This window comes from Methylomonas subterranea (assembly GCF_024505185.1).
GTDB lineage: Bacteria > Pseudomonadota > Gammaproteobacteria > Methylococcales > Methylomonadaceae > Methylomonas > Methylomonas subterranea.
The window spans coordinates 57,339-115,009 of the sequence record NZ_JANIBJ010000001.1 but is presented as its reverse complement, the minus strand read 5'-3'; the positions used below and the strand labels follow the sequence as shown (position 1 = coordinate 115,009).

51 protein-coding genes and 2 tRNA genes (2 of these 53 cut by a window edge) are annotated in these 57,671 nt (G+C 54.6%); 21 read left to right on the top strand and 32 right to left on the bottom strand.

Translation table 11 applies throughout. The features are described from left to right. Positions 1-1,615, bottom strand: the 5' portion of a protein-coding gene (gene parC, locus NP590_RS00555) for a DNA topoisomerase IV subunit A (protein ID WP_256600185.1). Its footprint begins 626 nt before the window's first position; only the first 1,615 of its 2,241 coding nucleotides appear in the window; the start codon lies at positions 1,613-1,615; the stop codon falls past the left edge of the window. A gap of 180 nt (positions 1,616-1,795) precedes the next feature. Between parC and prsT the strand changes: the two genes are divergently transcribed. After that, positions 1,796-4,615: an XrtA/PEP-CTERM system TPR-repeat protein PrsT gene (gene prsT, locus NP590_RS00550; RefSeq protein WP_256600184.1), complete on the top strand. Its 2,820-nt coding sequence runs from the start codon at positions 1,796-1,798 to the stop codon at positions 4,613-4,615. Between the two features lie 230 nt (positions 4,616-4,845). Then, the gene (gene xdp1 / locus NP590_RS00545) at positions 4,846-5,730 is read left to right on the top strand and encodes an exosortase-dependent surface protein XDP1 (protein ID WP_256600183.1); all 885 of its coding nucleotides are present in this window, start codon (positions 4,846-4,848) and stop codon (positions 5,728-5,730) included. A 92-nt stretch (positions 5,731-5,822) separates the two neighbouring features. Here xdp1 and NP590_RS00540 read toward each other — a convergent pair whose 3' ends face one another. After that, complete coding sequence (locus NP590_RS00540) at positions 5,823-6,239, bottom strand: DUF2721 domain-containing protein (protein WP_256600182.1); 417 nt, start codon at positions 6,237-6,239, stop codon at positions 5,823-5,825. A 526-nt stretch (positions 6,240-6,765) separates the two neighbouring features. On the opposite strand from NP590_RS00540, the gene NP590_RS00535 reads away from it, so the two are divergent. After that, positions 6,766-9,165, top strand: coding sequence for a Lon protease family protein (locus NP590_RS00535; RefSeq protein ID WP_256600181.1), 2,400 nt, complete (start codon positions 6,766-6,768; stop codon positions 9,163-9,165). A 61-nt stretch (positions 9,166-9,226) separates the two neighbouring features. Here NP590_RS00535 and NP590_RS00530 read toward each other — a convergent pair whose 3' ends face one another. The 9 genes from NP590_RS00530 to gatC all read right to left on the bottom strand — a co-directional run bounded on the left by NP590_RS00530 (position 9,227) and on the right by gatC (position 16,772). Further along, positions 9,227-9,586 (bottom strand): hypothetical protein, encoded by a 360-nt coding sequence (locus NP590_RS00530; protein WP_256600180.1) that lies wholly within the window; start codon positions 9,584-9,586, stop codon positions 9,227-9,229. Positions 9,587-10,076: 490 nt separating this feature from the next. Further along, positions 10,077-10,406, bottom strand: coding sequence for a DUF4062 domain-containing protein (locus NP590_RS00525; RefSeq protein WP_256600179.1), 330 nt, complete (start codon positions 10,404-10,406; stop codon positions 10,077-10,079). A 484-nt stretch (positions 10,407-10,890) separates the two neighbouring features. Continuing rightward, complete coding sequence (locus NP590_RS00520; protein ID WP_256600178.1) at positions 10,891-11,079, bottom strand: hypothetical protein; 189 nt, start codon at positions 11,077-11,079, stop codon at positions 10,891-10,893. Positions 11,080-11,091: 12 nt separating this feature from the next. Further along, positions 11,092-12,531 carry an Asp-tRNA(Asn)/Glu-tRNA(Gln) amidotransferase subunit GatB gene (gene gatB, locus NP590_RS00515; protein ID WP_256600177.1) on the bottom strand — a complete coding sequence of 480 codons (1,440 nt, stop codon included), beginning with the start codon at positions 12,529-12,531 and terminating at the stop codon, positions 11,092-11,094. A gap of 19 nt (positions 12,532-12,550) precedes the next feature. Continuing rightward, a complete protein-coding gene (locus NP590_RS00510; RefSeq protein ID WP_256600176.1) occupies positions 12,551-13,153 on the bottom strand; it encodes a Uma2 family endonuclease in 603 nt (200 codons plus the stop codon). 3 nt (positions 13,154-13,156) lie between these two features. Continuing rightward, positions 13,157-13,813: a DUF4276 family protein gene (locus NP590_RS00505; RefSeq protein WP_256600175.1), complete on the bottom strand. Its 657-nt coding sequence runs from the start codon at positions 13,811-13,813 to the stop codon at positions 13,157-13,159. Beyond that, entirely contained in the window at positions 13,810-14,976 is a 1,167-nt protein-coding gene (locus tag NP590_RS00500; RefSeq protein ID WP_256600318.1) for an AAA family ATPase, read from the bottom strand. The genes NP590_RS00505 and NP590_RS00500 overlap by 4 nt, the downstream gene beginning before the upstream one ends. 48 nt (positions 14,977-15,024) lie before the next feature. Next, complete coding sequence (gene gatA, locus NP590_RS00495; RefSeq protein WP_256600174.1) at positions 15,025-16,476, bottom strand: Asp-tRNA(Asn)/Glu-tRNA(Gln) amidotransferase subunit GatA; 1,452 nt, start codon at positions 16,474-16,476, stop codon at positions 15,025-15,027. An 8-nt stretch (positions 16,477-16,484) separates the two neighbouring features. Next, entirely contained in the window at positions 16,485-16,772 is a 288-nt protein-coding gene (gatC, locus tag NP590_RS00490) for an Asp-tRNA(Asn)/Glu-tRNA(Gln) amidotransferase subunit GatC (RefSeq protein ID WP_256600317.1), read from the bottom strand. Positions 16,773-16,877: 105 nt separating this feature from the next. Here gatC and NP590_RS00485 point away from each other — a divergent pair, with 105 nt between their 5' ends. The 6 genes from NP590_RS00485 (at position 16,878) to mltB (ending at position 23,431) form a co-directional block, all read left to right on the top strand. Further along, the gene (locus NP590_RS00485; protein ID WP_256600173.1) at positions 16,878-17,921 is read left to right on the top strand and encodes a rod shape-determining protein; all 1,044 of its coding nucleotides are present in this window, start codon (positions 16,878-16,880) and stop codon (positions 17,919-17,921) included. A gap of 161 nt (positions 17,922-18,082) precedes the next feature. Then, positions 18,083-18,976: a rod shape-determining protein MreC gene (gene mreC, locus NP590_RS00480; protein WP_256600316.1), complete on the top strand. Its 894-nt coding sequence runs from the start codon at positions 18,083-18,085 to the stop codon at positions 18,974-18,976. Next, the gene (mreD, locus tag NP590_RS00475; protein ID WP_256600172.1) at positions 18,963-19,451 is read left to right on the top strand and encodes a rod shape-determining protein MreD; all 489 of its coding nucleotides are present in this window, start codon (positions 18,963-18,965) and stop codon (positions 19,449-19,451) included. The genes mreC and mreD overlap by 14 nt, the downstream gene beginning before the upstream one ends. A 4-nt stretch (positions 19,452-19,455) precedes the next feature. Then, complete coding sequence (gene mrdA, locus NP590_RS00470) at positions 19,456-21,312, top strand: penicillin-binding protein 2 (protein ID WP_256600171.1); 1,857 nt, start codon at positions 19,456-19,458, stop codon at positions 21,310-21,312. Continuing rightward, complete coding sequence (gene rodA, locus NP590_RS00465) at positions 21,302-22,432, top strand: rod shape-determining protein RodA (protein ID WP_256600170.1); 1,131 nt, start codon at positions 21,302-21,304, stop codon at positions 22,430-22,432. Before mrdA ends, rodA begins: the two co-directional genes overlap by 11 nt. 9 nt (positions 22,433-22,441) lie before the next feature. After that, positions 22,442-23,431 (top strand): lytic murein transglycosylase B, encoded by a 990-nt coding sequence (gene mltB, locus NP590_RS00460; protein ID WP_256600169.1) that lies wholly within the window; start codon positions 22,442-22,444, stop codon positions 23,429-23,431. On the opposite strand, the gene thpR is transcribed toward mltB, so the two are convergent. The 14 genes from thpR to NP590_RS00390 form a co-directional block, all read right to left on the bottom strand. Beyond that, positions 23,428-23,937 carry an RNA 2',3'-cyclic phosphodiesterase gene (gene thpR, locus NP590_RS00455; RefSeq protein ID WP_256600168.1) on the bottom strand — a complete coding sequence of 170 codons (510 nt, stop codon included), beginning with the start codon at positions 23,935-23,937 and terminating at the stop codon, positions 23,428-23,430. The two genes, mltB and thpR, sit on opposite strands and share 4 nt — an antisense overlap. Next, the gene (locus NP590_RS00450; RefSeq protein ID WP_256600167.1) at positions 23,934-24,605 is read right to left on the bottom strand and encodes a thioredoxin domain-containing protein; all 672 of its coding nucleotides are present in this window, start codon (positions 24,603-24,605) and stop codon (positions 23,934-23,936) included. The genes thpR and NP590_RS00450 overlap by 4 nt, the downstream gene beginning before the upstream one ends. A gap of 14 nt (positions 24,606-24,619) precedes the next feature. Further along, on the bottom strand, positions 24,620-25,534 hold the full coding sequence (flgL, locus tag NP590_RS00445) for a flagellar hook-associated protein FlgL (RefSeq protein ID WP_256600166.1): 915 nt from the start codon (positions 25,532-25,534) through the stop codon (positions 24,620-24,622). A gap of 11 nt (positions 25,535-25,545) precedes the next feature. After that, positions 25,546-27,198 carry a flagellar hook-associated protein FlgK gene (gene flgK, locus NP590_RS00440; RefSeq protein ID WP_256600165.1) on the bottom strand — a complete coding sequence of 551 codons (1,653 nt, stop codon included), beginning with the start codon at positions 27,196-27,198 and terminating at the stop codon, positions 25,546-25,548. Positions 27,199-27,206: 8 nt separating this feature from the next. Continuing rightward, positions 27,207-28,235 (bottom strand): flagellar assembly peptidoglycan hydrolase FlgJ, encoded by a 1,029-nt coding sequence (gene flgJ / locus NP590_RS00435; RefSeq protein ID WP_256600164.1) that lies wholly within the window; start codon positions 28,233-28,235, stop codon positions 27,207-27,209. Positions 28,236-28,270: 35 nt separating this feature from the next. Beyond that, entirely contained in the window at positions 28,271-29,371 is a 1,101-nt protein-coding gene (locus NP590_RS00430) for a flagellar basal body P-ring protein FlgI (protein ID WP_256600163.1), read from the bottom strand. Between the two features lie 30 nt (positions 29,372-29,401). Then, entirely contained in the window at positions 29,402-30,070 is a 669-nt protein-coding gene (gene flgH, locus NP590_RS00425) for a flagellar basal body L-ring protein FlgH (RefSeq protein ID WP_256600162.1), read from the bottom strand. Between the two features lie 16 nt (positions 30,071-30,086). After that, positions 30,087-30,875 (bottom strand): flagellar basal-body rod protein FlgG, encoded by a 789-nt coding sequence (flgG, locus tag NP590_RS00420; RefSeq protein WP_256600161.1) that lies wholly within the window; start codon positions 30,873-30,875, stop codon positions 30,087-30,089. 50 nt (positions 30,876-30,925) lie between these two features. Further along, positions 30,926-31,675, bottom strand: coding sequence for a flagellar basal-body rod protein FlgF (flgF, locus tag NP590_RS00415; protein ID WP_256600160.1), 750 nt, complete (start codon positions 31,673-31,675; stop codon positions 30,926-30,928). A gap of 15 nt (positions 31,676-31,690) precedes the next feature. Next, positions 31,691-32,971, bottom strand: coding sequence for a flagellar hook protein FlgE (flgE, locus tag NP590_RS00410; protein ID WP_256600159.1), 1,281 nt, complete (start codon positions 32,969-32,971; stop codon positions 31,691-31,693). Positions 32,972-32,984: 13 nt separating this feature from the next. Further along, positions 32,985-33,659 carry a flagellar hook assembly protein FlgD gene (locus tag NP590_RS00405; RefSeq protein ID WP_256600158.1) on the bottom strand — a complete coding sequence of 225 codons (675 nt, stop codon included), beginning with the start codon at positions 33,657-33,659 and terminating at the stop codon, positions 32,985-32,987. 9 nt (positions 33,660-33,668) lie between these two features. After that, complete coding sequence (flgC, locus tag NP590_RS00400) at positions 33,669-34,085, bottom strand: flagellar basal body rod protein FlgC (protein WP_256600157.1); 417 nt, start codon at positions 34,083-34,085, stop codon at positions 33,669-33,671. A 2-nt stretch (positions 34,086-34,087) separates the two neighbouring features. Next, on the bottom strand, positions 34,088-34,480 hold the full coding sequence (gene flgB / locus NP590_RS00395; RefSeq protein WP_256600156.1) for a flagellar basal body rod protein FlgB: 393 nt from the start codon (positions 34,478-34,480) through the stop codon (positions 34,088-34,090). Positions 34,481-34,932: 452 nt separating this feature from the next. After that, entirely contained in the window at positions 34,933-35,859 is a 927-nt protein-coding gene (locus tag NP590_RS00390) for a chemotaxis protein CheV (protein WP_256600155.1), read from the bottom strand. A gap of 121 nt (positions 35,860-35,980) precedes the next feature. Here NP590_RS00390 and flgA point away from each other — a divergent pair, with 121 nt between their 5' ends. The 11 genes from flgA to NP590_RS00335 all read left to right on the top strand — a co-directional run bounded on the left by flgA (position 35,981) and on the right by NP590_RS00335 (position 46,370). Next, complete coding sequence (gene flgA, locus NP590_RS00385) at positions 35,981-36,676, top strand: flagellar basal body P-ring formation chaperone FlgA (RefSeq protein ID WP_256600154.1); 696 nt, start codon at positions 35,981-35,983, stop codon at positions 36,674-36,676. Between the two features lie 67 nt (positions 36,677-36,743). Then, positions 36,744-37,046, top strand: coding sequence for a flagellar biosynthesis anti-sigma factor FlgM (gene flgM / locus NP590_RS00380; protein ID WP_256600153.1), 303 nt, complete (start codon positions 36,744-36,746; stop codon positions 37,044-37,046). Between the two features lie 4 nt (positions 37,047-37,050). Then, positions 37,051-37,545 carry a flagella synthesis protein FlgN gene (locus NP590_RS00375; RefSeq protein WP_256600152.1) on the top strand — a complete coding sequence of 165 codons (495 nt, stop codon included), beginning with the start codon at positions 37,051-37,053 and terminating at the stop codon, positions 37,543-37,545. 34 nt (positions 37,546-37,579) lie between these two features. Then, positions 37,580-38,359 (top strand): flagellar brake protein, encoded by a 780-nt coding sequence (locus NP590_RS00370; protein WP_256600151.1) that lies wholly within the window; start codon positions 37,580-37,582, stop codon positions 38,357-38,359. Positions 38,360-38,389: 30 nt separating this feature from the next. Beyond that, a tRNA-Arg gene (locus tag NP590_RS00365) sits at positions 38,390-38,466 on the top strand. 248 nt (positions 38,467-38,714) lie between these two features. Continuing rightward, positions 38,715-39,353: an adenylate kinase gene (adk, locus tag NP590_RS00360; RefSeq protein ID WP_256600150.1), complete on the top strand. Its 639-nt coding sequence runs from the start codon at positions 38,715-38,717 to the stop codon at positions 39,351-39,353. A 91-nt stretch (positions 39,354-39,444) separates the two neighbouring features. Further along, entirely contained in the window at positions 39,445-40,854 is a 1,410-nt protein-coding gene (gene leuC, locus NP590_RS00355) for a 3-isopropylmalate dehydratase large subunit (RefSeq protein ID WP_256600149.1), read from the top strand. Further along, on the top strand, positions 40,851-41,489 hold the full coding sequence (gene leuD / locus NP590_RS00350; RefSeq protein WP_256600148.1) for a 3-isopropylmalate dehydratase small subunit: 639 nt from the start codon (positions 40,851-40,853) through the stop codon (positions 41,487-41,489). Before leuC ends, leuD begins: the two co-directional genes overlap by 4 nt. A gap of 15 nt (positions 41,490-41,504) precedes the next feature. Beyond that, a complete protein-coding gene (gene leuB, locus NP590_RS00345; RefSeq protein ID WP_256600147.1) occupies positions 41,505-42,584 on the top strand; it encodes a 3-isopropylmalate dehydrogenase in 1,080 nt (359 codons plus the stop codon). 5 nt (positions 42,585-42,589) lie between these two features. After that, a complete protein-coding gene (locus NP590_RS00340) occupies positions 42,590-43,612 on the top strand; it encodes an aspartate-semialdehyde dehydrogenase (RefSeq protein WP_256600146.1) in 1,023 nt (340 codons plus the stop codon). 133 nt (positions 43,613-43,745) lie between these two features. Next, positions 43,746-46,370, top strand: a complete 2,625-nt coding sequence (locus tag NP590_RS00335; protein ID WP_256600145.1) for a motility hub landmark protein FimV — start codon at positions 43,746-43,748, stop codon at positions 46,368-46,370. Positions 46,371-46,463: 93 nt separating this feature from the next. On the opposite strand, the gene glcF is transcribed toward NP590_RS00335, so the two are convergent. From glcF to NP590_RS00320, 3 genes are all read right to left on the bottom strand, one after another. After that, positions 46,464-47,669 carry a glycolate oxidase subunit GlcF gene (gene glcF, locus NP590_RS00330; protein WP_256600144.1) on the bottom strand — a complete coding sequence of 402 codons (1,206 nt, stop codon included), beginning with the start codon at positions 47,667-47,669 and terminating at the stop codon, positions 46,464-46,466. A 142-nt stretch (positions 47,670-47,811) separates the two neighbouring features. Beyond that, entirely contained in the window at positions 47,812-48,867 is a 1,056-nt protein-coding gene (gene glcE / locus NP590_RS00325; protein ID WP_256600143.1) for a glycolate oxidase subunit GlcE, read from the bottom strand. Beyond that, the gene (locus tag NP590_RS00320; protein ID WP_256600142.1) at positions 48,867-50,324 is read right to left on the bottom strand and encodes an FAD-linked oxidase C-terminal domain-containing protein; all 1,458 of its coding nucleotides are present in this window, start codon (positions 50,322-50,324) and stop codon (positions 48,867-48,869) included. Before NP590_RS00320 ends, glcE begins: the two co-directional genes overlap by 1 nt. Before the next feature lie 218 nt (positions 50,325-50,542). Here NP590_RS00320 and NP590_RS00315 point away from each other — a divergent pair, with 218 nt between their 5' ends. Then, positions 50,543-53,992, top strand: coding sequence for an AAA family ATPase (locus NP590_RS00315; RefSeq protein ID WP_256600141.1), 3,450 nt, complete (start codon positions 50,543-50,545; stop codon positions 53,990-53,992). A gap of 79 nt (positions 53,993-54,071) precedes the next feature. Here NP590_RS00315 and NP590_RS00310 read toward each other — a convergent pair whose 3' ends face one another. From NP590_RS00310 to ychF, 4 genes are all read right to left on the bottom strand, one after another. Beyond that, the gene (locus NP590_RS00310) at positions 54,072-54,476 is read right to left on the bottom strand and encodes an exosortase system-associated protein, TIGR04073 family (RefSeq protein WP_256600140.1); all 405 of its coding nucleotides are present in this window, start codon (positions 54,474-54,476) and stop codon (positions 54,072-54,074) included. 99 nt (positions 54,477-54,575) lie between these two features. After that, positions 54,576-56,852 carry a Tex family protein gene (locus NP590_RS00305; protein WP_256600139.1) on the bottom strand — a complete coding sequence of 759 codons (2,277 nt, stop codon included), beginning with the start codon at positions 56,850-56,852 and terminating at the stop codon, positions 54,576-54,578. Between the two features lie 279 nt (positions 56,853-57,131). Further along, positions 57,132-57,209, bottom strand: a tRNA-Met gene (locus tag NP590_RS00300). A gap of 47 nt (positions 57,210-57,256) precedes the next feature. Continuing rightward, positions 57,257-57,671 carry the final stretch of a redox-regulated ATPase YchF gene (gene ychF, locus NP590_RS00295; protein ID WP_256600138.1) on the bottom strand. 677 nt of this gene lie beyond the right edge of the window, so 415 of the gene's 1,092 nt are visible here — the last part of the coding sequence; the start codon falls outside the window, past its right edge — the gene reads right to left on this strand; the stop codon is at positions 57,257-57,259.

Below are 57,671 nucleotides of genomic sequence, written 5' to 3'. Positions count from 1 at the left end.
CCCTGGCGGCCGACAGATAGCCGTCGCCGGCCCGATAACTAAGGCTTTCCACCTCGATGTCGTAACCCTTGGCGGCTCGGATCCAGCCCTTTTGCGACAGAATGATGGTCACCGGTTCGTTGGCGACCAGTTCGGTGGTGTCCAGCGCCTGGGCGGCTTCGCGGGCAACGATGGGCGAACGGCGGTCGTCGCCGTATTTTTCCGCGTCGCGCTCGATTTCCTTGCGAATCAATCGATTCAGCAAACGCTCGGAACCCAGGGTTTTTTCCAAGGCTTGGCGCTCCTGCTCCAGTTCGTCCTGCTCGCCGCGTATCTTCATTTCCTCCAGCTTGGCCAAATGACGCAATTTCAGTTCCAGAATGGCTTCGGCCTGAATATCGGTTAAACCGAAGCGTTCCATCAACACCGGCTTCGGGTGGTCTTCGGCGCGAATGATGGCAATCACTTCGTCGATGTTCAAATAGGCAATCAGCAAACCTTCCAGAATATGCAGGCGCGCCAGCACCTTGTCCAGCCGATATTGCAAACGCCGGCGCACGGTCTCGGTACGGAAACCGAGCCATTCCGCCAGAATTTGCCGCAGATTTTTCACCTGAGGTTTGCCGTTCAAACCTATCATGTTCATATTGACCCGGTAGTTTTTCTCCAGGTCGGTAGTGGCGAACAAATGCGACATCACCGCATCGACATCGATGCGCTTGGTCTTGGGGATGATCAGCAAGCGGGTGGGATTCTCGTGATCGGATTCGTCGCGCAAGTCCTCTATCATCGGCAATTTCTTCGCCAGCATCTGGGCGGCGATCTGTTCCAGCAATTTGGCGCCGGACACCTGATGCGGTAGCGCGGTGATGACGATATTGCCGTCTTCCAGCTCGTATTTGGCCCGCATCTTCACCGAACCGTTGCCGGTCAAATACAGCTTTTGAATGTCGGCGGCCGGGCTGACGATTTCCGCCTCGGTGGGATAATCAGGGCCTTTCACATGCTCGAGCAGACCCTCCAGCGGCGTTTGCGGATCGTCCAGTAATTGCAGGCAGGCGGCGGCGACTTCGCGCAGATTGTGCGGCGGAATGTCGGTGGCCATGCCCACCGCGATGCCCATGGTGCCGTTCAACAGCACGTTCGGCAAGCGGGCCGGCAGCAGGCTGGGTTCCTTCAGGGTGCCGTCGAAATTGTCGGTCCAGTCCACCGTACCCTGGCCCAACTCGCTAAGCAGGGTTTGCGCATAGGCGGTGAGGCGCGATTCGGTGTAACGCATCGCCGCAAAGGATTTGGGGTCGTCCGGCGAACCCCAGTTACCCTGGCCGTCGATCAGCGGATAACGGTAGGAAAAATCCTGCGCCATCAACACCATGGCCTCATAACAAGCCGAATCGCCGTGCGGATGGTATTTACCCAGCACGTCGCCGACGGTGCGGGCCGATTTCTTGTATTTGGCCAGCGCCGTCAAGCCCAGCTCCGACATCGCATAGACGATGCGGCGCTGCACGGGTTTGAGGCCGTCGCCTATATGCGGCAAGGCCCGGTCCAGAATCACGTACATGGAATAATCCAGGTAGGCTTTTTCGGTGAATTCCTTTAAAGGCAGTTGTTCAAAATTTTCCTGTACGCCCATGCTGTGTCAAAAATCCAAACTCGAAGTTAGTCAAAAATGCCGGGAATGATACCGCATGATGGCGAGGCATGAAGGGAAAGCTTGGAAAGGCAAATCAGTTATCGCTTTAAATTCATGAGCTATTTTTCGATGCGCTTTGCCGTTATGCTATGAGCATAGTCACTTCAGTCGGTAGCCGAGATGCCAAATTCATCGAAACCAATAAATAGCTTATTAACCTGCCTGATCCTGGCATCCGTCCTTAATCTCCCCGTCAGCGTGATAGCCGATGAAAATCTGGCCGGCAAATATTATGAAAACGCCCTTGCCGCCGTCAGAAAGCCGGATGTCGATGCCGCCATCATTGAATTGAAAAACGCGCTGCAGCAAAATCCGAATTATGTGGCGGCACACATTCTGCTGAGCGAATTGTTCTTACAGAAAAAGTCGCTTTCCGAAGCGGAAGTGCATATCAATCTGGCCAACCAATTGGGCGCGGACAGATCGCTAACCGTCAAGGCATTGGCTCAACTATATCTGTATCAAATCAAATACTCACTGTTATTGAAGGAAATCCAGCCCAGTCAATTCAGCGTCGCATTGCAGCCGGATTTACACGTATTCCGCGGCCATGCTTATTTGCAGCTCAATCAGGTCAGCGAAGCATTGAACGAATACGACACAGCGGCGCGGATCGATCCCGAGCGCATCGATGCCGTCATCGGACGAGCCAATGCCTTGATTCGCGGCAACGATTTGTCCGGCGCCGCTCAGGCTGTCGATAAAGCCATGTCCATGCAACCCGACAATGCCGGTATCTGGTATGTCAACGGCACCATCAAGCATGTACGGGGCGACTTGGAAAATGCGATTAAAGACTATGACAAAGCCATTGAATTACTTCCGGATTACCAGGATGCCAGGATTGCCCGGGCGGGCATTTTGATGGACTTGAACCAGGATCAACGCGCCATGGCGGATTTGACTTATCTGCGCGAAAACTATCCATTCGACCCCAAGGCCGCCTATCTGCATGCCGTAACACTGGCCCGCAACGGCCAAAAAGAGGCTTCCGTCAAGGAACTGGAAACCGCTGCGGATATTATTGTCTCGGTCAAACCGGAGTACCTGACCCAACACAGCCAAACCTTGATGCTGTCCGGACTGATCAACTACAGCCTACAGCGCTACGATCTGGCGGCCGAATATCTGCGTCAATACGTAAGAACTTATCCAGGCCAGACCGGACCCTACAAATTGTTGGCGACTATTCTGTTGAACAAAAACGAGCCCGAAGCGGTCATTGATCTGTTGAAGCCCATCGTTACCGGCAACCCTAGCGACCACCGCCTGCTGTTTTTACTTGGCACAGCCTATATGAATGTCGGCAAGCACGATCAAGCCCATGCCTTGCTGGAAAAAGCCTCGGCCGATGGCGAGGGCGGCGACGGCAGCCTGCATGCCGAAATCGGCCTCAACCGCCTGTCCATGGGCCAGGAAACACTCGCCATCCGGGACCTGGAAGCCGCTATCCAAAAAAATCCCGCCAACACCCAAGCCGGCATCCCACTGGTTGCGATTTATATTGAAAACCGCGACGCTAAAAATGCGCTACGGGTTGCCCAGGGTATGCACGACAGACTGCCGAAAAATCTTACACTTTTGAATTTGCTGGGCACCGCCCAAATTGCCGGCCAAAACCTGAAACAAGCCCGCCGCAGTTTTGAAGAGGCAATCGAGCTCGACCCGAGCTTTATCACCGCCCATATCAATCTGAGCAAATTGGATGTGGCCGAGAAGAAAGTCGATCAGGCCAAGCAGCGCTTGCTTAAGCTTAACAAACAGTTTCCCGACAATATTGCGCTATTGATTGAGTTGGCCACGGTCGATGTGGCGCTCGGCGCCAACGACAGCGCCAATCAATGGTTGGAGACCGCCCGCAAGATCGACCAAAAATCCATGCCGGTATTGCTGGCGCAAATGGATTTAAAAATCAGAACCGGACGAGCCCTGGAAGCCCTCGCCATCGGCGAAGCAGCGGAATTGATCGACAGGGAAGATCCGCAACTGTTACAGGCATTGGCGCGAGCTTATCTGGTCACGGATAACCGTGAAAAAGCCCTGAGCGTTTATCGGCGCATGGCCGATAAAGCCCATTTCAATGTCAAAAAACTTTACAGCGTTGCCCGCTATCAAATGCAAGCCGGCGATCACGTGGATGCCGTCAAAACCTTGAAAAAAGCCGTACTGGCGGATGAAAAACACATCCCGTCGCAAATCGCGCTGACGGAATTGGAGCTTAATTACGGCAAACCCGTGCTTGCGGGCAATCGAGCCGCCTACCTGCTCAAGGAGTATCCGCAACGCGGCTTTCCACATAGATTGCTAGGCGACATTGCCGCGCGCGATCAAGACTTCAACCTGGCGGCCCAACGCTACCAAACCGCCTTCGATCTTGAGCCCGATACCGCCCTGTTGATGAAACTTTATCAAAGCCTGAAACAAATCGGGCAAAGCCAGAAAGCTTTCGACCTGTTGTCGAAGTGGACCAAAAAAAATCCCCAGGACTTGGTGCCGATAGCTGCGTTGGCCGAAGAACTATTGCAACAAGGCAAGTTAAAGGAAGCGCAAAAACACTATGAATTTCTACTCTCCCGATACCCAAACGAGCCGCAATTCCTAAACAATTTGGCTTATATCTATTTCAACACCGGTGACGGCAAAGCCTTGAGTTATGCGGAAAAGGCCCAGCAACTGGCGCCGGAACAGGCTTCCAGCAACGATACGCTGGGCTGGATCCTGGTCAATTCCGGAAAAGCGGAACAAGGCCTGCATTATCTGCGCAACGCCCATTCCCGCATGGCAAACGAACCGGAAATCCGCTATCACATCGCCGTGGCACTGGATAAATTGGGTCGCAAGGACGAAGCCATGCAAGAGTTGCAACAAATCGTAAAGTCCAATTTACCGTTCAAGGATATTGAACACGCCCGGTCCTTACTGGAAAAACTGAGTCAATAGTACCCACCCAAGCTGTCGGAAATTTTTACACTTCCACTGTCCGGTATTATGAAACTACCGACATGATTAAGAAAAGATGAAGCAATACGGTGAAAAACACAAAGTGGCATTGAATTTGCTTAACCAAAATTCAATCGAGCCCTTTACTTACGGACATCTCCCACCGTCTCGAAATGGTGGCAGAGAAAACGATTTTTTAAAGATTAGCGCAAACAATACGAGGATCTCAAATGAACAAGCTCAACTTGGCCTTGCTGGCTACTCTGCTAGCCCCCCTGCCCGCCCACGCCACGCTTAGCTGGAACTTCACTACCGGAAACTCAGTGAATTATGGACAAAATGGAACGTTCGCCGGTTCATCAGGTGCGGGCTCCGTCACCGTCAGCGCATTTTCGACCACCTGCGATTCCACCTCATCTACAACCAGTTGCTACAGTAATGATGCATATTCAACGGAAAGATTTCAAAATGCCACATTAGGCTCGTGGAGCGGCGGTATCGGCGTGCAAAGCGCGGAAGACGGATCGTTCGGTTCCGTCCCTCACCATGCATTCGACAATGACGGCGGTTACAATGACTCGGCAAACGACGAAGGCCCAGGCGGCGATGTAGACGCGGCCGTGTTCGCTTTCGCCCAAAGCGTCAACTTGACATCGCTGTCGATAGGTTGGGACGGCGGCACCCCGGGTTACGACGCGGACATTTCAGTATTGGCCTATACAGGTGCCGGTAACCCATTGTCTAGCATTCTGGGAAAAACCTATGCCCAACTGTTAAGCTCCGGCTGGACGCTTATAGGCAATTATTCAGAATTGGATCATCCTTCTAATCCAACCGTTAGCATCAACCCAAACAATATATCCTCCAGTTATTGGCTGGTCAGCGCGTACACCAGTTGCGCCAACGCCAACGCCAGTAACGGTTACACATGCGTAGCGGATTCAAACAGCTCTCTGGATTTCGGCGACGACTTCTTTAAGATCTCCGGCCTGACCGGTACCGCCGGTGGAACCACCCCACCCAGCAGCGTACCCGAACCTTCCAGCCTGCTGTTACTCAGCATGGGTTTGCTGGGATGGAAGCTAAATCGCAACAAAAAAGCATCGTCACTATAAAGAAACCGGCGTTCGACAAGCGCGTATTTTAAAACCGTCTTTCCCAATGGGAAAGACGGTTTTTTTGTGCCTACTCATCCTGCCTTACCAGCTCAAGCCGCCCGCGTCGCCAACACAATCTCCCGCAAAAAGCACAACAACCCGGCAATCAAGGCCAGCATGGCGGCGATGAACAATAGGGAAACCGCGCCCGACAGATCGAATTTCAATTGCACCGCCACGAACAGGGCCGCGATAGACAAGCACACGCATAACGCGGATAGGGTACACAAGGTAATTGCCCGCCGAATCCAGCGAGTACGCTTGGTCAGACTCCGCATTTCCGCTGTATCGCCGTTTTGCGTCCGCCCGGCGCTTGTCTCATGCAGACGCCGACCGCGATCCACCGCCCTTCCCAAGCGATTGGTCAGCACGCCGAGTATCGAACCGATACCGGTCAATAGAAACACCGGCGCAACCGCCTGTTGAATCGCCAGAGATACGGTGGGAATATCGGTCAGAGTGGACATTGGATGGCAAGGTTGAGATAAATAAACTATTGGAGGCAAATTATCCCGGATTTAGCCGCATAGACCTAACAATCATGAAACCCCGGCCGATAAAACCAGCCTTCCAAAGTGCGATTGCTTGCCAGACAGGACGCCGTGCATACGTCCATGCAGGCTAGCCGGCGGCATTCTTGCCGCCAATACCTGTCCGACAAGCAAGCACACCCTTCCCAATATTTTACTTTCAGAGTAACGCTCATGAAGGCTGGGCATCGCCCCGGCAGATGAAAGTAGTGCAGCTGGGCACGGTTCCTCGCCGGACAGGACGCCGTAAATACGTCCGTGTAGGCTCGACGGCAGCATCCTTGCCGCCGACGCCTGCCCAACAAGCAACCGTACCCGCCCGATTTTTTACTTTCAGAGTAAAAATTTGATTCGCATCCCCGCCAGCCTGCACAATAGCGGGCGAAACCAAAACTCGCGCGCGAACGTTTCATCGATACGTCGCCTACCACACGGAATACAACCAAGCAGGATATCTGAATTTATGACCATCAAGGCACTGACTCCGGACCGGCTTTACAAATCCTGCGACCTCGATCAACTCAGTTTTGAGTCGAGCGAAGAACTGGACCACGTCGACGTCATCCTGGGCCAGGAACGCGCCATCGAAGCGATCAAATTCGGCCTGCGAGTGGTAAAGCCCGGTTACAACATTTTCGCCATGGCCCCTGATGGCACCGGCAAACTGACCACCGCCACGCAACTGGCCGAACAGGAAGCCCATCGCCAGCCGGTGCCGTTCGATTGGTGTTATGTGCATAATTTCAACCAGCCGGCCAAACCCAGGGCCATCCGCCTGGAACCGGGACAAGGCAGAGGGTTTCAGCAGGATATGGTCGAACTGATAGACGAACTCAGCGTGGCCATCCCGGCCGCGTTCGACGGCGACGAATACCGCTCCCGCGCCGGCGAATTGGAAAACGACTCCCGCCAGCGCGAAATCAACGAAATTACCCAACTACGGGACGAAGCCGAAAAAGCCCACATCATTTTCACCGAAACCGCCACCGGCTATGCCTTTTTGCCGGCCGACGAGCATGACGACCCGTTAACCCCGGAACAATTCAACAAACTGGATAAAGACCGCCAGCGCCAATTTCATGATACGGTTTTAGACCTGCAGGATCGGCTGCGGGATGCGATCAAAAAATTTCCGCAGTGGCGCAAGGAAACCAAGCGCAAACTGCAGGCCTTGAACCGGGAAGTGGCCGAGCTGGCCGTCAGCCATCCGATAGACGAACTGAAACAACGCTACGCCAAATGGCAACCGATCCTGGATTATCTGGAGGCCGTGCAAAAAGACATCATCGAACACGTGCGCGACTTCATACCGCACGGCGAAAAAGTCCTGTCGTTCATGGAACTTCCGCAAGAGCCGCAACCCTTCAAGCGCTACCAAGTCAATTTGATGGTGGACTTGAACCACAAGCGCACGGCGCCGGTGATTTGCGAGGACCTGCCCAATCACGGCAACCTGATAGGCCGCATCGACCATCAGGCGCAAATGGGCTCGCTGGTGACCGACTTCACCATGATCAAACCCGGCGCGTTGCACAAAGCCAACGGCGGCTATCTAATCATCGACGCCCGCAAACTGCTGCAACAGCCCTACGCCTGGGAAACCCTCAAGCGCTGTCTGAAAGCCGGCGAAATCCGCATCGAATCGCTGGAAAGAGCCCTAAGCCTGATCAGCACCACCTCGCTGGAGCCGGAGCCCATTCCGCTGAACGTCAAAATCATTCTGCTCGGCGACCCCATGCTGTATTATCTGCTGAGCTACTACGACCCGGAATTTCAGGATTTCTTCAAAGTTGCCGCCGATTTCGCGGGCAGCGTCAATCGCGAGCACAACAGTCTGGAGTATGCCCGCCTGCTGGCCAGCATTGCCAAGCGGGAAAAACTGCGCCCGCTCGGCAAGGCCGCCATCGCCCGCATTATCGAACACAGCGCCCGCTTGGCCGACGATGCGGAAAAATTATGGATCCATTTACGCAGCATCAAAGACCTGCTTACGGAAGCCGACCATTGGGCTGGCGAAAACGGCCATACCCAGATCGCCAACAGCGATGTCCAACAAGCCATAGACCAGAAAACCCGCCGCTTGGACAGACTGCGCGACCGCTTGTACGAAAACATTCAACGCGGCATCGTCATGATCGCCACCGACGGCGCCATCGTCGGCCAAATCAACGGCCTGTCGGTACTGCAACTGGGCGAATTCGCCTTCGGCCAGGCCTCGCGGATTACCGCCACCACCCGCATGGGTAACGGCAAGGTGGTCGACATCGAGCGCGAAACCGAACTGGGCGGCGCCATACACTCCAAGGGCGTGATGATTTTGTCCCACTTTATCGCCGCCCGCTACGCCCGCAGCACGCCGTTTTCCATGATCGCCAGCATCGTGTTCGAGCAGTCGTACGGCCACGTCGAAGGCGACAGCGCTTCGCTGGCGGAATTGTGCGCCATTTTGTCCTCGCTGGCGCAAGTGCCGCTGCGTCAGGACTTGGCCATGACAGGCTCGGTCAACCAACTGGGGCAGGTACAACCCATAGGCGGCGTCAACGAAAAAATCGAAGGCTTTTTCGACATCTGCCGTGAGCGCGGCCTGACCGGCAGCCAGGGCGTCGTCATCCCCGCCAGCAACATCGCCCACCTGATGCTGCGTTGGGACGTGGTACATGCCGCCCGGGCCGGGCAGTTTCATATTTACGCCATCGAAACCGTCGATGACGCCTTGGCGTTGTTGAGCGGGCTGGATGCCGGCGCGGCGGATGCCGACGGCCGATTCCCGGCCGACTCGTTTAACGGCAAAATCGACGCACAATTGCGTAAATTCACCGGCTTGATGAAGGAATTTATTGCCAAGGAAAACGGCGAAAAATAAATCGCCGCCGGAATCTGAGTTAGGTCATGTGCCACCGTCCCGGTTACATGACATGCAAGGGCTAATCCGGTTTCTTGATCCGTTTTAGAGTGATGGACACCAAACCGCCGCCCCGCACCAGGGTATCGTCGTCGACAACCTTCCAGGCCTCTTCGGTGTCGTTATCTTTCTTTAGCACCAAGTACCGCTCGCTGCCCGATTCGCGCACGAAGATATCCTTGTATTGGGTACGGATACCGTCGGTATCGATGTAGTCCGAGCCAATCACAATGATCTTGCCGTCTGTCCCGGTCACTTTGGCAAAGGCGTCCAGGAATTCGACCGACGAGCCGACCTGTTCGGTGTATTCGCCCTCGAAGCCGTGGCCGCAGGCGGCCAGCATCAAGGCTAATCCCAGAATTAGAAGGTTTTTTAGTTTCATGGTGGTGGGTCCTCTTTTTTTGGGATTGTCGGCTATTATGGCGGAATGATCAATTGAAAGGGGGGTATTTGTGTCGCTATCGCGACGGATGTTTTAGAAGTCGGTTCTCGGACCGACGACCGAGATACTTTCTTTTGCGTTGCCAAAAGAAAGTATCCAAAGAAAAGGCAACCCGGATGCCGCGTTGATCCTGCGCTCCTCAGGTTTGAACGGGGTTTTCCGAAGGGGCTTCCCAGCCCCACGAAAAACGCGATGCATCCCTGCATCGCCCCTGCGGGCAATTCCGCTCAAACCCTCCGGTGCTCGGCGCGGCATAACGGGAAAAAAACCATCGCAGATTCAAAAACATTCAAATACGTAGGTCCGATTAGCGAAGCGTAATCGGACGGATGTTTAGCATTCCGAACAGTTCGATAAACACCAACCCCACAATATTTCCTCGTTGCAAGTTCGGAAATAGAAATTCAATTAATTCAATTCATTCGTCCGATTATGCTTCGCTAATCGGACCTACGCGGGCTTTATGCAAGAAAGCAATCACTGGCTTCCCTGACTCTATTGCATATCTATATTCCATTTCTGTGTAACCTAATCCTGATTCCGAGCAGGATCCATATCTTCCAGCGAGAATCAAAACGTAGTAGTCACAATCATCTATTACTGTTTTTATAAATGACCATTGATCATCGTCAGAAGCCGGAAATAATTCCATTCCAATCGGAATGCAATCAAGCTCCAACAGAGCTTGAATAACCTCCTTTCTCTCATCTAGCAAATCAACATATGTTGAACTGACGAATACTTGGTACTTTTTGTCCATTCGACTCCCTTAGAAATCTAACTAGCAATTAAGCCCGTGGCTGGATAGAGCAAAGCGAATCCCAGCTTCAAATCCATTATCACTGGGTTTCATTATCATTCAACCTAGCCTACCACAGCGATTGGTTTTCTCCCGTTATGCCGCGCCGAGCACCGGAGGGTTTGAGCGGATTTGCCCGCTGGGGCGATGCAGGGATGCATCGCGTTTTTCGTGGGGCTGGGAAGCCCCTTCGAAAAACCCCGCTCAAACCCGAGGAGCGCAGGAAAAAAGTGGCATCCGGGGATCGTTTCTTTTGGGTACTTTTCTTTGGACAAGCAAAGAAAAGTACCTCGGCTGTCGGGCCGAAACCCGACTTCTAAAACACCCGTCGCGATAGCGACACAACTCAAGCCACCTCCGACCCAACGTGCAATTCTTCACCCTGTGAAATGCATAGAATATCGATAATTGACCAAAACTCATGCCATGATGAGCTCAATTGCCATCAACGATGAAGAGGCTCGTCAAAATCCCAATCCACCATTTCCCTAACCAACTTCCCATCTTTTACCACCACCAAAGCCGTACGGGTTTGCGCGGCGATTCTTCTGGCTTGCAATGCTGCTCGTTGCAAGGCTGCTAACGCATTTCGCGCATCTTCATCACGAGTTTGGTTTATTGGCTTAGTGTTCATCAAAACCGAATATCAACCTTTCAACTTAGCAATCAACATCTTATTCACTTCCCCAGGATTGGCTTTCCCCTGAGTTTCCTTCATGATCTGACCGACCAGCGCCATCAGCGCCTTGTCCTTGCCGGACAGATATTGCTCGACCGGCACGGGATTGGCGGCAATCACTTTGTCGACGATGGCTTCGATGGCACCGCTGTCGGTGATTTGCTTCAAGCCTTCCTGCTCGATGATCTCGTCTGCCGTGGCGGTGCCGTTCCACAGTTTATCGAACACCTGTTTGGCGGTTTTGCCGGAAATGGTGTTGTCGGCAATGCGTTTCAACAAGCCGGCCAAACGTTCCGCGTCGACCGGGCAATCGCTTATCTCCAGACCGGCCTTATTCAAGGCGCCCAGCACGTCGCCGGTCAGCCAGTTGGTGACCAGCTTGGCCTCACCGCCGAAGGCTTTGACTACCGTTTCGTAGAAATCGGCCAATTCGCGCGACGAAGTCAAAGTCGCGGCGCTTTCTGCGTCCATGCCGTACTGGGCGATGAAGCGGCTCTTCTTGGCGTCCGGCAATTCCGGCAGCGCGGCGCGGATTTCGTCCTTCAAGCTTTCTTCGATTTCCACCGGCAACAAATCCGGATCGGGAAAGTAGCGGTAGTCGTTGGCTTCTTCCTTGCTGCGCATCGAGCGGGTTTCATCCTTGTTGGCGTCGTACAAACGGGTTTCCTGCACGACCTTACCGCCGCCCTCGATGACGTCGATTTGGCGTTCGATTTCGTGATTGATGGCTTTTTCGACGAAGCGGAAGGAGTTGATGTTCTTGATTTCGGCGCGGGTGCCGAATTCCTTTTGGCCCTTGGGGCGCACCGAGACGTTGGCATCGCAGCGGAACGAACCTTCCTGCATGTTGCCGTCGCAGATTTCCAGGTAGCGCACCAATTCGTGCAGTTTGCGCATGTAGGCCACGGCTTCCTTGGCCGAACGCATATCCGGTTCGGAGACGATTTCCAATAGCGGCGTGCCGGCGCGGTTCAGGTCTATGCCGGTCAGGCCGTGGAAGTCTTCATGCAGGGATTTGCCGGCGTCTTCTTCCAAATGCGCTCGAGTGATGCCTATGCGTTTGGTCTCGCCGTCGACGTCAATGTCCAAATGGCCGTTGCCGACGATGGGCAGTTCAAACTGGCTGATCTGGTAACCTTTCGGTAGATCCGGGTAAAAATAGTTTTTACGGGCAAATACCGAGTGCGGGGCGATTTCGGCGTCTATCGCCAAACCAAAAGTCACGGCCTTGCGCACCGCATCCTTGTTCAGCACCGGCAACACGCCGGGCAAGCCTAGATCGACCGCGCAGGCCTGGGTATTGGGGTCCGCGCCGTAGGCAGTCGAGGCACCTGAAAAGATTTTGGATTTGGTGGAAAGTTGGGTGTGGATTTCCAGGCCGATGACGGCTTCCCATTGTGAGTTCATGCTTGGTTTCCTTTATAGCTTATTCGGCAAAAACGTCGTTTAAATCGATTTGCAAGTCGGGGAATAAATGCGGAATGGCAATTTCGTTGCCGGGGTACAGCGCGCGCAGCTGATATTTGCCGTGGTCGTCGAGCACGAATTGCTGAACGATTTGTTCGTAAGGAAACACCAGCCAGTATTCGGTCACGCCGCTTTCTTCGTATAAATCGAATTTCAGGCGCACTTCTTTTCTACTGTTGCCGGGCGAGAGCACTTCGATGATCCAGTCCGGCGCGCCGTCGCAGCCTTGTTCGGTCAGTTTGTCCTTGTCGCAAATCACGCATAAGTCGGGCTGCACGACACTAAACGCTTCGCCATTTTTGAGTAGCGATTTGCGGCGGTCGTAAAGCTTTGCATCAAATGGCGCGGCAAACACTTCGCAGGGTTTGTGCTTGAAATAGTTTCCCAAGTGCAGGAACAAGTTGCCGGAGACGCTTTGGTGTTTGCGGTTGGGCGCCGGCGACATCGCCATGATCTTGCCCTTGATCAACTCGACCGATTCTTCGAGCTGCCAGGTCAGATAATCGGCATAGCTGTAGGTACCGTTGGGGTCGAGTTGCGATAGATGAGTGACTTTAGTCATGGTTTATTGCTTATCCGCTGCAGACAATGAAATCCCCATTAGATGTTTCGTCACATTGATCCAACGCCTTGCCCATGGGGAAGCTTCTATAACTTTGCTTGGGGCAATCAGTTCCAAAATTTTAAAAGAATGCTCGCCTTTGCCATATTTTGCTTTGCTTTTACAGTCGGCCGTTGCTTTTGCCAACGCTTCATAAACTTGTTGTTTGCCAATCGCTTCTATCGAGTTAGCAGCAGCGGGTAGCTGATTTTCCTTAAAGCCTTGCCCAAAAAATGACTTCAAGGAGTCGCGATCAGCCAAAAACCAACTTTCCATGCACTGAACCATCAGATGGCATTGCTTATTGGTAGCTTTTATCGGCTTAACCCATTTATCGCCCTCGCGCTGGGCTAAATGTTCCCAGGGTTTCCAGGTTTCATAGTCTTCAGTGCCTTGCAATCCCGTATTGACGGATTCTTCCGAATCCACCAATAACAAAGCTTCTTCACCGTTATTTAAAGCGGTACAAAAATCATCATAAGCATGTTTTCGACTTCCGCAGGCTACAATTCTGGGCATATTTCCTTTAAGGCCGGCTTTTTCAAGAAAGCTGGCAAATCCCTTCCGGCAATTCGCTTTCAGTTGACTAGAATCGCCGCCCCCTTCTACGAAAATTTTCACCAGCGAGTTCCTCCAATTTGTCCTTGAGTCCAGAGTTGACCTAAGCGATATTTTTCCAGCCAAGGTTTTAGTTGTTCTGCATCTAAACGGGTCAGGGTGGAACCGGCTTCGTTTTTTTCAGCAACCAATACCGACTCGGGTTGATCCGACAAAGCGTCCACCAATATCTCGGAATGCGTGGTCACGATCAATTGGCAGCGTTCGGAAGCTTCTTTTAACAAATCGGCCAGTGTAGGCAATATGTCGGGGTGTAAGCCTAGTTCCGGTTCTTCAATGCACACCAAGGGTGGAGGATTGGGGTGGCACAGGATTGCCAGCAAGCAAAGATAGCGCAGCGTGCCGTCCGATAGCCGAGTGGCGGGCACGGTAAAGCGGCCTTCATGAAAAAATACCTGAACGGTGCCGCCTTCTATTTGAATATCGTAATCGTCGATGCCCTCGTAGAGAGCTTGCAAGGCGGATAACAGACGTTGTTTGGCTTGGGGCTCACGGCGCAAGCGATTCAGTACCAAACCGAGATTGCGCGCATCCGCTTCCAGCCATTCATTGGGAAGATCGGCTTTTTGCGGGATGCGGGGTGTTGTATAGCGCCCGAAACTCCATTCCCGGTAAAGCTTTATTTCTGCCAGCGAACGACCAAGCCGAGTTAATTCAGGATATTGATCGGGATCTTTGCGTTGGGACAAAATAGACTGGTTTAATTCGATCTCTTCATGTTGCAGCCTTCGTTCTCTTCCCTTTACATTTAACACACCGTGACCATTGCGAAATTCGTAATACAGATACGGCTGGTTTTTATGAGGCTTTGGGGTTTCGGTTTCAAGGCGCTCATCGGTGATTTCAAAGCGTTGAGCAACTTCTGTAAAACCAAGTGTGTAGCGTAGGTTGTTTGAGGGAGTGTCCGTCAAGCTAAATACGGCTTCGATACTCGCTGTGGGGATGATGCTGCTACCCTTCCACAGCCAATCGCGAATACCGCCACCATCGCGGATAGGAGTAAGCAAATCTTTGGGGGTGGCGCGTAAGAGCTCTATAGCTTCAATGAGGTTGGATTTTCCAGAACCATTGGGACCGATAATTACGTTGAGACTGTTTAACGGAATACAGGGCGCACTGTCGCCGTAGCTCAAAAAATTATTCAGCTTTATAGATCGTATCAACATCAAAGGGCTTCTCTATGTGTGCGATTTAGCTTGCGAACATTAATGGAGTTACTCAAAACCCTTGGGCACTTGCAGATGCCAATCGGTGACTTGCTGATAGCGATGCGCGACGTTCAACAACTTGGCTTCGCTAAAATAGCTGCCGATCACCTGCAAGCCGACCGGCATGCCGTCGACGAAGCCGGCCGGAACAGACATGGCCGGCAAGCCGGCCAGATTGATGGCGATAGTGTAAATATCTTCCAGATACATCTGCACCGGGTCGCTGGTCTTTTCGCCGATGCGGAACGCGGTGCCGGGCGAAACCGGCCCCATCAACACGTCGACTTCCGACAAGGCGCGTTTGAAATCGTCGCTGATCAAGCGGCGCACTTGTTGAGCTTTTAAGTAGTAGGCATCGTAGTAGCCGGCGGACAAGGCGTAGGTCCCCATTAAAATCCGCCGTTTGACTTCGGCACCGAAGGCTTCGCCACGCGAGCGGGTGTAGAGGTCGGTCAAGTCTTGGGGATCCTTGCAACGGTAACCGAATCGCACGCCGTCGTAACGCGACAGGTTGGACGAGCATTCGGCCGAGGCGATCACATAATAGGCTGGAATGGCTAGCTCCAGGTTGGGCATGTCCACTTCTTTAACGTCGGCGCCGAGTTTGCGGTATTCGTCGACCGCTGTCTGAATCGTCGTAGCCATTTCACCGTCCAGCCCGGTGCTGAAAAACTGTTTCGGCAATCCGATTTTCAAACCTTGCAGGCTGTCGTTCAGGCCGGCGCTGTAATCCGGCACAGGTCGGTCGACGCTGGTGGAATCCTTGGGATCGAAACCGGCCATCACTTGCAGCAGCAGTGCCGCGTCTTCCGCGCTGCGCGCCATCGGGCCGCCCTGATCCAGACTGGAGGCATAGGCAATCATGCCGTAGCGCGATACCCGACCATAGGTAGGCTTTAAACCGGTGATGCCGCAAAATGCCGCCGGTTGCCGTATCGAGCCGCCGGTATCGGTACCGGTGGCCGCCGGCGTCAGCCGGGCGGCCACCGCAACGGCGGAACCGCCGGATGAGCCGCCCGGCACGCAACCGGTATCCCACGGATTGTGCGCTACCCCGTAAAAACTATTTTCGTTGGACGAGCCCATGGCGAACTCGTCCATGTTTAATTTACCCAACATCACGCCGCCGGCCCGGTTGAATTTCTCAACCACCGTGGCGTTATAAGGTGCGATAAAGTTGTCCAGCATTTTCGAAGCACAGCTGGTTTTAGTACCCAGTGTGCAGAAAATATCTTTCTGCGCCAGCGGAATACCGGTCAACGGCCCGGCCGCGCCGGCCGCCAGCAAGGCATCCGCCGCCCGCGCTTGTTGCAAGGCGCTGTCTTCGCAGACCGTAATAAATGCATTCAAGGTTTCATGCCGGCGAATGCGGCTTAAAAAAGCTTGCGTCAATTCCGTGCTGGAAAATTGCTTGCCGCGCAACGCGGCCGCCAGTTCGGTCAGGGTAAGATTGTGCATGATCATCCTTAATCGATAACTTTGGGTACTAAATAAAGCCCGGCCTCGGTTTGCGGGGCAATGGACTGGAACAGACCGCGTTGATCGGTTTCGGTCACCGCATCGTCTCGGAGGCGCTGCATCTGATCCAGGGGGTGGGCCATGGGAGCCACGCCATCGGTATTCAATTGCCCCATTTGCGTCATCAAATCCAGCATGTTGGACAAGTCACTGGCATAACTATCGATTTGATGTTCCTGAATGCCCAACCTGGCGAGGTGGGCGATTTTTTTCACGTCACTGGCCGTCAACGACATCATTAAGCTCCCTTATTGGTAATGTAAATATGATACTTTATATCTTGCCCAACCGCCCGCTTGATTGATAAAGTAGCGGGATTTTCTGTGCGCTTTGGTGTAATCATGTTCAAACGAATTCGCGGCCTCTTTTCCAACGACTTATCGATCGATTTGGGCACCGCAAATACCCTTATTTACGTTCCCGGCCAAGGAATCGTGCTCAACGAACCTTCCGTGGTTGCCATCAAGGAAGACAAGGTTCGCGGGCAAAAAACCATTGCGGCCATCGGCGCGGAGGCAAAAAGCATGCTGGGCCGCACACCCGGCAACATCACCGCCATCCGCCCGCTGAAGGACGGCGTGATCGCGGACTTCGCGGTCACCGAGCGCATGCTGCGCTATTTCATCAAAAAAGTGCATGAAAACAAACTGCTGCGCCCCAGTCCGCGTATTTTGATCTGCGTACCCTGCGGTTCCACGCAGGTCGAGCGCCGCGCCATCCGCGAGTCGGCCGCCATGGCCGGAGCGCGGGAAGTCTATCTGATCGAAGAACCGATGTCGGCCGCCGTGGGCGCCGGCCTGCCGGTCGACACCCCGCACGGTTCCATGGTGCTAGACATCGGCGGCGGCACCTCCGAGGTGGCGGTAATTTCCTTGAACGGCATCGTCTATTCGGCTTCGGTCCGTATCGGCGGCGACCGTTTCGACGACGCCATCATCGCCTATGTGCGGCGTAATTACGGCACCCTGATCGGCGAAGCCACCGCCGAAAAAATCAAACACGAAATCGGCGCCGCCTACCCCGGCAGCGAAGTGCGCGAAATGCAGGTCACCGGCCGTAATCTGGCCGAAGGCGTGCCGCGCAGCTTTTCCCTTAACAGCAACGAGATTTTGGAAGCCCTGCAGGAACCCCTGTCCGGCATTGTCAGCGCGGTAAGAGTGGCGCTGGAGCAAACGCCGCCCGAACTGGGCGCGGACGTCGCCAGCCGCGGCATCGTACTGACCGGCGGCGGCGCCTTGTTGAAAGACATCGACCGTTTGATCGCCGAAGAAACCGGCCTGCCGGTATTCATTGCCGACGACCCCTTGACCTGCGTCGCCAGGGGCGGCGGCATGGTTTTGGAAATGCTGGACAAAAAAGGTGCTTCGGCATTTTCACTCGAATAAGCCTCAACTCCGCCGGATATTGACGGACTGGGAGCGGCCGCCGTTGCGCAAAATGGCGACCGCCGCAGCAATCTAATCGCTGTGTTAATATTTGGCCTCCTTTAACCGACATCCGCGTTTCGCGGTGTTTGTCGCTTTGTTATCACGCTTGAGGTTGTGCCATAAAACTCTTATTTGCCCAAGGCCCATCGCTTAACACGCGCCTGTTGGTGGCGATTCTGGCCTCGCTCGCATTATTGGTAACCGATTTCCGCACACCACACCTGCACCCGCTGCGCGCCGTCCTGTCCATCGCAACCCATCCGCTTCAACTGTTGGCCAGCCTGCCCGGAGACAACCTGAAATCCATCTCGGGCACGGTACTGTCCTATCTGGAGCTGCAAAAGGAAAACCGCCGCCTGAAGGAAACCCAGTTGATCAATGCCGGCAAACTGTTAAAACTGGAAGCTCTGGAAAAAGAAAACATCCGGCTGCGCGTATTGTTGGAAAATTCCTTCCGCCTGGGCGAACAAGTGCTGATTGCCGAATTGTTGTCGGTAAAACTGGCGCCCTACGAACATACCGTGGTGGTCAACAAGGGCACGCGATTCGGCGTGCATCCGGAGCAGCCGGTGCTGGATGCCAACGGCATCGTCGGCCAGGTGATACGCGCCCTGCCCTCCAGCTCGGAGGTCATGCTGATTACCGACCCAGACCACGCCATTCCGGTCGAGGTCAACCGAAACGGTCTGCGAACCATCGCCTTCGGCACCGGCCTGCCCAATCGCCTGCAACTGCCGTTTTTAGCCAAAAACGCCGACATCGTGCCCGGCGATCTGCTGGTCACCTCGGGCTTGGGCGGCGTGTTTCCGGCAGGCTATCCGGTGGCGGTGGTGGATAAATTCGAAACCCGCCCGGACAAGTCTTTCGCCAACATATACGCCACCCCCAAAGCCCAGCTGGAAACCAGTCGCGAATTCCTGATCGTCTGGAGCGATACAAACCCGGTGTTTTTGGATAAAGACAAAGAACCGCCACCGGCCGAACAATTGGAAACCGAGCATGCCAAGCCATAGTCCGTCCGCGCCCTTATACTTCATCGCGACGCTGGCTTGCGCCATGATACTCAGGATCATGGACCTGTTTCCCGGTACGGTCGAATTCAATCCAGACTGGATAGCGCTGGTTTTGATTTATTGGTCCATCGCCCTGCCCGAACGATTCGGAGTATTTACCGCGTTTACCGCCGGCTTGCTGACCGATGTACTGACCAGCCACTTGCTGGGCCAATACGCGCTGATTTATGCCCTTTACAGTTATTTCAGCATCCGGCAACACCGCAGGCTGCGGCAATTTCCGCTGATACAGCAATGCGTATTCGTGTTTTTCTGTCTGCTGGGCGGCCAAAGCCTGATCTTCGGCATGGAAAGCATGCAGGCCGCCAATCGCCTGCCGTTGTCGTTTTGGTATCCGGTGCTGACCGGCGCCTTGCTGTGGCCGCTGGTATTTTCGGCGCTGAGGGCAATTCGGGTTTTGGCGCGCATCAGCTAGAACCATGGATATACAATTTGCCATCAAGGACTCTCTGGCGGAAAACCGGATCTTCCTCAGCCGCATTGTGGCGGCTTTTTTACTGATTCTGCTGTTGATTACCGGCCTGATTGTCCGATTGATATATCTGCAGGTGGTCGGGCACGAGCATTACGCCACCATGTCCAAGGACAACAGGATCAAGATTGCCCCGTTGCCGCCCACTCGCGGCATCATATACGACCGCCACGGCCGCATGCTGGCGGAAAATGTCCCCACTTATAGCCTGGAACTGATCCCCGAGCAAATCAAGGACCTCGACGCCACCTTGGCGAAACTGCAAAAACTGCTGGCCATTCCCGACGAAAAAATCGAACAGTTTCAAAAACAGAGAAAGCGTAACAAAGCCTTTGTCACTACGCCGCTATTGCAAAACCTGTCGGATGAAGACGTGGCAAAATTTGCCGTGGTTCGACCTTATTTTCCCGGCGTCGACGTCTACGCCCGCTTGGTGCGGCATTATCCCTACGGCGAACTGGCCGCGCACGTGGTCGGCTACGTGGGCCGCATCAACGAACAGGAAGTAAAATCCCTGCCCACCGCCGAATACCGCGGTACCGATATCATCGGCAAAAACGGCATAGAAAAATCCTACGAATCCCAATTGCTGGGCACCGCCGGCTACGAGGAAATCGAGACCAACGCCCAGGCCCGCGCCGTCAATACGGTCGCCACGGTGGAGCCTATCGCCGGCTCCAATATTTATCTGACCCTGGACATAGACCTGCAAAAAATCGCCTACGACGCCTTGGGTGAGTACAACGGCGCCGCCGTCGCCATCGACATCAAAACCGGCGGCGTCTTGGCCTTTGCCAGCCGACCCGGCTTCGACCCCAACCCGTTCGTGACCGGCATCTCCAACGCGGAATACAAAGCCTTGCGCGATTCCCCCGATCAACCGCTATATAACCGCGCCCTGCGCGGACTGTATCCGCCGGGTTCCACCGTCAAACCCTTTTTCGCCCTGGCCGGGCTGGAATACGGCGTGATCGATTTCGGCCACCGCTTGTTTTGCCCGGGCTATTACCAACTGCCCAACGTCAAGCACAAATACCGGGATTGGCGAAAAGGCGGGCACGGCATGGTCGACATGAACGACGCCATCACCCAGTCCTGCGATGTTTATTTTTACGATCTTGCCTTGGCCCTGGGCATAGACAGAATGTCGGAATTCATGCACCGCTTCGGTTTCGGCGAAAAAAGCGGCATCGATCTGGTCGGCGAAATCAGCGGCCTGATGCCGACCAAGGAATGGAAACGCAGCCATCGCAACCGGGCCTGGTATCCGGGAGAAACCGTAATCACCGGCATCGGCCAGGGCTACACCCAGGTGACGCCCCTGCAACTGGCCCGCGCCACCGCCATCCTGGCCAATTACGGCAAGGTGATTACCCCTCACTTGGTGCAGGAAATCATCACGCCCGATTACGCCACGCCGCCGGATTTGTTGCCGGACAGTAAAATCCCGTTAAAAAAACAGCATGTCGATAACATCATATTCGCCATGACCAACGTGGTACACGGCAACCGGGGCACGGCCGGCCGCCTGTCCAAAAACATCAACTACCAGATTGCCGGTAAAACCGGCACGGCCCAGGTTTTTACCGTCAAACAGGAAGAAAAGTACAACGAGGATGCCATCGACTTTAAAATGCGCGACCATGCCTTGTTCATCGCCTTTGCGCCGGTTCACGATCCCAAAATCGCCGTGGCCATCGTCGCCGAACACGGCGGCCACGGCGGCTCGATCGCGGCGCCGATGGCCGGTGAGATCATCGATGCCTATCTGAATCCCAAAAAGGATAAGCCGCATGAAAATTGAAATGCGTACCGAACAATTTCAAGCACCGTCCCTGCTCGGCAACCTGCTGCGAAGATTACACATCGATATTCCGCTGTTTTTGATCCTGATCCTGATTTGCGCGCTCAGTTTTGTGATCCTGTATAGCGCCGGCGGACAAAACGAAGCCCTGTTGCTCCGCCATGCCAGCCGCACCGGACTGGCCATCGCGGTGATGGTGGTGCTGGCCCATGTCAATCCGCGCCGTTTTCAGGCCTTTTCGGTGGCTTTTTTCAGTCTGTGCGTACTCTTGTTGCTGGCTGTCGCCGTGATGGGGCAAATCAGCATGGGCGCGCAGCGTTGGCTGGATTTGGGTTTCTTTCGCTTTCAACCCTCGGAATTCACCAAGATCTCCGCGCCGATGATGGTGGCGTGGTATTTGTCGGAACACCCGCTGCCGCCCAAGCCGAAAAATGTCCTGGTGGCCGCCGTGTTATTGCTGATTCCGGTGTTGTTGATCGCCAAGCAGCCGGACTTGGGCACCTCTTTGCTGGTGGCCAGCTCCGGCGCGGCGGTACTGTTTTTCGCCGGCCTGTCCTGGTGGTTCATGATAGGCATAGGCGTGACTTTGGCGGCCATGACGCCGGTGTTGTGGCATTTTTTACGCGAATATCAACGCAACCGGGTACTGACCTTCATCAATCCGGAAGCCGACCCGATGGGCACCGGTTACCATATCATTCAATCGAAAATCGCCATCGGTTCCGGCGGCATCCATGGTAAAGGCTGGCTGGGCAGCACCCAATCCAAACTGGATTTTCTGCCCGAGAGTTCCACCGACTTCATTTTTGCCGTGTTTGCGGAAGAATTCGGTTTGTTCGGCTGCGTGGGCCTGCTGTTTCTCTATCTCTTGGTCATCAGCCGTTGCTTTTATATTGCCGTGCAATCCCAGGATACCTATTGCCGCTTGTTGGCCGGCAGTCTGGCCTTCACCTTTTTCGTTTACGTGTTCGTCAACATCGGCATGGTAATCGGCATTTTGCCGGTAGTTGGCGTGCCCTTGCCCCTGGTCAGTTACGGCGGCACCTCCCTGGTGACCCTGATGGCAGGCTTCGGCATGTTGATGTCGATCCACACCCACCGCAAACTTTTACCCATTTGATCGCCGCTTATGAAAACCCAGCCCCTGCTTTCCGCCGCCCTGTTCTGTGCAGCCCTGTTTGCGGCCAAGGCGGCAAACGCCGAAATTCCGCAAACCGAAGCCTTAAACCGTTTTATCGGACAAATGGTCAAACAACATCATTTCAACGAAGCGGACCTTAAACATCTGTTTCAGTCCGTGAACATTCAGCAAGCCATATTGGATGCCATGGCTAAACCGGCGGAAGGCAAGCCTTGGCAGCAATACCGCGAAATATTTCTGACAGAATCCCGCATAGACGGCGGGGTGCAATTCTGGCGCGACAACCAAGCCGCCTTGAGCGCGGTTGAACGAAACAGCGGAGTGCCGGCGGAAATCATCGTTGCCATCATAGGCGTGGAGACAAAATACGGCGCCTTTACCGGCAAATACCGGGTCATGGATGCCTTATCGACGCTGGGCTTCGCCTATCCGTCCCGTAGCGAGTTTTTTCTGAAGGAATTGGAAAATTTTTTGCTGCTGAGCCGGGAAGAACACCTGGATCCACTGCAACCCATGGGTTCGTATGCCGGCGCCATGGGTCTGACCCAATTCATGCCCAGCAGCTACAGGGCCTACGCCAGGGATTTCGACCACGACAACAAGCGCGACATTTGGCATAACCCCAGCGATGCCATTGCCAGCGTAGCCAATTATTTCGTCGCCAACCATTGGCAACGCGGCGGCGCGATTGCCTATCGAGTGTCCGCCAAGGGACAGGGCTATAAAAGCGCTTTGACCAAGGGCGTAAAACCGGACATGCCCCTAGGACGCTTACGCAAATTGGGTATCCAAGTTCCGGCCAAGCTTGCCGACAAGGAACAGGTCAAATTACTCAGCTACCCCTTTAGCGACCACGAAGAATTATGGCTGGGCCTGCATAATTTTTATGTGATTACCCGCTATAACCACAGCCCCCTCTATGCCATGGCGGCTTATCAGCTCAGCCGGGCCATACGCGAGAAAAAAGCACAAAATTAAACCACTCCGCCCCAGCGCTCGATCAGTCGGTATTCCACGCCGGCCGGCGTGGCTACCGACTCCAGCAAACCGAAACCCCGCGCCCGCCAGACTATCGGCTCGAATGTCATATCCGGCAGATTTTTGGCTTTTCGCGCCAAGGTGACATGCGGGCGGTAGGGCCGTTTATCGAGTCCGATGCCGAGCCGCTCCGCCCGCAGGGATAATTCGGCGACCAAGGTCGAAACCGGCGGGGGGCATTGACCGGCGGCCAAACACAGCACCGCCGGTTTTTTCCAGAAACACAGGCGATCGAACTTCAGCTCCATGGCTTGAACCGGCAGGCTCGCCGCCGCTTGGGCGAGCGCTTCCTGCTCGGCCCGATCGATATTGCCCAAAAACACCAGGGTCACATGCAGATTGTCGGCGGCGACCGGCTTACCGGCATGACTCAACGCTTGAGAAAGCCGATGGCATTGCCGACGGGTTTCCTCGTCCGGCCACAGGGCAAAAAACAGCCGCTTCATGCCGCGGTTTCGGATAGCAATTGCTGAAGCAGACTTTCCAGTTCCGGAAACAGGCCGAAACGACAGGCACGCACGATGCCGCATCTGTCGATCACGACCTGAGAAGGAGTCCCCTGCAATTGAAAACGGCTGAAGGTTTCCGGCCGGTATTCCAATTGCCGCAAATAGGCACCGACCCGTTGTTTGAGCTGTTGCTGAAAAACCGGAGACTCCCGGCCGAATTGCGGTACATGCAGCCGGATGTAGTCGTCGATGTCCTGCTCGCCAATCGGCTGGCGCATTTCAATCAACTCATCCATGCCGACCGGAAAGGGAATTCGTCGCTCCCAGCGGCCGTTTGGCAATTGCCCACGCGCCGACAAGGCCTTGAAGGTCTCGCCCGTCAACTGCCCGCTTTGCAACAAGGCGGCGAGATTTTGCCGGGTGTTTTTATCAAAGTCTTCGAAAGCCGTCGCCAGACCCAAAACGGCCAAACCCTGGTCGGCTAGACGCTCATGCAAATCAATCGCTAGCGGCAAGGAATATATGAAACAGCCGGGGCAATTGACTTGAAAAACTTCCAGCAACACCACCCTTCCCAACAAGCCGTCGAGCGTAAACTCTCCGCCTTGCAGCCATTCCGACACCGCAAGGGCTGGCGCTTTCTCGCCAATATGCAACAAGCCCATCGTGCGCCCCTTTATTACAGATAATTGAACAGAGACAAGTTCTGTACCTTGGTAAAGGCCTGCTGAGCGGCTTGCAGCGATGTTTGCTGCAAGGCGAATCGGCTCAGGGCGTCGGCATAATCGAGATCGCCCATATCCGAGGCCGTGGACTGATTCTGTAAAATGTAATCGGCATTCAGGTTTTCCTGGCTATCCAGAGCATGCAGGCGCGCACCGGTGGATGCGCGGGTAATTTCAAAGCGTTTCAGGGCTTCATCCAGGTCGGTCAGGGAATTCCTGTCCGGGCTATTGTTTTGCAAGTCCTGCGATAAGCGAGCAATGGCTTGAAACACGTTGCTTATCGAGCCGGGGACCAAAAAGCCGGAGGTATCGATATCGCCGAAGACACGATTGCCCGGATCGGCATCCGTCACGGTGCGTTCGGGACCGATGGCGATCTGGCGCCAACTTTCGGGCTCGCCGTCGTAGGCATATTCGCCCGCGCTTACACTGAACGCCGGCACGTTGGATTTCAGCCCGGAGAAAAGGTATTCGCCGTTGGCGTTTCGGGTATTGGCCAACCCCATCAAATGTTCGTTCAGCGCAGCGATTTCCAGAGCTGTCTGCTTGCGGTTTTCCGGATTGTTGCTGTCGTTCAGGGCCTGCACCGTCAACTCGCGAATCCTCTGTATCGTATCCGTGGCGTTGTCGAGACTGGATTCCTGCAGTTCCAGGCGCTGCCGCGCCGCATCGATATTGACCTGATACTGTTGATGCCGCTGGATGTTCTCTTGCAGATTGATCAGGCCGGTGGCGGCCACGGGATTCTCCGATGGCGTCAAGTATTTTTTACCGGTCGACAACTTCAATTGGGTTTGAGTCAGCTTGGCCTGCTGCTCCAGCATGGCATTGACGCTCAAGCGATGTTGCTGGGTGGTTGACACTCTCATGATGACTCTCCTTAACGCACTATGCCGATCAAGGTATCGAACAGCGTACTGGCAACCGATACCGCCCGCGCGGCGGCCTGATAGGAATTTTGAAATTTGATCAAATTGGCGGCTTCCTCGTCCAGATTGACTCCGGCCAAATTTTCCCGCGCGGCGGTGGCCTGATTGAACAAGACTTCCTGCGCGCTACGGCTCACGCCGGCCGTGCGGGTTTTCGAACCGACATCGGCCACCAGTTGCCCGTAAACCTGGGTCAAGGAATTTTTGCCGCCCAGCATCATATTCAGCGACTCCAGGCGCGCCAGCGCCAGCGCATTGGCGTTGTCGCCCGGCAGGTCGGGGACGCCGGCTACCGCAATCTGGCGCGGATTACCGATGGCCGGATCGAGCTTTAGCGAGCCGGCGGCTTTAAAGAACGGACTGACCTGAAACGAATCGCCCACGTTTACCGAACCGGTGCCGGAGAAATTTAACGCAAAACCGAACGCCGCCAGATCGGCATCGCTTAAATCGGTATGTACGCTGTTATCGCTTAAATTGGTCAGCGTGTACAGCGAACCTCCGGTGACATCGATCCGGTAGGACGCTCCCAGATTCGCCGCATCCACGGGCAGGACGAAGTCAACGGTTACCACCAGATTGCCGTCTTGCGCCTTGCTGATTACCGGCAGTTTGGTCGCCGAGCCCAAATTGAAAAAGTCCGCTCCGGTACTGCCGTTGAGATCGTAACCGCCCTGATGGATTTTATTGAATTCTATCGCCAATCCGGTAGCCAGCAAACCCATTTGATTCTGCGCCGGATCCAAAACCTGGTCCCTGAAGCGCAAGTTGCCATAAATCTCCCCGCCGCTCAAGGTAGGCGTAATATCCTGCCCGCTCAGCATCAGCAGCATGCGCGACGGGTCTGAGGGCGATCCCTGCAAACTCATGCCGAAAGCGGTGTTGCCTAGCACCAGCGGTTGGCCCTGCCCGGCGAACACGCTGAAACTGCCGTCCGCCTGCGGCACCACCGCTATATCCAGTTTTTCCGCCATCTTGGCGAGCAGTAAATCGCGTTGATCCATCAAGGCATTCGGTAATTGTTGCCCGGATGTCTTGCCGATAGAATCGGTGATCTGTTTGTTCAGATCGGCAATCGATTTGGCAAAGCTGTTGACTTCCTGCACGGATGTTTGCAGATTGCTGTTGACTTGCTGCCGTATGTCGTCGAAGCGCGCCGTCATGGTATTGAAATGCTTGGCCACCGCATCGCCTTCCGCCAACATGACCTGACGCGCCGGCAGCGAGGTCGGATCGTTGGCGACATCGTTGACGCTGTTGAAAAAGGATTTCATCGCCGAAGACAGTCCTGTCGCTTGATCGGCAAGCAGATTATCGATGCGGCTGGACAATTGGTAAAAACTATCGACATCGTGAAATGCCGTGGCGCTGGAACGCATCTGTGTATTGATGAACTCGTCATAACTGCGTTTGACATTAGTGGCGTTGACGCCACTGCCCAGATAGCCGTGGCCGATAAATTGTTCCGGACTGGTTTGCAGTTCCACCCGCTGCCGGCTATAGCCCTCCGTATTGACGTTGGCAATATTGTTACTGGTGACATCCAGCGAACGTTGAAAAGCCGCCAAACCCGATAAGGCCGAACTTAAAATACCGATAGCCATAAAGCCTCCTAACCTACCTCAGCCATCGCACGACCGGCAATCTGACTGTTATAGATACTCATGATTTTTTCCGCATAACGCGGATCCGTGGCGTAACCGGCTTTTTGCAATTCCCGTACATATTGCGCCGGGTTGCCGGCTTTTTTCAGTGCCTCGCCATAGCGGGGATTCGATTTGATGAAGTTGACGTAATCGTCAAAACTTTGTTTGTAAGAATCATACGATCTGAATCCGGCCATTTCCCTTCTTGCCACCGCTCCATCGTATTCCAGGGTCGATACCCGCGCCTGCCTGCCTTGCCAGCTTTTATCGGCCTTGATATTGAATAGATTAAAACTGCTGTCGCCCTGGCTGTTTTTTATCACCGATTTTCCCCAACCGGTTTCCAGCGCGGCCTGCGCCAGCAACACATTGGCATCCACGCCCAATTCGTTGGCCGCCTCGCGGGCGTGCGGCAATAATTGACTCATAAAGATTTGCTTGTTGACGGCAACTTCGCCGCCCGAGGTTTGTCCGCGCAAGCTCTGCCACTGCTCCTCCAACGCTTGCTGGCTTTGTTCCAGCCGGGCCAAACTTTCCTGTAGGCGATTCAAGCCGGAGTCTTCCATGGCTTGCGCGGTTGCCGAACCGTCAACAACCTTGGGAGCGGGGCTGTTTGGATTCATGGCCTTAGCGCTCACACCCATGGCCCGATTCAAATAATCGCCGGCTTTCATCCCTTCCTGGTCCTGATCCTTTTGTTTGGGGGATAGCTGTCTGGCGATCAAATCCGCCATGCCGATTCCCGGTTTACCGGACAGTTCAAGCGCCATTTGTTGATCGAACATATCGCGGTAAAACTCGCTTTGCTTGCTGTCCATGGCGCCATCGGCCAGTTTGGCTTGCCGCATGCTTTTCAACACCATGGTCAGAAATACCGACTCGAACTGTTTGGCCACTTCCTTGATGGCTTCCGGGGTTTGCTCGCGGGCGCCTTGCTTCAGCTTGGCCAAGCCGTTGAAATCGGTATATACGGATGCGCTATCTGTGTTCAACATGGGAACCTCCTGCCTTAAACCTTATGGCCTTCTTACTAAATCACTATCAATTCCGCCCGCAGGGCGCCGGCCGATTTCAGCGCTTCCAAGATCGCCACCAGATCGCTGGGACCCGCGCCCACATCATTGACGGCCTTGACGATTTCATCGAGGGAAACGCCGGGGTTGAATACGAACATATGGTTGTTCTCTTCTTCCACCGATACATCCGACTGCGGGGTCACCGCGGTTTGTCCGCCGGATAAGGGCGCCGGTTGACTGACTTGCGGATTTTCATTGATGGTGACGGTCAGGCTGCCATGCGAAACGGCGGCCGGTTGTACTCTGACCTTGCTGTTGATGATCACAGTGCCGGTTCTGGAATTGACGATGACCTTGGCGGGCGCGTCGTCCGGCGCCAACTCTATGTTCTCGATGACCGACACGAAGCCCACGCGTTGGCTGGGATTGGACGGCGCCCGCACGCTGACAGAGGTGCCGTCTACCGCCCTGGCGGTATCCGCGCCCAAGGCTTTGTTGATGGCATCGGCCATCCGGTTGGCGGTGGTAAAATCCGAGTCGTGCAAGTCGAACACCACATCGGTACCTTCTTCAAACGACGTCGGCACCGTGCGCTCTACCGTGGCTCCGGCGGCAATACGGCCCACCAGCGGGTTGTTCACGGTAATTTTCGAACCGTCCTGACCGGAAGCGCTCAAACCTCCCACCACTAAATTACCCTGGGCCACGGCGTAGACATTGCCATCGGCACCGCGTAGAGGCGTCATCAACAGAGAGCCGCCGCGCAAACTTTTGGCGTCGCCGATGGAAGACACGGTAACGTCAATTTTTTGACCTGGCTTGGCAAATGCCGGCAATTCGGCGTGAATACTGACCACGGCAGTGTTTTTGGAGCGGGGATTGGCGTCGGGCGGCAAGGTTATGCCCAGGTTGCCGGCCATGTTGCGCATGCTTTGCCGCACGAACAAGGACGATACGTCGCCTGATTTATCCAGGCCGGTCACTAGACCGAAGCCTACCAGTTGGTTGGTACGCACGCCGGAGACCGTGGCCAAATCCTTGATACGTTCGGCCCGCGCATGGCCGCCGGACGTCAGCAGTGCCAGCAATAGGATTGAACCGAAAATTTTGTTCATTGTCGTCTCCGCAAGCGTGGGTTTCGAATATTAAAAGGGAAAGATCGGGCTCAGGAAAAACCGCGCCAACCAGCCGACCTTGCTGGAATCGTTCATGCCGCCGTCACCTCTGTACATGATGGTGGCGTCGGCTATTTTGGTGGACGAAATCGTGTTGGCGGTACTGATGTCGATGGGGCGCACGATACCGGATAATCGCACATATTCGTCGCCGTCGTTCAAGGCCACCCGCTTTTCGCCCCTGACCCGCAGATTGCCGTTGGGCAGCACTTCCACCACGGTGACACTGATGTCGCCGGTCAAACTGTTGCTTTGGTTGGCGATGCCGCCGCCATCGAACGAAGACGATGCAGCCAAACTGGTTTTCAAATCGTGCCCCAAAACAGCTTGGCTGGCTATGCCGAACAGAGTCGGTGCGGTGACCGATACGTTGGTATCCTTCGATGCGGTCATATCGGCCAGTTTTCTGGCTTTGGTGGCTTCGTTCAAGGTCACCGTCAGGACATCGCCCACCCGCCGGGTTTTGATGTCCTCAAACAAGCGAATGTCGTAACCCGATTGATAAATGGCGCCGTTTCTTTGCGCGGGCGGACGCAGGTCTGCCGGTTGTACCGGCGCAAAATCCGGATCCCTTTTGGGCAGCGTGTCGCAGCCGGTGATGCTTACCAGGGCCAAGCCCATAAAAATAATTGCTTTCATGATCGATCTCCCACCTTTAAAGCTGTTGGGTCACGAACGCCAGCATCTCGTCCGTGGTGGAAATAGCCTTGGAATTCATCTCGTAGGCGCGCTGGGTCTCTATCATATTGACCAGTTCTTCCACCACGTTTACGTTCGAGGTTTCCAAGGCGCCCTGTTGCAAAAAACCCAACTCGTCTTCGCCCGGATTCCCGATGATCGGCGGACCGCTGGAGACCGATTCGCGGAACAGATTTTCCCCGACCGGTTCCAGCCCGGTCGGGTTGATGAAGTCGGCCAGTTGGATTTGTCCGGCATTGGTTGGCGTCGCGCTGCCCGGCTGCACCACGTTGATGGTGCCGTCGCGGCCTATGCTGATGCTGATGGCGTCCTGAGGAATAGTGATGTTGGGCTCCACGGTTAGGCCGCCGGAGGTGACCAGTTGACCGGTCGCATCCAGCTTCAGCGAGCCGTCGCGGGTGTAATTGATGTCGCCGTTCGGCATTAAAATTTGAATATAACCGCGGCCGTTGATTGCCACATCCAGGGAGTTTTCGGTCTGCAGAATGTTGCCCTGGGTATGCAGTTTTTCGGTTGCCACGGTCCTCACTCCGGTGCCCAGTTGCAAGCCAGTCGGCAATTGGGTGTTCTGAGTGGTTTGCGAGCCGACCTGGCGGACGTTTTGATAGATCAAGTCTTCAAATAAGGGCCGGGATTTTTTGAAGCCGGTGGTATTGACGTTGGCGAGGTTATTGGAAATAACCGCCATCCGGGTTTGCTGGGCATCCAGGCCGGTTTTGGCCACCCATAATGCTCTTTCTGTCATGACAACCTCCTGACTGACATTTTTTTGTCTTATCAGGAGTAATGCATAAATTATGCCATTTGCATCAATTTGGCGGAAACCCCGGCATTGTCATCGATGGTTTTCATGACCTTGGTTTGCAATTCGAAATTGCGCGACAGCTCTATCATTTCCACCATGGCCGACATGGCATTGACATTACTGCCCTCCAGCGCGCCCTGAATCAGGTTGACATTGGCGTCGGCCGCTGCCGGCGGACCGCCGGCCTGCTTCAGATGCATCAGGCCGTCGTCGCGTTTTTCCAGATTCTGGTTGCCGGGATTGACTAATTTGATGCGTTCCAGCACCACCAGATTGGTCGAATTGGCGCCCTGCGGAATCATGCTGATGGTGCCGTCGCGGCCGATTTCGACCTTTTGCGCCGGCGGTATGGCAATCGCTTGCCCATTTTCGTTCAACAACTGCCGGCCGGCGCCGTTTTCCAGCAAGCCCTGCGGGGTGATGCGCAAATCGCCGGCCCGGGTATAGGCTTCCGAGCCATCCTTGGCCCGCACCGCAAACCAGCCGTCGCCGTTGATGGCTAAATCCAAATCCCGCCCGGTGGTTTGGATGCCGCCGGACGACAAATCGCTGCCGGGACGTTCCGTCATGCTGTAGACTCGGGAAGGATAGCCGGGACCGAAAGCCGGCATTGCGCGAAACTGTTCGAAATCCTGCTTGAAGCCCACGGTCTGGGTATTCGCCATGTTATTGGCGTTAGCGGTTTGCGCAAGCAAGGTCTGCTTGGCGCCGTTCATGGCGATATAAAGGCTACGGTCCATGATCGCTCTCCCTTATCAGATATTGAGTATGGCCTGCATGATCTGGTTTTCGGTGGTGATGGTTTGGGCATTGGCCTGATAATGTTGCTGGGCCACGATCAAATTCACCAGTTGCGCCGCCAGATCGACGTTGGATGCCTCCAACGCGCCGGATTGAATGGTACCGAAATTGTTACCGCCGGCTTCGCCCCGAATCGGCTCGCCGGAATTGGCGCTCTGTCCCCAGGTGGTATCGCCGAGCTTGGCCAAACCATTCACATTGGGAAAACGCGTCAAGGCCACCTGCCCCACCGTTGTCGAACCGCCGTTACTGAAACGGGCAAAGATCACGCCTTCGTCATCGATATCGATGCCGGTCAGCCGCCCGGCCGGCAAGCCGTTTTGCGACATTTCGTTGACGCTGAACTTCTGCTGCACTTGGGTCGACCCTACATAACTGATAGCGGAAATATCAATGGGCGCGGCGCCGTTATTGGGATCGAATGTCGGACTCATGGCAAATATCGAAGCGGTGTCGTCCACCAATTTACCGGCATCGTTGAACACCAGGGTTCCGGTACCGACCGGTGTCTTGACGACCGAGGTCGGATCGGCGCCGCTCAGTACCGGGTCGCTCATAAAATGATAAACATCCCAGTTGTTGTCGGCGGTTTTGACAAAGTAGCTTGTCAAAATATGCGGGGAACCTAGCGAATCGTAAACCGTCACCGAGGTTTGGCTGTTATAACTGCCATTGGTATCCGGGTTGGCGGTATCGAACGCCACCGTGGGCGGTTCATCCTGAGAATTCAGATTGACCACCATTTTTACGCTATCGGTTGCCGATGGCAGGCCGGTCAATGTATTGATTTGTACCGGTTTGGTAACGCCGACGCTAAAACCGTCCGAGACTTTGGTACCATTCGGCTGATACACCAACAAAGCCGCGCCCTGGTTGTTCACCAGATAACCGTCCTTATCCAGTTTGAACTCGCCCGCCCGCGTATACGATAGGTTATTGATATCCTGAGGACTTTTTGCCAGGGTAAAAAAGCCCTCGCCACTGATGGCCAGATCCAGATTGTTTTCGGTAAACGCCAAATTCCCCTGATTGAACTGCTGGGCGACATTGGCTACCCGCACGCCCGCGCCGGGCTGAATACTGCTGACCCCGCCCAGACTGGAGGCGTAAACGTCGGCGAATTCGGAACGCGAACGCTTGAAGCCGACGGTATTGGCATTGGCAATATTGTTACCGGTCACCGCCAGATTATTGGATGCGGCGTTCAAGCCGCTTAATGCTGTTGTAAAGGCCATGACTGTCTCCCACTTATAAGATTTGTTTGATCTGATTGAATTTAACCGGGTCCAGCCCCGTCAGGTTGATTTGCAGGGCACTGTTGCCGCTACCCATGGTGACGCTCTTCACCAGCGACTTGATATTGGTTGCCAATGCGGTGTTTTTGCCGTCGATATCCGCTTGCACCCGTATGTCGTAAACGCCCGGATTGGCAAACTGCCCGTTGCCGTCCATGCCGTCCCAACTGAAGGGTGTCGAACCCGCCGGCTGGGAACCCAGGTTGAGTTCGCGCACGGTTTCGCCGGTTTGCGGATTGAGTATGCTGACTTTCACGCTGGCTGAACTGCTGGGTAAATCGAAGTCGCCGGACACCGTGCCTCCGGCCGAGAGCAATGCCTGCCGACCGGGCGCGGAAACATAGCGCCCAACCAATCCCGCCGCCTGTAATGCCTGATTGGAGCTGATACTGCCGGCAAAATCCTTGAATGAGGCTTGTAAATCCTGAATGCCCGACACGGTGCTGAACTGCGCCATCTGACCGAGAAACTCGCCGTTTTCCATCGGTTTCATGGGGTCTTGGTGAGTCAACTGGGTGGTCAACAATTTTAAAAATTGTTCCTGTCCCAGGGTTTGTTTTTGTTGGGTCTGGGTAGCGGTGGTCGCCAGACCCAGATTTTTGAAGGTGTCTATTGTGTTAGTGCTCATGACTCATCCTCACTGTCCCATGCGTAAAGTTTGCAAGATCAGTTCCTTGGCGGTGTTCAAGACTTCCGCATTGTTCTCGTAGGAACGCGAGGCCGACATCATGTTGGCCATTTCTTCCACCGTATTGACATTGGGTTTATAGATGTAGCCCAACTCATCCGCCATCGGATGGTTGGGCGCATATTCCATAATCGGCGGTGCCTGATTCTCAACCACCCCCAGCACATTGACGCCGCCGGCGGCATTATCTTTCCGCATGATGTTGTTCAACTCGGTGGCAAATACCGGTTGCCTGGACTTGTATACCTCATCCAGACTGCTGCTGATGCTGTTGGCGTTGGCTATATTGCTGGCAACCAAATTCAGGCGCAGATTTTGCGCATTCATGCCGCTACCGGCAATGTTAAAAATGTTCATGGAAGGCATGGTTATTCTCCGCGTATGGCTGACATCAACCCTGAAAATTTACCGTTGATAAAACGTAAGCTGGCTTGGTATTGCAAGGCGTTTTCGGCATATTTGGCTTGCTCGATATGCGCTTCCACCGTGTTGCCGTCCAAGGAGGCCTGCTGGGGATTTCGGTAAAGCAAATCGGCTCCCAACGTGGTTTGCGGCCCGGCCAGATGCCCTGTCCGGGTCTGCTCCATGCGACCCGCCTTGTCGACGGTCTGCGAGAGCACGGATTTGAAATCCAGATCCCTTGCCTTGTAATCCGGGGTATCCACATTGGCCAAATTGGCCGCAAGGATTTCGCTGCGTTTTTCCCGCAAGGCCAGGGCCTGCGGATGAATACCCAGCGCGTTGTTGAAATTGATTGCCATGTTCGCCACCTCCTGTTTTACAAAACAAAAGCATTGATCATGCCATGGCAATTATTTCGCTTTTTTTCAATCGCTTAAAAAATTTGATCGGCAATTTTGGCGTCAAAAATACGCTGGCGGCACAAAGCGGCAAAAAATTTCCGCCGTAACTGAATGTCAATATTCTGGCGGCTTGCCGTGAGCGAAGGTTGGTGGTTGCGGGGATATAACAGAGGAAACTCGAGCGGAATACGCAAGCGGGCATAATTTGCCTACTCACCCATGTCCGGAAAACTGAATCGATAACCCATGAATTTTTGCTACCAAATCTTCACGGGTTGAAAAATAGCCTGACTGGACCGCCCTAGGATTTTAAGGAGGATCACGGCCGAGAGGTTACGCGATGCCCTCTACCGTTGGCACAAACCTATCGCGCAATGGGGAATCGGATTCAATGCAATAATGTGTCCGCGTCAAACGGAATGGTACGTACGTAACTGCTTTTGGATTGCCGTCAACAGGGAATCGGGGTCAAACTTGGCTAAAAACTCGTTGGCTCCCACTTTTTGCACCATGGCGGTATTAAAGACACCGCTCAGCGATGTATGCAATATCAGATAAATATCACGCATGGCGGGATCGCTTTTGATTTTGGTGGCCAGGGTATAGCCATCCATGCGCGGCATCTCCACATCGGAAATAATCATGGCGTAACGATCCTGAATCCTGACCCCTTCGGCAACCAATTGGGTCAAATGCTCCCAGGCTTCCAGACCGTCCTTAAGCGTCGTGCACTCGATGCCGATTTGTTCGCATACTCTCTTGACTTGATTGCGCGCCACCGAGGAATCGTCCACCACAAGGACATGATCGTTCTTACCGGACACTTCCGCATCTATGGTTTCGGCCGCCGCTTCATCCCGACCGCCAATCACCTCCTTCATTACTTTTTCAACGTCGATCACTTCGATCAGCTCGCCGTCCACATTGGTGACGGCCGTCAGGTAACTTTCGCGACCCGCGCCGGTCGGCGGCGCCTTGACCTGCTCCCAGCCTATATTGATGATGCGGTCGACCGAGCCGACCATAAATCCCTGGATGGAACGGTTGTATTCGGTGACGATGACATAAGCCCCTTCTTCGCGGGACAACGGCCGCATACCGATAGCCATTGACAAATCCAGCACCGGTATGGTTTTTCCGCGTAAGTGAGCCACTCCGCAAATGACGGAATGCGAGTTGGGAATTTGGGTCAATGGCGGACACTGAATGACTTCCTGCACCTTAAACACGTTGATGCCGAAACGTTGCCGGCTTGCCAGTTTGAACAACAGCAACTCAAAGCGATTATGCCCCGCCAGTTTGGTACGCTGATCAACGCCCTCTAAGACTCCAGCCATAAATACCCCCTCAAAATAATGATTGAAAGAATTATAGCCACTTTGGATTGGCGGACTGCCAATAATTTTTTGGTATGTTTTCTGCTTGAAGGTGCCTAGAGTCAATAAACCGACATTCGCCATGAAAATAATCAACTTATCGTTCTGCCTGCTGCTGTTTGCAAGCCCGTTGACCGAGTCTGCGTCGTTTCAATCGCTACCCGCGATGCAGGACGCCGTACAAAATTTCGTGCAATCGTCGTTGGACCCCGCCGGCCAATATCAACTTAGCGCTGCCCAAATCGACCCGCGCCTGCAGTTGCCAAACTGCACCGAAAACCTGCAGATATTTTCTCAGTCCGGCAATGTCAAACCCGGCCGCAATACCATTGGCATCAGCTGCCCAGGCGCCGAAAACTGGACAATTTACAGCACGGTGGCGGTCAAATCGTTCGAAGCCGTTTTGGTTCTGGCAAAACAACTCAACAGAAACGACAGAATCGGGCCGGAGCATTTCACTATCGAAACCAGGGATGCTTCCATGCTACAACCCGGATATCTGACGGACCCCAACGATATCATCGACAAACAGGCCACCCGCTTTATTCCGGTAGGCAGCGTACTCTATCGCTCGCATTACAGCGAACCCACCCTGGTCAAACGGGGCGAACGCGTCAGCATTCAATCCGGCAAACCCGGTTTATTGATCACATCGACGGGCGTCGCCATGACCGATGGCATAAGAGGACAAAGAATCAGTGTAAAAAATGTTACGTCGCAACGCGTGATTCAAGCCACGGTCGTCAACCTTGGCTTGGTAAACGTCTATTTACAATAATTAAATTAAAGGATGCCGCCATGATGCCGTTAAAAGACATATCCCAATTTTTGCTAGAGATACCGTCATGGCTATTCAATCCATCAACAATGTCACGACCAATGTTGCCGCGCAAACCAAACCGGTCGGCAAAAACCCGCTTGAGTCCTCCAAGCAAGGCAATCCCGCAACCGACGTCGATACCGTCAACATTTCCACGGCGGATGGCATCAAAAAGGCAGTGGATGCAAGCAACTCCGCTCCCGTTGTCAATGAAAGCCGCGTTGCCGAAATAAAAGCAGCCATACAAGCCGGTAACTACAAAATCGACCCGGACCATGTTGCGGAAAAAATGATGCAACTGGAAACAAAACTAGCCAACTCGACATGACGCCATGATAGAAAAAACTTTTCCCATCACAGAAAAATTGTTATCGAACGGGCTCAAATCGGCTCAAAAGTTGTTCGAACTACTTAACGCCGAGTCCGAACAATTGAAATCCCGATCCAATCCGACCACTATAAACGCACTCGCCACGCACAAGAAAGATGTGGTTGTCCAGCTGGAGCAATTTTCCAAACAGTTGGGCCAAGTTTTGGCGACGGAAAAACTGCCGCTTAACCAAGACGGTGTCCAAAACTACCTCACCAAAGCCAAGGCAAACGGTTTCAATATTGCCCAAGCCCATGGGCAGTGGCTCAACATCACCCAACTCACCATAAACTGCCGCGCCTTGAACGAAAAAAACGGCGCCAGCATAGACATGCTGAGTCGTCACGCCCAACGAGCCCTGCAGGTTCTGCGCGGCAAGTCGCAACTGGCAACGACTTACGGACCGGACGGCAGTACGCGTAGCGAGTTATTTTCACACACGCTCATTTCGGTGTAGACTGCGACCAACTTCCCTTCCAGACCGTTTCAGCATGTTCAATAAAATCAGGGGCCTGTTTACCAAAAGGATTGATAACGAAATCGAGGACTCCGATGATCTCTCGCCTTTTGAAAACCCCAACTTCATCACGTCGCCGGACAAAATCGTCAATTTGCTATCGGAAATAGAGCAAAGCTCGCCGCTGTGCACCGTACAGATCGACGGCGCGCCGCAGGAATATAATTCATCCATATTGGGAATAAAAACCGAAAAGAATCTGATCATTTTGGATGAACTGATTCCCAAGGAAGGCAATACCGTCCTACAGGACACCCGCTCCTTAAAGCTATCCACCTTTCACAAAGGAATACATTTATCCTTTAACCTGTCCGACATCGAAATGGGCCACTCGCGCGGCATTTCGTATTACAAAAGCGCGCTGCCCGATAGAATTTTTTACCCGCAACGCCGGCGCTCTCCACGCATAGAAATCAGCTCGATCGATATTGCATTCACCGGCGTCTCCGAACGCACCGGCATGTCGGTCAGCGGATATCTGTTCGATTTGTCGCGCGGCGGTGCCGGTATCGATTTGCCGGTAAATCGCGCGCGCATACAACGTGGCGACATAATAAAAAACTGTCAAATCAATTTTGAAGACTACCAAATGGACTTTGATTTTTCAGTACGTTTCGTTAAACCCGGCTTCCCTAATCAAGCCAAGGTCCAAGTGGGCGGTTTTTTTGAAAACCTATCCAGCAAAAGCCAATCAAAATTATCGTATTTCATCACGTCGCTGGAACGCGTGGAAATCAGAAAACAAAAAAATTAACCCAGCTCCCTGTGTTAAAATTTGCACCGAGTCCCGGTAGCTCAGCAGGATAGAGCAGCCCCCTCCTAAGGGGCAGGTCGGACGTTCGAATCGTCTCCGGGACGCCATCGGCGCATGGAAATAGGCCCTTTTTCGGCAGTGCCTGTTAAACCTTCCCGCCAAATATCTCAGCTCTTCATGACTGCCTCAACCGCATTAGATTGCCCTCACCCCCAAAGCCCAACATTTAACGGCATTCCGCTAAGGTTTGCGTTAAAATGCACGGTTTTTTATCGGCTTCCGCGGAATCACCGACGGACACCAGACCATTAATAAAGACGGCAAAAGCCGCATTGATGCACCGGAGTTAAAAGCTATGCGTATCATCCTGTTAGGAAGCCCAGGTTCGGGTAAAGGCACACAGGCCCAATTCATTACCGAAAAATTCGCCATTCCGCAAATTTCCACCGGCGACATGCTGCGGGCCGCTGTACGCGCTGGCACGCCATTGGGCGTGGAAGCCAAAAAAGTCATGGATGCCGGCGGATTGGTGTCGGACGACATTATCCTGGGCTTGATCAAGGAACGCATCGCCCAGGACGATTGTAAGAACGGTTATTTGCTGGACGGTTTCCCGCGCACCATTGCCCAGGCCGAAGGCCTGGAAAACATGGGCGTGGAACTGGACTTTGTGGTCGAGATCGCGGTGGACGACGAAGAAATCATCAAACGCATGAGCGGCAGACGCGTGCACATGGCCTCCGGCCGTAGTTACCACGTGGTATTCAACCCGCCGAAAACCGAGGGACTCGACGACGTCACCGGCGAACCGCTGATTCAACGCGACGACGATACCGAAGAAACCGTGCGTAAACGTCTGGACGTCTATCACGCTCAAACCAAACCGCTGGTAAGCTTCTATTCGGCGCCCGGCCAGAAAGCCAAATTCGCCAGCATCGCCGGGGTCGGCTCGGTCGGCGACATTACCGCCAAAGTATTCGCGGTATTGAATTAAACCATCGTAGGGTACGCATTGCGTACCTTTAAGCTTTCGGTACGCGTATCCGAATGGGTATAAATGCGTACCCTATCCAAGAGAAACCAATATGGCAGGTAAAACCTTATACGACAAACTTTGGGACGACCATGTCGTCCATACCGAAGACGACGGCTCGTGCCTGATTTATATCGACCGGCAATTGCTGCACGAAGTGACCTCGCCGCAGGCTTTCGAAGGCTTGCGCCTATCCGGACGCAAACCCTGGCGCATCGCCCGCAATCTGGCGGTCGCAGACCACAACATCCCCACCACGGATAGAGCCAAAGGCATTGCCGACCCGGTTTCGCGCCTGCAGGTGGAAACCCTGGAAAGCAACTGCAAGGAATTCGGCATCACCGAATTCCATATGAGCGACATCCGCCAAGGTATCGTACATGTGGTCGGACCGGAACAAGGCGCCACCCTGCCCGGCATGACCGTGGTCTGCGGCGACTCGCATACCTCGACTCACGGCGCCTCGGCTGCATTGGCTTTCGGCATCGGCACCTCGGAAGTCGAGCATGCGCTGGCGACTCAGTGTCTGGTGCAGAAAAAAGCTAAAAACATGCTGATCAAGGTCAACGGCAAGGCCGGCCCCGGCGTCACCGCCAAGGACATAGTGCTAGCCATCATCGGCCAGATCGGTACCGCCGGCGGCACCGGCTACACCATCGAATTCGGCGGCGAAGCCATTCGCGAGCTGAGCATGGAAGGCCGGATGACGGTCTGCAACATGGCCATCGAAGCGGGCGCCCGCGCCGGCCTGATCGCTTGCGACGAAAAAACCATCGAATTTTACCGCGACCGTCCTTACGCCCCCAAAGGCGACGACTGGAACATGGCGGTACGCTACTGGGAAAAACTGCATTCGGACCCGGACGCCAAATTCGACAAGGTCATAGAGTTCGACGCCGCCGCCATCAAACCGCAGGTCAGCTGGGGCACGTCGCCGGAAATGGTATTACCGGTCGACGCCAGCGTTCCCGATCCCGCGCGGGAAACCGACCCGGTCAAACGCCAAAGCATAGAGCGAGCCCTGCAATACATGGGTCTGAAAGCCGGCCAGAAAATCACCGACATCAAGTTGGACAAAGTCTTTATCGGCTCCTGCACCAATTCGCGCATCGAGGACTTGCGCGCGGCGGCGGCGGTCATCAAGGGCCGTAAAAAAGCCGACTCCGTCAAGCAGGTGCTGATCGTACCGGGTTCCGGCCTGATCAAGCAGCAAGCCGAAGCGGAAGGCCTGGATAAAATTTTTACCGCCGCCAACTTCGAATGGCGCGAGCCGGGTTGTTCGATGTGTCTGGCCATGAACGCCGACCGCCTGGAAGCCGGCGAGCATTGCGCATCCACCTCGAACCGTAATTTCGAGGGGCGTCAGGGTTATGGCGGACGCACCCATTTGGTCAGCCCCGCCATGGCGGCCGCCGCCGCGATTGCCGGTCACTTTGTTAACGTCGCGGAGGACGCATCATGAGAGCATTTACCACGTTGACCGCCCTGGTGGCGCCATTGGACAGAGCCAATGTCGATACCGACGCGATCATTCCGAAACAGTTTTTGAAATCCATCCGCCGCGCCGGATTCGGCCCCTACTTGTTCGACGAATGGCGTTATCTGGATCGCGGCGAGCCCGACATGGACTGCGCCAACCGGCCATTGAACAAGGATTTCGTGCTGAACCAGCCGCAATATCACGGCGCGCAAATTCTGTTGACGCGGGAAAACTTCGGTTGCGGCTCATCGCGCGAACACGCTCCATGGGCGTTGGAAGATTACGGTTTCAGAGCGGTTATCGCCCCTAGCTTTGCCGATATCTTTTTCAACAACTGTTTTAAAAACGGCATTTTACCCATCGTGCTGCCGGCGGAAACCGTCGATCGGCTATTCAGGGAAATGGCGGACGGTTACCAACTGACCATAGACCTGCAAAGCCAAACCATCACCACGCCCGCCGGCCAACAAATCGGATTCGACGTGGATGAAAATCGCCGTTACCGCTTGTTGAACGGCTTGGACGATATCGCCTTGTCGCTGCAGCATGCCGATAAAATCAAAGCCTATGAAACCGAACGCGCCAAACGCGCGCCCTGGTTGTTTCAAGACGCATAAGTAACGGATACGGGCATGGCAAAAAAAATCGCCGTTTTGGCGGGAGACGGGATCGGCCCCGAGATTGTCGCCGAGGCCGTCAAGGTATTGAGCTTTTTAAATACCGACATGGCCCTGGGGCTTAGTTTCGAAACCGCCTTGGTCGGCGGTGCCGCTTACGATGCCTTCGGCACCCCGCTGCCGCAGCAAACCCTGAATCTGTGCAAAAACGCCGAAGCCGTTTTGCTGGGCGCGGTGGGCGGTCCCAAATGGGAAGCGTTACCGCATGCGGTGCGCCCCGAACGCGGCTTGCTGAGCATTCGTTCGGAACTGAACCTGTTTTCGAATCTGCGGCCGGCGATTCTGTACCCGCAACTGGTCGGGGCCAGCACCCTAAAACCGGAGGTGGTGTCCGGCCTGGATATCATGATAGTCCGCGAATTGACCGGCGGCATTTACTTCGGCCAACCGCGCGGCATCCGCTTATTGGAAAACGGCGAGCAACAAGGCTTCAACACCCTGGTATACAACGAGTCGGAAATCCGCCGCATTGCCCATTCAGCTTTTAAAACCGCGCAAAAACGTCATAAAAAGCTGTGTTCGGTGGATAAAGCCAATGTACTGGAAGTCACCGAACTGTGGCGACAGGTGGTCACCGAGGTCGGCAAGGATTATCCGGATGTGCAATTAAGTCATATGTACGTCGACAATGCCGCCATGCAACTGGTGCGGGCACCCAAGCAGTTCGACGTCATCGTTACCACTAACATGTTCGGCGATATTTTGTCCGACATTGCAGCGATGTTGACCGGATCGATCGGCATGCTACCTTCGGCCTCGCTGGACGCCAACGGCAAGGGCATGTACGAACCGATACACGGTTCGGCGCCAGACATTGCCGGCCAGGGCATTGCCAACCCACTGGCCACCATTTTATCGGTCGCCATGCTGCTGCGTTATACCTTAAACCAACCGGAAGCGGCCGAACGCATCGAACAAGCCGTCAACACGGCGCTGGATGCCGGCGCCAGAACCCCGGATATTTATTCGGATGGCACGACCCAAGTCAGCACCTCGGGCATGGGCGATGCCGTACTCAACGCTTTAAAAGGATAAACGCTATGTCCAAAACTTACGATGTTGCCGTTGTCGGCGCGACCGGCGCGGTCGGCGAAACCATGATAAGCATCCTGGAAGAACGCAATTTCCCGGTAGGCACGCTGTACGCGTTGGCCAGCGAACGTTCGGCCGGCAAACGGATTCCGTTCAAGGGTGGTTCCGTGGTGGTGCAAGACTTGGCCGGTTTCGACTTTTCCAAGGTGCAAATCGGCCTGTTTTCGCCCGGCGCCTCCGTTTCGGCCGAGTATGCTCCCAAGGCGGCGGCGGCTGGTTGCGTGGTGATAGATAACACCTCGCAATTCCGTTACGACGACGACATTCCACTAGTGGTGCCGGAGGTTAATCCGGAAAAAGTCGCGGACTATAAAAATCGCGGCATTATCGCCAATCCGAACTGCTCTACCATCCAAATGCTGGTGGCGTTAAAACCCATTTACGATGCAGTCGGCATCAGCCGCATCAATGTGGCGACTTACCAAGCGGTTTCCGGCACGGGCAAGGAAGCTATCGAAGAACTGGCCAGCCAAACCGCCAACCTGCTGAATGCCAAACCGGTTGAGGCCAAGGTTTATCCAAAACAGATCGCCTTCAACTGCTTGCCGCAAATCGATGTATTCATGGACAACGGCTATACCAAGGAAGAAATGAAAATGGTCTGGGAAACTCGAAAGATCATGGGCGATGCCGATATCCTGGTAAATCCCACCGCCGTGCGGGTGCCGGTGTTCTTCGGCCATTCCGAAGCGGTGCACATCGAGACCAAGCAAAAAATTTCCGCTGACCGGGTACGGGAACTGCTATCGGCCGCTCCCGGCGTCACGGTTTTGGATGAGCGCGAGAATGGCGGCTACCCTACCGCCGTAACCGAATCGTCCGGCCACGACGACGTCTACGTCGGCAGAATTCGCGAGGACCTCTCGCACCCTAACGGGATTGATTTGTGGGTGGTGAGCGATAATGTCAGAAAGGGCGCCGCCTTGAACAGTGTGCAAATAGCCGAGGTGCTGGTAAAAAATTACATCTAGTCTAAGATTAGCAAACATCTTTAATGAGTCGGACAAAATGCATCTGATCGATCGTGCCGAGGTAATCCCAGTGAAGGACAAGAATGTGAAGCACATAACTAAAACTTTAGCGGTTGTATCGTTGCTGATACCAATGAGCGCACAACCGCTGGGTATCGGTGACATTCAATTGCATTCCGCCCTCAACCAGAAACTTAACGCCGAAATTCATCTGCGCTTGGCGGCGGGCGAAAACCCCGCCGACGTCACGGTAAAACTGGCGCCTCCGGAAAAATTCGATCAAGCCGGCGTTCCCTGGAATTATTTTTTATCCAAGATCAAATTCAACCCCGTGGTGCAGGCCGACGGCTCCATCATCGTCAAAGTCACTTCCAGGGAACCTTTGACCGAACCATTCTTAGATTTTTTACTTGAAGTCACTTGGCCGCAAGGCAGCCAATACCGAGAGTTTACCGTTTTGATCGATCCGCCCGAGGCCTATCGGGCGCCCGCGCTACCCAGCACGGCGGGTAGCGATTATCGGCTGGAAGCGCTCGAAGACTATGTCGCTCCCACCCGCAAGCCCAAACCCGCCAGAACCGGCGCTCGTCGGGATACCGCCGCAAACATCACGCCGCAAACGCCAAGCAGCGGCGAATACGGCCCGACCCGAACCGCCGATACCTTGTGGCGAATAGCCAATCAGCTGGGCAACGAACGCGGCGTACCCACCAGTCAAATGATGGCTGCCCTGTTTAATGCGAATCCCGAGGCGTTCAACCACGGCAACATTGACTCGCTGAAAACAGGCATGGTATTGAAGATACCGGAGACCGAAGCCATTTTGCAATCCTCCGGCAAACGTGGCGAGATTAAACCGCGCAAACCCGCCGCTGAAACCGTAGCCGGCGCCAAGGCTTTGGAACTCGTCGCACCCAGCGACACCAAGATCACCGACAGTGCTGTTGCGGGCGGCAAGGTAAAACCGGGCGGCGATGGAAACGCGACTACCGAAGGAACCGGCGGCGGAACGGCCGACGGCAAGGACCTCGATTTACAAAGCCGTATCGACCGGCTCGAACAACAGCTAAACATGATGCAGCAATTGCTGGCCTTGAAGGACCAACAATTGGCAACCCTACAACATAAAGACCAAGATAGCGCCCAACAGCAGGCAGAGAGCACCCAAGTTCCACCCGCGCAACCCGCGGAACCAAGCCCTCCCCCTCCCCCCGCTCCAGCCGAGCCCGCTGCCCCCGAGCAAGCAAGCGTTCCCGCTCCAACGGCTGAACCGCCGGTTACCGCCGCGCAGCCGGAAGCACCGGTCGAAATTAAACCGGCCCCCGTCCCCGCTCCGCCCAAACCGGTCAGGCCGACACCTCCGCCTCCGGCGCCGATTGTGGTTGAAGAAGAAAGCTTCCTGTCTTCTCCCAGTTACTCGATGGTCATCGGCGGACTGAGCGTCGGCATCATGGGTTTGCTGGGGTGGTTGTTATGGCGGAAACGAAAAATCGAGAGCCAAACCAACACCGAAAGCATGTTCGCCTCCGCTAGCCAGATCAAAATGCCGGATGCCGACAGCAGCTTGGCGGTGCCGGTCATGGATATCAACAGCACCGGCGCTTACGATGTCGGTACCGTCGGCGAAAGTTCGTTTATCAGCGACTTCACCCCCAGCGATTTCGAAGCTTTCGACACCGATCAGAACGATATCGATCCCATGTCGGAAGCGGATGTTTATCTGGCCTATGGCCGTTACCAACAGGCCGAGGATTTAATCCGCCATGCGATAAAAGACCAACCGGAAAAAGACGATTACAAGCTGAAGCTGCTTGAAATTTTCTACGCCAACGAGAATAGAGAGCGTTTCGCCGAATACACGCAAGAGCTGGCCGACGCGGGTAAGAATGCCGATAGAGCGTTCTGGAGCAAGGTAACGGATATGGCCAAGGAGATCATACCGGAATCGGCCTTGTTCGGCGGCAGCGTCCCTCAACATAAGCCCGCCCCGGTATCGGACGACATTGCGGCAAACAACTTGCTGGACAGAGAACCCGCGCACTTTGAAACCACGGACGATTTAAGCGACCTGGAAACCCCGGCCTTGCCGGACATGGAATTGATGGACGAGATAAATTCCGAATTGGCTGAAATGCAATTGACTCTGCCAGAGGAACCCGATCACGGCAGCCTGGATTTTGACCTTGGTTCGTTCGAACAAGCCGAAAGCGAATCGAAACCCAAAGACGAGCTTGCGGAACCCGCGCCCGATATCGAAACGATAGATTTTGATTTAAGCGGCCTGCAGCCCGATAGCGCCGACGAGGAAAAAACCAAGGCCAGCGAAACCCTGGAAAGTTTCGATTTCAACTTTGAACTTGATTCGGCAACCGATGCGGCCGGCGACAAAACAAGGCCGGATGAAGATAAGCTGGATTTGGCCAGCCTGGAAAGTTTCGAATTTCCGGAGTTCGCGGAAGAAGAACCCAAAAAGACCCCGGTTGAACCAGTCAGCGAAACTTTAACTAGCGGCTCGGACGAATTTGACTTTAATTTTGACTTTGAAACCCCCGCCAGCAAAAGTCTGGACGATGACATGGATTTCGGGGTTGCCGATTTAACCGACATGGATGAATTCGAAACCAAGATCGATTTGGCAAAAGCCTATATCGATATGGGCGATGCCGAGGCGGCAAGAACCATCGCCACCGAAGTATTGGCAAAAGGCAGCCCGGAACAAAAACAAGCCGCCCAAGCCATATTGGATGAGCTGAACTAGACTCCAGCAATCCGCGGCGAATGGTTGGCAATTTAAAGCGCCGACCATTCGCCATCTTTTGGCAACGCTGTCATGGATTTGACGAAACGGCCTTCAGGCTTCGGCCAATAACTCTATCCAATGCACCACCGGCAGAGCGGATTTTTCCCGCAACTGCAACCAGCAGCCGATATTGGCGGTTGCAATCAGTTCCGGCCGACCGGCTTGCAATGCCTGGATCTTGGCCGCCCGCAAGCGGCCGGATAATTCCGCTTGCAGCAAGGCGTAACTGCCCGCCGATCCGCAACACAAATGCCCATCCGCAACCGGCGTAAGTTCAAAGCCCAAGCCAAGCAATACTTTTTCCACCACGCCGTTTAACGCTTGACCGTGCTGCAAAGTACAGGGCGAATGAAAAGCTATCCGCCGCGCCGCGGGTTTAAATACCGATAGTTCTTCGGCCGATAGAATTTCGCCGATGTCCTTGGCTAAACCCGAAATACGGGCCGCTTTTTCGGCGTACAAGGGATCATGTTTTAACAGTTCGGCATAATCCTTAACGGTGACGCCGCAGCCGCTTGCCGTCGTGACGATGGCCTCCACGCCCTTTTCGACCTCGGGCCACCAGGCATCGATCAGGCGCCGCATACTGTTCAGACCGGCCGGCTGATCGTTCAAGTGATAGGCCAGCGCGCCGCAACATTCGGCGGCGGGCGTATCCACCAGACTGATGGCCAACCTATCCAGCACCCGGGCGGTCGCGGCATTGATACTCGGGGCCAATGCCGGCTGCACGCAACCTTCCAGGAGCAGCATGCGCCTTGAATGCCGGCTTGCCGGCCGGCGCGAAACGGCTTGCAACGACGGCGGCATGTTTTTAAATCGTCGCGGCAACAGCGGACGGCATATTCTGGCGACTGCCAGCAGACGGGCAAACCGCTGCGGCACCGGCAAAGCGAATAACAACAACCAGCGTAGCAGACGCTGATGCCAGACGCGCGACACCTGCTGTTCGACCAACCCCCGGCCAATGTCCAACAAACGGCCGTATTCCACACCGGACGGACAGACGGTTTCGCAGGCCCGACAGGTCAAGCAGCGGTCCAAGTGCTGTTGGGTCGCCCGAGTGGCGGTGTTGCCTTCCAAGACCTGTTTGATCAGATAAATCCGTCCGCGCGGCCCATCCTGTTCATCACCCAGCAATTGATAGGTCGGACAACCGGCATTGCAAAACCCGCAGTGTACGCAATGGCGCAAAATGGCCTCGGCCCGCCGGCCTTGGGCTGTTTGTTTAATGAAATCGGCGAATTGGGTCTGCATGGTTTACTCTGAAAGTAAAATATTGGGAAAGGATGCCGCCGGCTAGCCTACACGGACGTATTCACGGCGTCCCTTCCGGCGAGCAATCGCAACTTGGGAGGCTGCTGTCATAGGCAGGGGCGACGCAACGACTTCATGATGGTTAGGAAAACAAACGGCCTGAATTAAATATCGTCAACGGATCGAATGCTTGGCGAATGTTCCGTTGCAAACCGAGCAAACCGCCATCCAGCCGCATCCAATCGCTTTTGTCTTCGCCACGATAACATATGGCATGACCGCCCCGCGCCGAAGCGGCGGCATGTATGGTCTCGGCCGGCATATCGCTGTTTAACCAGCGCAAGGCCCCGCCCCAATCCAGCAAGCCACGCCCGGACAAATTCAACGGCGCGGAGGCCGGCGCCATACCGATACGCCACAAGCTACCGGGCAATTGGAAAAAACTTAAGCGTTGCTCGCGTAAATCATGCCAAAACATATCCCCGTCCGGATCGATATCACCCGCCAATTGGGCTGCCGCCGCTCCGACGGCGGCTTCGGCGCCCGACAGTCTGATGCGCAAAAATTCCCCGTCGAAAGCCATTGCCGAAAGCGGCCAGGGCTGCCCGGATAATTGTTGCATGCGATTTAAGGCCCGCGCTTCGTTAAGTGCGTAAACCAGTGTCAACTCCGTTTCGGGCACGGGCAACACACGCAAGGTTACTTCCAGCAACACGCCCAACGTCCCCAGCGCGCCGACCATTAAGCGCGACACATCGAAGCCGGCCACGTTTTTGATTACCCGACCGCCGAAATTCAATACTTCGCCGCGACCGTTGACGATTTTACAACCCAGCACGAAATCACGGGCACTGCCGGCGAAAGGCCTCCTCGGTCCGGAAAATCCGCAGGCCAACGTGCCGCCCAGGGTAGCCCGGCCGGCATAATCCGGCGGCTCGAATCCCAGCATTTGCCGCTGCCCGGCCAGCAATTCGCTTATCTCCGCCATACGGCTACCCGAGCGCAGCGTGACGACCAGTTCGCTGGGCTGGTAATCGATCACTCCCGAATGTTCCGCCGTGTTTAACACGACATCGGCCGTGCAATGGCCACCGTAAAATGCCTTGCTGCCACCGCCAACAATACGCAAACCTTGACCGGTTTCAATGGCCCGCAACACTTGCCGCACTATTTGCGACTCTCTATCGGTCCCACGCATTAAAACCGCTCCAGGTCCGGATGCGGCAGCCGGCCGCTGTGTACATGCATGCGCCCCATTTCGGCGCACCGATGCAGGCTTGGTATGGCTTTACCGGGATTCAACAAACCCAATGGATCGAAGGCCTGCTTGAGCCGGTGAAACTGCGCCAATTCCGCGGCCCGAAATTGCACGCACATTTGATTCAGCTTTTCATGGCCCACGCCGTGCTCGCCGGTAATGGCGCCACCAACCGCCACGCAAAGCTCCAGTATCCGCCCTCCCAACGCTTCGACTTTTTCAAAGTCGCCCGCCCTATTGGCGTCATACAAAATCAAGGGATGTAAATTGCCGTCGCCGGCATGAAACACGTTCACCACGCTCAAGCCACTGGCTTCGGCCAAGGCACCTATTTGTTGCAGCACATGCGCCAACTGCCCGCGCGGGATGGTGCCATCCATGCAATAGTAATCGCTGGCGATACGGCCTACCGCCGGAAAGGCGGCCTTACGGCCGGCCCAGAAGCGCTTGCGTTCCGTCTCGTCGACAGCCGTCCGAATCTCCGTCGCGGCATGCTGTTGCAACAAACGCCGAGTCCGCCGGCTATCCGCTTCCACCTGCTCGGGCATACCGTCCAGCTCGCAGAGTAAAATCGCCGCCGCCTCCAGTGGATAACCGGCATGGGCAAAGGCTTCGGTTGCGCTTATCGCTGCCTTGTCCATCAATTCCAGGCCGGCCGGCAACAAGCCGTCGGCAATGATCGCCGCCACCGCGGCACCGGCTTGTTCCACCGATGCAAAGGCCGCCAACAGCACCTGCGTCCGCGGTTGCAGCGGCAACAGACGCACGGTTATTTCAACCACCACGCCCAATAAGCCCTCGGAACCTATTGCCAAGGCCAGCAAATCGTAGCCCGGCGTATCCAGGCCGCCGCCGCCCAGCACCAGCAATTCGCCGTCCATGGTGACCAGTTTGATTTGCAATACATTATGCACGGTCAATCCGTATTTCAAACAGTGCACGCCACCGGCATTTTCCGCCACATTGCCGCCTATGCTGCAGGCGATTTGCGAGGACGGGTCCGGCGCATAATACAATCCGTATGGCCTGGCGGCTTCGGAGATGGCCAGATTGCGCACGCCGGGCTGTAGCGTGGCGCGGCGGTTTTCAGGATCAATAGCCAGAATCCGCTGCATTTTACTCAAGCCCAATACCACGGCACCGGCAACCGGCAGCGCTCCGCCGGAAAGGCCGGTGCCGGCCCCGCGCGCGACCACCGGAACGCGATACCGCCGGCACAAAGCCAAAAGTGCTTGAACTTGGTCTACGGTTTCCGGCAGCAGCACCAGTTCCGGCAGCTGGCGATAAGCCGCCAAGGCGTCGCATTCATACACTCGCAGGGATTCCGTATCGGCAATCACCTGTCGGTCGCCGAGCAGATCCCGGCATTTTTGTATAAAGGCGCTGGATAATGGCATGGTCGACGATAGAAAAACGCTTGTTGAAAAAGACACACGGATAACTCCGGACCCGTGGACGGCATGGGCGGAAAATATACGCCAAACCCGCGCGGTTTGTTTTTGTTTAGCAAAATTTCATCGTGTATCATGGCAGGCTAACGGTTGAATACCCGCACAGCATATTTTTGGGCAGCCGCAACAACAGGCCCCATAAATACCGGACAAATCATAAATTTATGAAAATTCTTAATATTTTTTTCAAAAACATCAATTCTCTGGAAGGCGAGGGGCGGGTTTATTTCGATCAGGGTCCGATTGCCGACAGCGGGGTGTTTGCCATTACCGGTCCGAACGGATCCGGCAAATCCAGCATTCTGGATGTCATCACCCTGGCTCTTTACGGCGAAACCTTTCGCTTCGACAGACCCGCCGCGCATGTGATGACCAAGCAAACCAGCGACTGTTTCGCTCAGGTTGAATTCGCATTGGGCGAGAATAAATACCGTTCGACCTGGTGGACGAAGCTCAGTGATACCTCGGACCAGGCCGTTGCGTTGTTGCCGAAGATGACCCTGACCAAGCTGAACGGCGAAGAATTATTACTGGCGGAAACCCCCAATCAAGTCCGCCACCGCATCGCCGAACTGACCGGCATGGACTTTCACCGGTTCGGCAAATCCATCGTATTGCCGCAGGGCGATTTTGCCGCCTTCCTGCATGCGCTGGACAGCGAACGGATGGATATTCTGGAAAAAATCAGCGGTACCGATCTATATGCCGACTACCGACAGCAAACCGAAAACCGCTTCCGGCAAGCCCAATCGAATTTAAGCCAATTACAGCAGGATTTAGCCGGTATTCCGCTATTGACGCCGGATACGCTGGAGGCGGCGGCTCACGATCTTGACGATTTCAAACAGCAAGTGGCGGAATTCAAGCAACAGCAAAAGCACAGCCAACGGCAACTCGCCGATTTGCAAAACATTGCCGAGCTGGAGGACAGGCAACAACGGCTTCTGGAGCGGCAACGAAATTTATCCCAAAAAATCGGCCAGTATCGACAAGATTTGCAACGGATCGCGGACGGTCAGCCCGCTCTGCAATTTCGCGCTGAAATCGCCTTGCTGGATGGCAAGCAGGCACTGATAGCACAAAACCAAGCGACACTGGACGCTTACCAAAAGGAATTGAGCCTGCTGCAAAACCAACTTGAGGTGCATTCCAATCCGCTCGGTTTGCCGGTGCCCGACAAATCGCTCAGCGAGCAGAAGCAGATCGTCGACACCCTCAAATTATCGCTTAGCGAATTGAAACTGGAGCTGCCCAGGCAGCGCGAACTGGCGCAATCGATACAACGCCAGATAAGCGATAATCAGACCGCGTTGGCGGAAATCGACCTCTGGTTTCAAGCTCATCAAAGGGATGCCGGCCTGATAAACGACTTTCCCGACGTAGTCCGATTACGCCAACTCAGGGCGCAGCGCGGCGAACTGGGCGGCAAACAAAAAACCCAGGCCACTTGGGCCAAAAACATCACGGCGTCTCTGAATAAAAACAAAACCACGCTGCAAACCACCCGGGAAGATTTAACCGACTTACAACAGCGGATAGAAGCCGATCAGACGAGCCTGCGCGAAATTGCCCAGGGTAAAAGCCCGGAAGAGCTGCAAGAGTTGCGGCAAGAACAACAAGCCCGCGTCAACGACCTGCAAGAGATGTTATCGCTGGCCACCGTCACCGCCAAACTGAGCGACAGGGGGTTATTGAGCTGGCTGGGCATCAAAAAACGCACCGATCTACCGCCCGATGTCAACGAACTGCAAGCCCGTCTGGATGAACTGAGCCAGGAATTGAGCCGTGAAGAGAACATCATCAAAGTCCTCGAACAGGCCCTGCGTAACGAAGCCCTGATCAAAAAAATGGCAGCCGACCGGGCCAAGCTGATAGACGGCAAGCCTTGCTATTTGTGCGGATCGACCAACCACCCCTATGTTCTGAAACCGCCGGTTTTTACCGATGCGAAGAAAGCCCTGGTGGATCAGCGCGGTAAGATACAAGCTCTTAAATCCAGTATCGATATGGCCAGCGCCAAGTTGAAAGCCGCGCAAAAGTTCGACTCGCAACTGTCGGCCAAACAACAACGCCTGCAACAGATGCATTCTCAATGGATCGCGCTGGCCAATCGGCTGAATGTTATGCGCGACGGCATGGATATAGAAAACCTGTCGCTGCAGAAACACCTGTTCACCCAGGAAAACGAAGAGCTGACCAAACTGGGCAATCTGGTCAGCCAACACAGCCAGTTACAACGCAATATCGCCAAGATGAGCGCCGACATAAGCGCCAAACAAGCCCAGCTGACAAAACTGAGCGCCACGGTTCAAGACCTGGAAACCCAATGGGACAACAGGCCGCCGGAATTTGATGAAATCGGCCAACGCTATGAAAAATGCCTCGCGGAAGAAACCGCCCTGATCGAAAAGCTGCAAGCGCAACTGCCCATGCTGGGGGAAAAACTACCGGCAAAAGGCAAGGAAAATGCCTTGTTCGACCGCCTGACCGCTCGACGCCAGGATTATCAGGTGTATTTATTGCGTCAGGAAGGCTTGCAAAAGGACATTGCCGCGCTAAATCAACAACTGCAGGCCTGCGAAGATAAAATCGCCCATTTCCAGCAACAAATAGCCGATAACACCGAGCGCTTGGGGTATCAGAAACAAATGACCCTGCATATCGCCATCATCGAAAAACAAAAACTAATGGTCGATCAGGAACAGCAATTGCGGATTTTGCGCATAGAGCACAAAACCATTCTGCAGACTCTGAGCGACAGGCTGGCGGGCAGCGCCTTTACCTCGGTGGATCAACTGCGGGATACGCTGAATTTGATTGCGCGGGAAGCTGAAATTCGGCAACAGATGGACTCCGAGCTTAAGAATCTGGCGGAAACCGAGCAACAAATCCCGCAACTGAACGCCACGCTTGAAAGCGAGCGGGCGGCCGCGTCGGCTCAAAATCTCGACGAACAAGCCATCGGGCAGACTTTGAAACAAATCAACCAAAGCCTGGATATTGCCGAACAGGAAGTCCAAGGCCTGGAAAACAAACTGGCCAAACAAACACAATATCAGGAAAGATATCGGACGCTGCAAACGCAAATCGAGGCCGAACAGCAATTGCTGGCTCAAGCCGAAGCCGAACTCAAGCTTATCAATGACAATCCGGCCGGTTTCAGGCGCCAGATTCAGCAATTGATGACCGACAGACTGCTATCGGAAACCAACCGGATTCTGGAACAGCTCAGCGGCCGTTATTACGTCCGCAGCGGTATCAGCGAGCATGGGCTGGCACTGGAAATAGAAGACACCAAACAGAAAAACGCCCTCCGGCTGCCGCAAACCCTATCCGGTGGCGAAAGCTTCGTAGTCAGCCTGGCCCTGGCCCTGGCCTTGGCGGAAATAGCCAACAACGGCAAGGCCATCGATTCGTTGTTTCTGGATGAAGGCTTCGGCAATCTGGACGCCGAATCCCTCTATCTGGCGATGAGTACCTTGGAAAACCTGAAAACGCACGGCAAAATCGTTGGGGTTATTTCGCACGTGGATGGGGTAAAAAAACGCATCAAGACTCAAATCGAGCTGGTGAAAAAACCCAACGGCCTGAGCGAACTGAAGATGGTTGCCTGAGACATTTCACGACTGCCCATAGATTAAGGATGGACAGTCATTGCGTTCCACGGCGCGGCTTGAAGCGATTGACAGCCGCTTATTTGTAGCAAGGATTGTCGGACGGGCTGCATGTACGAAACATGGGGCCGTAGGCGGTATCGGATTCAAAATCCTGCCAGACATACAGCGGATAGACGATAGGCTGGGTAGGCAGCGGCGCCAGGATCAGATCCGATATACCCACAATGGTGCGCCCACCCATATTCAACAGGCCTTGCAAGCCACCGCCGGCAAGACCGAATGCGATATTGCTGTCATTGCTGATGTTGATGATGTTTTTGGGGATCTCCAAAAAAGACGTGCCGATATTCGCAAGACCGTTTAAGGCCTTGCGGCCGACTGTCTGACCGTAACTTTCGACGTCATCGGCTTGGGCGACGGGCGCGAAGGCCATCCAGCCCATAAAAAGCAAAGCAGTCAATCTTTGGGAATCGAGTTTCATAGTTTGGCCTATCCGGTCTAGTGGTCTTTATACGGGCCCTTAAGCACAAACATCCGTTGCTGCCGGGCGTGCGAAAAAGTATAGCAGAGCATTTTTATTTTATTTTTTCAGTGCCTTGGCAAAAGCGTTACTCATGCTGTTTTGCAAGGCCGGTTGCGGCTTGGGTTTGTGAGTATTTTTTTGCGGTTTTTCGCTCGCCACAATATCACTGCTATCAATGTTCTTCTTCATGCTCAGCGAAATCCGCTGGCGCGCCACATCCACTTCCAACACCCGCACCTTGACCATATCGCCGGTTTTCACCACGCTGCGCGGATCCTTGACGAAATCGTCCGCCAAATGAGAGATATGCACCAGGCCATCCTGGTGCACGCCGATATCCACGAATGCACCGAAATTGGCCACGTTGGTGACCACGCCCTCCAGGCTCATGCCGGGTTGTAAATCGGAGATTTTTTCCACGCCTTCCTTGAATTGCGCGCTTTTGAATTCCGGCCTGGGATCTCGGCCGGGTTTTTCCAGCTCCTGCAAAATATCGCTGACCGTCGGCAAGCCGAAATCGGCACTGGTGTAATTGGCTGGATTCAGACTACGTAAAAACTGACTTTGGCCGATCAAATCCCGTATCGATTTGCCGGTATCGTCCAGAATGGCATTCACCACCGGATAGGCCTCCGGATGCACCGCCGAGGCATCCAAGGGATTGTCGCCGTTCATCACCCGTAAAAATCCCGCCGCCTGTTCAAAAGCCTTGTCACCCAGGCGCGGCACTTTCTTTAATTGGCTACGATTGGCGAACGGACCATTTTGATTGCGGAAGGCCACAATATTTTCGCTGATACTGGCCGACAGACCGGAAACCTGTTTCAGCAGTGCCGCCGATGCGGTATTCACATCCACGCCCACGGCATTCACGCAGTCTTCCACCACGGTGTCCAACATACGCGCCAGTTGTACCTGATTCACATCGTGCTGGTATTGGCCAACGCCGATGGATTTGGGGTCTATCTTCACCAGTTCGGCCAAGGGATCCTGCAAACGGCGGGCAATGGATACCGCCCCGCGCAAGGACACATCCAAATCCGGAAACTCCTTGGCCGCCAATTCCGAGGCCGAATAGACCGACGCGCCGGCTTCGGACACCACAATTTTTTGGATCGGCAAGTCTTTATGCTGTTTCATCAAATCCGCTACTAACTGGTCGGTCTCGCGCGAGGCGGTGCCGTTTCCTATGGCTACCAAAGACACTTGGTGCTGGCCGATCAGGCGCGCCAACACCGCAATGGATTGATCCCATTGATTTTTCGGCTGATGCGGATAAACAGTGTCGGTGGCCAGCAACTTGCCGGTGGCGTCCACCACCGCGACTTTTACCCCGGTACGGATGCCGGGATCCAGGCCCATGGTGGCCTTATGGCCGGCCGGCGCGGCCAACAGCAAATCGCGTAAATTACTGGCAAACACACGGATGGCCTCCTGTTCCGCCGCCTCGCGCAACCGTAGCTTCAAATCCATGTCTATGCGGGTGAACAATTTGATTTTCCAGGCGAAACGGGCCGTTTCCGCCAGCCAGGCATCCGCCGGACGGCTGATATCGCTGACATGCAATCGCCGCGAAACGAATTGCGTACACAGCTGATGCTCTTCCTGCTCCAACTCGGCCGGCTTCAAGCTCAACGTCAACAGATCTTCGTTACGTCCCCTGAACAAAGCCAGCGCCCGGTGGGAAGGAATTTTATTGATTGCTTCTCTGTAGTCGAAATAATCCTTGAATTTGGCGGCTTCGGCTTCCTTGCCGCTGACCACGCTGGCATGCAGAATGCCGTTGCGCCAGATGCGCTCGCGCAGCTCGGCTAGCAATTCCGCGTCTTCGGAAATCCGTTCCATGATGATTTGGCGCGCGCCATCCAAGGCTGCTCCAGCGTCGGCAACACCTTTATCCGCATCGATATAGGCCATGGCCGCCTGTTCGGGTATCAGGCCGCGATCGGCCAACAACGCATCGGCCAAGGGTTCCAAGCCGGCCTCGCGAGCGATTTGCGCCTTGGTGCGGCGCTTGGGTTTATACGGAAGATATAAATCCTCCAATAAGGTTTTGCTGTCGGCATCCAGAATAGCCCGCTGCAATTCCGGACTCAGCTTGCCTTGCGCGCCTATACTGTCCAGGATGGTTTTACGTCTGTCGTTGAGTTCGCGCAAATAAACCAAGCGCTCTTCCAACATCCGCAACTGGGTATCATCCAGCCCACCGGTCACCTCTTTACGATAGCGGGCAATAAAAGGCACGGTGGCGCCTTCGTCCAGCAGACCCACGGCTGCCGCCACCTGCTGGGATTTGACGGAAAGTTCTTTGGCAATGCGCTGGATAACGTCCATTTTCTTCAGTTGAAATAGTTGGTAATAGGTCCGTATTTTACCGCACAGCGGACGGGGAGAGGGGATTAGCCGATTTTTCCGCCCGAGAAGTGCGGTGGACAGAAGAACAGCGGGATACATGACTGAAGGATAGCATTGCCGACATGAGGCGAGGTAAACGCGGACGATGCCGGGTTGTCATGCACAGCCCCTAACGGGGCTTCTTTTGACTTTTTATTTTCCAGCATCCAGCGGACATAAAAAAAGCACTTGGCTTTTGGCCTAAGCGCTTGTTTTATATGGTGGCGATACCGGGGATCGAACCTGGAACCTCGGGGTTATGAATCCCGCGCTCTAACCGGATTGAGCTATATCGCCGCTAAACTGTTCAAGAGCCGGCATTATAAAAACCAACGACAGGGATGTCAAACATTAAACCTAAAATGCATCACATCGCCGTCTTGGACCTTGTATTCCTTACCTTCCAAACGCCATTTGCCGGCATCTTTAGCGCCCTGCTCCCCTTTATAGGCAACGAAATCTTCGTACGAAATGACTTCGGCTCGAATGAATCCCTTTTCAAAATCGCTATGAATCACGCCGGCGGCCTGAGGCGCTGTGGCATTGACGGGAATAGTCCAGGCCCTGACTTCCTTGACGCCCGCGGTAAAATAAGTAGACAGATTCAACAAGGCATAACCAGCCCTGACCACCCGATTCAAACCCGGCTCATGCAAACCCAGGTCCTCCAAAAACTCCTGCTTTTCCGCTTCGTCCAACTGCACTATTTCCGCTTCGATTGCCGCGCAAACCGCCACCACTTTGGAACCTTCCTTTTCC

Bases quoted from the DNA above. Each gene is read 5' to 3' on its own strand.
- prsT (WP_256600184.1), top strand. From the start codon at position 1,796: ATGCCAAATTCATCGAAACCAATAAATAGCTTATTAACCTGCCTGATC.
- xdp1 (WP_256600183.1), top strand. From the start codon at position 4,846: ATGAACAAGCTCAACTTGGCCTTGCTGGCTACTCTGCTAGCCCCCCTG.
- NP590_RS00540 (WP_256600182.1), bottom strand. From the start codon at position 6,239: ATGTCCACTCTGACCGATATTCCCACCGTATCTCTGGCGATTCAACAG.
- NP590_RS00535 (WP_256600181.1), top strand. From the start codon at position 6,766: ATGACCATCAAGGCACTGACTCCGGACCGGCTTTACAAATCCTGCGAC.
- NP590_RS00530 (WP_256600180.1), bottom strand. From the start codon at position 9,586: ATGAAACTAAAAAACCTTCTAATTCTGGGATTAGCCTTGATGCTGGCC.
- NP590_RS00525 (WP_256600179.1), bottom strand. From the start codon at position 10,406: ATGGACAAAAAGTACCAAGTATTCGTCAGTTCAACATATGTTGATTTG.
- NP590_RS00520 (WP_256600178.1), bottom strand. From the start codon at position 11,079: ATGAACACTAAGCCAATAAACCAAACTCGTGATGAAGATGCGCGAAAT.
- gatB (WP_256600177.1), bottom strand. From the start codon at position 12,531: ATGAACTCACAATGGGAAGCCGTCATCGGCCTGGAAATCCACACCCAA.
- NP590_RS00510 (WP_256600176.1), bottom strand. From the start codon at position 13,153: ATGACTAAAGTCACTCATCTATCGCAACTCGACCCCAACGGTACCTAC.
- NP590_RS00500 (WP_256600318.1), bottom strand. From the start codon at position 14,976: ATGTTGATACGATCTATAAAGCTGAATAATTTTTTGAGCTACGGCGAC.
- gatA (WP_256600174.1), bottom strand. From the start codon at position 16,476: ATGCACAATCTTACCCTGACCGAACTGGCGGCCGCGTTGCGCGGCAAG.
- gatC (WP_256600317.1), bottom strand. From the start codon at position 16,772: ATGTCGTTGACGGCCAGTGACGTGAAAAAAATCGCCCACCTCGCCAGG.
- NP590_RS00485 (WP_256600173.1), top strand. From the start codon at position 16,878: ATGTTCAAACGAATTCGCGGCCTCTTTTCCAACGACTTATCGATCGAT.
- mreD (WP_256600172.1), top strand. From the start codon at position 18,963: ATGCCAAGCCATAGTCCGTCCGCGCCCTTATACTTCATCGCGACGCTG.
- mrdA (WP_256600171.1), top strand. From the start codon at position 19,456: ATGGATATACAATTTGCCATCAAGGACTCTCTGGCGGAAAACCGGATC.
- rodA (WP_256600170.1), top strand. From the start codon at position 21,302: ATGAAAATTGAAATGCGTACCGAACAATTTCAAGCACCGTCCCTGCTC.
- mltB (WP_256600169.1), top strand. From the start codon at position 22,442: ATGAAAACCCAGCCCCTGCTTTCCGCCGCCCTGTTCTGTGCAGCCCTG.
- thpR (WP_256600168.1), bottom strand. From the start codon at position 23,937: ATGAAGCGGCTGTTTTTTGCCCTGTGGCCGGACGAGGAAACCCGTCGG.
- NP590_RS00450 (WP_256600167.1), bottom strand. From the start codon at position 24,605: ATGGGCTTGTTGCATATTGGCGAGAAAGCGCCAGCCCTTGCGGTGTCG.
- flgL (WP_256600166.1), bottom strand. From the start codon at position 25,534: ATGAGAGTGTCAACCACCCAGCAACATCGCTTGAGCGTCAATGCCATG.
- flgK (WP_256600165.1), bottom strand. From the start codon at position 27,198: ATGGCTATCGGTATTTTAAGTTCGGCCTTATCGGGTTTGGCGGCTTTT.
- flgJ (WP_256600164.1), bottom strand. From the start codon at position 28,235: ATGTTGAACACAGATAGCGCATCCGTATATACCGATTTCAACGGCTTG.
- NP590_RS00430 (WP_256600163.1), bottom strand. From the start codon at position 29,371: ATGAACAAAATTTTCGGTTCAATCCTATTGCTGGCACTGCTGACGTCC.
- flgH (WP_256600162.1), bottom strand. From the start codon at position 30,070: ATGAAAGCAATTATTTTTATGGGCTTGGCCCTGGTAAGCATCACCGGC.
- flgG (WP_256600161.1), bottom strand. From the start codon at position 30,875: ATGACAGAAAGAGCATTATGGGTGGCCAAAACCGGCCTGGATGCCCAG.
- flgF (WP_256600160.1), bottom strand. From the start codon at position 31,675: ATGGACCGTAGCCTTTATATCGCCATGAACGGCGCCAAGCAGACCTTG.
- flgE (WP_256600159.1), bottom strand. From the start codon at position 32,971: ATGGCCTTTACAACAGCATTAAGCGGCTTGAACGCCGCATCCAATAAT.
- NP590_RS00405 (WP_256600158.1), bottom strand. From the start codon at position 33,659: ATGAGCACTAACACAATAGACACCTTCAAAAATCTGGGTCTGGCGACC.
- flgC (WP_256600157.1), bottom strand. From the start codon at position 34,085: ATGCCTTCCATGAACATTTTTAACATTGCCGGTAGCGGCATGAATGCG.
- flgB (WP_256600156.1), bottom strand. From the start codon at position 34,480: ATGGCAATCAATTTCAACAACGCGCTGGGTATTCATCCGCAGGCCCTG.
- NP590_RS00390 (WP_256600155.1), bottom strand. From the start codon at position 35,859: ATGGCTGGAGTCTTAGAGGGCGTTGATCAGCGTACCAAACTGGCGGGG.
- flgA (WP_256600154.1), top strand. From the start codon at position 35,981: ATGAAAATAATCAACTTATCGTTCTGCCTGCTGCTGTTTGCAAGCCCG.
- flgM (WP_256600153.1), top strand. From the start codon at position 36,744: ATGGCTATTCAATCCATCAACAATGTCACGACCAATGTTGCCGCGCAA.
- NP590_RS00375 (WP_256600152.1), top strand. From the start codon at position 37,051: ATGATAGAAAAAACTTTTCCCATCACAGAAAAATTGTTATCGAACGGG.
- NP590_RS00370 (WP_256600151.1), top strand. From the start codon at position 37,580: ATGTTCAATAAAATCAGGGGCCTGTTTACCAAAAGGATTGATAACGAA.
- adk (WP_256600150.1), top strand. From the start codon at position 38,715: ATGCGTATCATCCTGTTAGGAAGCCCAGGTTCGGGTAAAGGCACACAG.
- leuC (WP_256600149.1), top strand. From the start codon at position 39,445: ATGGCAGGTAAAACCTTATACGACAAACTTTGGGACGACCATGTCGTC.
- leuD (WP_256600148.1), top strand. From the start codon at position 40,851: ATGAGAGCATTTACCACGTTGACCGCCCTGGTGGCGCCATTGGACAGA.
- leuB (WP_256600147.1), top strand. From the start codon at position 41,505: ATGGCAAAAAAAATCGCCGTTTTGGCGGGAGACGGGATCGGCCCCGAG.
- NP590_RS00340 (WP_256600146.1), top strand. From the start codon at position 42,590: ATGTCCAAAACTTACGATGTTGCCGTTGTCGGCGCGACCGGCGCGGTC.
- NP590_RS00335 (WP_256600145.1), top strand. From the start codon at position 43,746: ATGAGCGCACAACCGCTGGGTATCGGTGACATTCAATTGCATTCCGCC.
- glcF (WP_256600144.1), bottom strand. From the start codon at position 47,669: ATGCAGACCCAATTCGCCGATTTCATTAAACAAACAGCCCAAGGCCGG.
- glcE (WP_256600143.1), bottom strand. From the start codon at position 48,867: ATGCGTGGGACCGATAGAGAGTCGCAAATAGTGCGGCAAGTGTTGCGG.
- NP590_RS00320 (WP_256600142.1), bottom strand. From the start codon at position 50,324: ATGCCATTATCCAGCGCCTTTATACAAAAATGCCGGGATCTGCTCGGC.
- NP590_RS00315 (WP_256600141.1), top strand. From the start codon at position 50,543: ATGAAAATTCTTAATATTTTTTTCAAAAACATCAATTCTCTGGAAGGC.
- NP590_RS00310 (WP_256600140.1), bottom strand. From the start codon at position 54,476: ATGAAACTCGATTCCCAAAGATTGACTGCTTTGCTTTTTATGGGCTGG.
- NP590_RS00305 (WP_256600139.1), bottom strand. From the start codon at position 56,852: ATGGACGTTATCCAGCGCATTGCCAAAGAACTTTCCGTCAAATCCCAG.